Genomic DNA, 57,671 nt, shown 5'->3' with positions numbered 1-57,671 from the left:
GTGTGCCGATGTCGCCACTGAGTGTGCTGCTGCTGGGATTACCACTCACGGGGTCGATGGGGGGGCGATCGGCAAGGTTGGTTTCATTGCCCGCAAAGCCCCCATAAATAGCCACCCCATTTTTCATGGTGAAGCTGATGGTGCGGGCGGTGGTGCTGGTGGGCTTGTAGGTACCAGCCGCCACCCAGATTTCGGTCAGGCTCTGGCTACAGGGGTAGCTCAAGGCACTTTGCAGGTCGGTGAAGGCGTTAGTCCAGTCTGCTCCCGTGTTGGCTCCACTGGCATTGGCCTTCACATACAGCCGCGTGGGCGGAGTAGCCGGGGCGCCCTCCACCCAGTTGGAGCTGTTGCCCGTCAGGCCAAAGTTCTGCAGGCTACCCACGAACTGATCCGGGTTGAGTTGGTTGTAAAGCAGCGTCTGGTCGGTGTTACTGCCCCCGGCTATCGCCTGATCGAAGGGATAGTAGATCACCAGACCCGAGGTCGACAGCGGCACACTGCACCGCATACCCTGCTGAATCTGGGCCTGAGTGCGGGCCACGTTCCACACCCGTACCTCATCCAGCGTACCGTTCGTAAACTCGTTCTGGCCAGCCCATGCCCCCAGCGTTAAGGTACCAATACTGGGCAGGGGCGTGTTGCTGGCCGCCCGCGAGTCCACCAGTTGGCCATCCAGGTAGGAGGCAAAGGTGCCTCCCTGCTGCCAGCTCATGGCCACATGGTGCCAGTTGCCATCGGTGGCGGCTGCTCCTACCGCGATGCCATTCAGGCCCCCATCGTTGGAGAGGATGTGTAGTTGCTGACCAGGGGTGTTGCCCCAGCCCGCGACGATATACGTGCTGCCATCCAGCTGGTAGCGCACGGCCGACTGCAGATTGGTGCCTTTGAACCAGTATTCGATGGTGAGGGCATTGGTCAGACTGAGGCTCTGCGGGCTACAGTTGAGCCGATTGGTCAGGCTGATGCTGACAAAGTCGTTGGTGCCGTCGAAGGCCAGGGCGTTGTTGTTGGTTTGGGGATAGGTGGTGGGCTGGGTAAGCCCAGGACTACCCTGAAACTCGATGGCGCCCATGTCGATGGTGCCCCCGGTGGGGAAGAAACGGGAGTTGGCTGCCAGATCGTTAGCGGGGCCGTTGGCGGCATAGTAAGCGGCATTGCTACCTGCATTGATGGCTGGTGAACAGGCGTTTAGAGCCACAGTAGCGGTGGAAGTAAAAGGAGAGGTGGTGGTGGTGAGGTTGCCTGGTCCACTCACATCGACAGCGGAGGTCAGGGCCGAGGCTTCCAATAGAGAGTAGGTGGCTGTGATGCCACTGGGCTGGCTGTTGTTGACCAGGTTGCCGAAGGCGTTGCTGCCTCCATTGCCAAAGGCCACTGAGTTGGTCAGGGTCACCACCCCGTTGAAAGTATAGATGGCCCCGCCCAATGTAGAGGTGTTGTTCTGAAAGGAACTGTTGGTGACCGAAAGGGAGGTTTCATAGGAATAAATGGCACCTCCCGGCCCGTTGCTACACTGATTAGCCAGGAAGGCACAGTTGACCAGCGTGGCCGTAGTACTCTGATAGTCGATGGCTCCACCTTCGTTAGTGGCCGAGTTGCCAATAAAGCTACAGTTGGTCAGGCTGGGGATACTAATGCTGTAGTAGATGGCCCCGCCGTTGTTACTAGTGTTGTTTAAGAAGCTACAGTTGGTGAGGCTGGGGCTACTATTGTAGTAGTAGATGGCCCCGCCGTAGTTACTAGTTTTGTTGTTTAAGAAGCTACAGTTGGTGAGGCTGGGGCTGCTGCTTAAATTGTAGATGGCTCCGCCTTTGTTAGCAGCGGTGTTGTTTTGGAAGTTACAGTTGTTGAAGGTAGGGCGGCTGTTGTTCTCGTTGTAGATGGCCCCGCCGTAGTTACTAGCAGTGTTGTTTATGAAGCTACAGTTGGTCAGGGTAGGGCGGCCCCCATTGTTGTAGATGGCCCCGCCGGTAGCACCGGTGATGACAAAGCCATCCAGCACCGCATTGCTGGTTAGACCATTATTGTTATTGGAAATGACATGGTAGCTGTTTCCACTCTGCATACCATCGTTGTCAATGTCGCCACTCAGGGTGGTGCTGGAAGGCTGCCCCGCTACGGGGTTGATGGGGGGACGGTCGGTCATGGCGGCTTCGTTGCCCACAAATCCGCCATAAATGCCCACCCCATCTTTCATCACAAAGCTGATGTCGCGGGCGGTGGTGCTGGTGGGTTTGTAGGTGCCAGCCGCCACCCAAACCTGGTAGCCCGACTGGCTGGCATTGATCATCGCCTGTAGGTCGCCACTGGCGTTGGCCCACGAGGAGCCGTCGCCCGTGCCGCTGGGTTTGACGTAGCGGATGGTCTGGCCGCCAGCGGTCAGCGTCAGCAGGCTGAGTATCATTATCAAAAACCAGCCTAACCTAGCCTGGCTTGGCCAGTAACAGAATGGAACAAGGAACGATCGAAACGAGTAAGTCATCGGTAGTTTTGCGGGAATAAAAATGAAGAAAATTAATAAGCGTACTGTCGAGTGATGCGGCCCTGCTCAATGGTATAGATCAGGCAGATAGACTGCGGGAGCCGTTCCCGCAACCTCCCTTCCACCACCACCTGATGCTGGTAGGCTGGGTAGAGCTGGGTAATCTCCAAAGGCCCACCCCGATAGGCCGCCACGACCTGGGTAGGGGTCAGCAGCACCTCCTGGTAGCGGGTCGAAGGGCCTTTGTAGCGTACCTGCCCGGCATACAGCCCGGCCACAGCCTGCCACTGCCCTTGGTTGAGAGCCGCCTGAAGCTGCTTGATCAGGCCGATATTGGCCTGCTGGCTCTGATCCAGCGTGGGTGAGCGGGTGCAACTGCCGATGAGTAGCAGCAGGGAAACGATCCACAAAAGGGGGCGGTGGCTAAGCCAACAGGAGAGTTGCATAAGGCATCCAGAAATGGGGGTAAATACCTGGCCAAACCGCTAACGGGCTAGCCAGTGGGAGCTGACAAAAGTAGCCGACCTTCCGCAGCAGGACTTGGCGTATTCGTCCAAAAACTATGTCTATTGTCCCAGAACTATGTCTATCGTCCCGTTTTGTTGGTTTTTTGATCTCAGCAGAGCTGGACCAGCCACCCTGCCCCCGCTGCCCGCCCAAAGCAGGCGGAGCAGTGGGGTCGACAACCGGGTGGTGGCTGGAGGGGGTGTTTAAGGTAGGGTTGACTTCATGGGCCGTAGAGGCAGGCCATACTGGCGTAGAATTGACTGAAACATGGGTGCCTGGTGATAGGCTCTGAAGGGGGGGAACACCAGCAGGTCTTTATAGATATACCCCCCGTCGGCCGCTTTTTTGAGCGATCGAAGGCAGGCCTCCCGCTCCCCCAACCCGGCGTAGACGACGGCCTTGAGATAGGCATTTCGGGCACTGGTATCGGGCAGGGTGGCCAGGTAAGCCCGGGCGCTGTCGGTTTGCCCTAAGCGGGCCTGGCAGTATAGCAGCGAAGGCAGATGATCGGTGTAAGCTGGGTTGAGCCGTAAGGTCTCACCCAGCGCAGCCCTGGCCACAGCATACTCGTTGTGGGCCATCGCGTAAAGACCACGGCTAAACGGGTAGAGAAACGAGTCGCCAAACAGCAATTGATTTTGATTGAGAGTGGCACGGGCCTGCGCAAATTGGCCGGCATAGGCCTGGTTGACCACGTGGCCTGCCATCATGACCGGTGCCAGTGGGTCGAGTTCCAGCGCCCGGGCACTGTAAACAATGGCGTCGCTGGGCCGCCCCACAGCTCGCAGCAGCAGGCTGTACCAGTAATTGGCGTAGGCATCGTTGGGATTGCAGGCCAACGCCCGCCGAAAAGCCGCCTGAGCGTTGGCCCATTGGTAGTGATCCGCATATACGCTACCCAGGGTGCTGTAGGCCAGGCTGTTGGTACTGTCGAGTTGGATGGCTTTCAGGGCGTTCTGCTCCGCTAACTGCTGGATGGCCGGACTGGCCACATAGCCCAGGTTCTCCAGAAGGTGATAGCCTGACGCTTTGGCGGCATACGCATCCGCAAAACGAGCATCCAGGGCCAGGGCTTCATCTAATTTGGCCAGCCCTGCCTGTATTTTCGCTTTCGAGCGGGTCTGGATCAACTGCTTCCCCTGCAAAAACGCGTTGTAAGCGGCCATACTGGTAGTTGGTGGCTGAGCCGCCCGATCAGAAATGAGTTCCCCCGAGGGCTGGGTGAACTGCTGAACAAGGTCCTGACCCAGGCGACTGGTTAAACGAAATAGATCATCATACCCACCCTCATAGGTTTTCGACCAGATGCGAATATCGTCCCAGGTACGGATGAGCTCCAGGCGTATCTGAAGATGGTCGCCATTTTTAAGGACACTTCCTTTCAACAGGTTGGTCACCTGCAATTCATCGCCAATCTGCCAGATGGTTTTTCGGCTGTCTTTATACTGGTCAGAGGATGAGCGGGCAATTACTTTTATCGTGCCAGCCAGCGATAGGGACGTATGCACATCGTCGGTAATGCCCTCCACCAGGGGCTGCGTGTCGGCAGGACCCATATTTTTAAAGGGCAGAATAGCAATTGAGGGTAGGGGGTGCATTCCCGACGCTGGCTGTCGGGCCCGATTGGCTAGAAGCCAGCCGAGCATCATAATCACTATACAGCCCGTCAGACCCATACCCACCCACCACCTACTTGGCTGGGTGCGATCGCGAACGTTCTGTAGATGGGTTGTCTGGCCCAGTGGTTTATCCGCTATCCCCTTAACAATGGATGTATCAGCGTGCGGCTGCGCTCCTTCGGTGGAACGGAGGTTAGGAAAAGGCGTTTCTTCTGCTCTGGTTTCAGCCCGTCGTCGGCGTAGCGTGGAGGGACTTTCCCCGAAGTGCTCAGTAAAATATTTACTAAAATTAGAGGGGTTCGAGATGCCAACCCGGTCGCCAATCTCGGCAATACGCAGCTCGGTTGTCATCAGGAGCTGGTGGGCATACAGGAGTCGCCGTTGGCGGATATAGAGGGCAATGGAGAGTCCGGTGCATTCTTTGGTTACCCGAAACAGACGAGTCCGGCTGACGCCCAGCTCCCGGCAAAGCTGATCAATAGAATAATCGGCCTGGTCCATGTGCTCATCAATTACCTGATGGAGTCGTTCCAGAAGCGATGCGTCAACGGTGGTCATAGGTGGGCCAGGCCTGCAAGTAGTCGGAAAATTACTAAAAAGAAGGGAATTGACTATGAAGCAACATTACATTATCCTATTCACAGGATGCCTACTGACAGTTTAGCTATTACCTGTTGGCATCTGGTTCGGCCAGTTTGAGCAGGCAATTTGATGCCCCTTAAACGAAGGCTGACACTTCAATTCTTAGCCGATAGGCTTCTAAGTAGAATTGACATCAAGCTCCCTCAAGCCACTCAACCGAATACGCTAGCTTAGCGCAGCTTAAAACGCCGAATTATTGGTACACAAATCTCGCTTCGTCTCAGGAGGGGGCATTTCCTGAGACGGTTTTGTCTAACTCCATAAGTAGCCAGCAAGGAACCCAACAGACTCATAACTAGAATTTAACCTAAAGCATCAGGTTCTCCCAGAGTTACAAATTAGTCTATTCATTTTTTTGCATTACGGAAACATATAAGTAGATTTGATGTGACATTCCACCTATTTAAATTTCACTAAAATAATGAAAAAGTTACTTTTAGTATTAACCTTATCTATAGTCTATTCGCTCACTGCTTCCGCTCAACAAAGTCCCTCCGCTGATGAGGTGATTAACAAATACATTAAAGTCCTCGGAGGGAAAGAAGCCCTAGAAAAGATCAAAGACATTAGTGCTCAGTCAACTATATCTAACAACAGTGCAAGTAACAAGCAAATTTGGAAGTACAAGATACCGGACAAAAGGCTTGTTGTCATCAACGACGGAACCGGGAAAATCATCTACTGGCAGGTTATCGATGGCAAACAAGTGACGGCCAAATTTGGGGATAGCCCCATGCCAACTAAGCCGGCAGATCTACAACTTGAGCTTCTAAACGGTCAGTGGATACCAGAGCTGAACCTCAAGAAGAATAACGTCAAGTACTCGCTGGAGGGTACGGAAGCTATTAAGGGCAAACAAGCCTACAAAATTGCATATACACTGGCAAATGGAACAGCTCTTTGGACTTCTTACTATGACACCCAGGTCGGCCTGTTGGTAAGAACGGTTTATGCGTATCAGGATGGTCCTCTGACGATGGACATAAGCGACTATCGAGCTGTAAATGGGATTCAGCTCCCGTATCATTCGATCGATACTAACTCAACTGGGCAATACGTGACCCAAGTGAGCAAATATGAATTTAATACTGGCCTGAGCGACGAGGAGTTTGTCGTTAAGTGAACCATGTGTCCTGAACCCTTGAAAGTGAGCCAGTGAAAAGTAAGGTAAAAAACTTAACTTTCACTATAATCAAAAAAGGGAAATGAAAGCAACCGCATCGGGGGTCCGAACGACTCACCGAATTGCAGCAGGGTGGCCTGTGCCATTGTGGCGAACGCTCCGGCGTCCCGGTCTTAAGCAACAAGATGGCGAACAAACCGCTCCGGTGACCCGGCGTCGCCTAGATCTCCCGTGAACATGGTATTAGTGAAGCCACGGCACGGGCCGCCCCGCTTTTACAACTGGCGGGGTAGCGTTTCGGCGACAGGCAGCGCGGCTCGAAAATTAAGGTTCTAAAAATTGGGCTTATTATATAGAATTTGATATTAACTACTCATAACTAATCACTTACCACCATGCGCTACGTATTAATCATTTCCACACTCTTTCTATTAACTTCCCTGCCTGCCTGGGCGCAGAAGGACATGAAAGCCACGGTAATTGCCGCCAATCAGGCATTCATGGATGCATATGCAAAAGGAGCAGTTGGGATGGATAGCTTTTACACGACAGACGCCCTCCTTATGAGTCCCAACAGTGAAGCCATCCAGGGAAATGTGGCCATCGGTAAATTCTACAAGTATGTGTTTGACTCAGGTATAAAACGGATGAAACTTGAAGCGATCGAAGCTGAACAGCAGGGAAACGTACTTATCGAGCGAGGTCGTTATACGGCTTATGGTGCGAATGATACCCAGTTGGATACAGGTAAATACATCGCCATTTGGAAACAGGAGAACGGTAGCTGGAAACTCTACCGCGATATTAATAATACCAGTCTGCCTCCACACTAAGCTTGTTTCGATCAACATTTGTTCGGTTTACTACCGGTAAGCAATAGCACCTTCATTTATTTGCTCTAACAACGGTTGGATGGTCTAGAATAGGCTTGCTGGGCGGGTTACCAGCGACAGGCATGCTTTAGACTTGTGGCAGATAAGCTAACAACCTCATTGGACAGGTTGGCCCAAAGCGGATGGGCGCCTGGTTGAGCTTTGTCAGTTGACGTATAATCGGTTCCGTACGTTGTTGTTCGCTCCCTTTGGTAGGCTTTCCTTCGACAGGGAGTCGTTCCCAAGGAAGATTTTTAGACGAATCATCGAGTTCTCCAACATACAAATCCTAAAATGAGGTACGCCTTTTTCTATTGAGCAGTAGTACATTATAAATGTCTAGTAACATCCTAACGCGTATAAAAAGGTGCCGTTTCGGCTATTGAGTTGCTTAACTCACTACTCACAAACCCTCGATAAGCCCTCGGGTCGTTGAGTAGGGCCAATTTGCTCTTTGAGTAAAGTGCGTTAAAAGCAGAGTTTTTTAATCATCATTCACGAAAATTTTAATCCCATGAGAACCACTTTTATATTTTTTATCTATACGATTGGCCTAGGTTCGTTTTTACTTGGTAAAGCTCAATCAATAAAGCCAGCGAACGATTCAGTGAAGAATAGTTCGGCTTGGATCATTAAGAACAGGGTTGTGCCCCCACCTTCGGCAGTCAGCAAGGAACTTAACTTGTCAATTTCCTCTATACCGCAACCTGATTATACTACGCGGCAATATGTACCAAAGAATCAAGCAGAATGGAAGACAATACAGAATGCTTTAGCTAAGCAGGAAGTACTCAATGTGACAGAAATGGCTCAAAAACTGAACGTTACTGTTGAACAAAAGACAATTGGGGGCGTTTCTGTTTATCACATTGATCCCAAAACAGGGCCTGGTGTTTTAGGGAAGGTCGTGTTTATTCATATTCATGGCGGTGCTTATGTATTTTCGGCTGGCAAAGCCGGCATTAGAGAAGGGATTCTTTTGGCAACGTTGCTTAAAATGCCAGTTCTTTCAGTAGATTATAAAATGCCACCAGACCATCCCTACCCAGCGGCATTAGATGATGTTATAGGGGCTTACAAAGGGCTTCTTGACATGTACCCCACTTATAAAGTAGTTATAGGTGGTACTTCGGCTGGCGGAGGGTTAACCATGGCCGCTATTCTAAGAATGAAGGAGCTGAAATTGAAGTTGCCGAATGCCGTTTTTCTGGGAACTCCCTGGTCTGATTTAACCAAGACAGGTGACAGTTATTATATCAATGAAGGAATAGACCGTTCATTAGTTACGAATGATGGATTCTTAGAAAGTGCCGCAAAGTTATATGGCAACGGCATTAGTTTAAAAGATCCTTACTTATCCCCAATTTATGGGGACCTTTCTGGATTTCCACCAACCTTTCTTGTAACCGGAACCAGGGATCTTTTTTTGAGCAATACGGTGCGCACTCACCGAAAACTGAGAGATGTTGGCACGGAGGCTGATTTAGTGGTGATTGAAGGGATGAGTCATGGAGATTATATGTTACTTCCTGATGTTCCTGAATCCCAAAGTGTGTTCAGGGATCTGAACAATTTTTTAAAAAAATATTTGTCAGCTCGTCCTTAAAGCACTTTTTTACGATGAAGGATTGTTTAGATACGTGGTTCTTTAAACTCCCATTTTAAAGGGACACTTTTCGCTCCTCGTCTCACAAGTAGCTCCTGTTTGAGATATGGGTAAGATTGGTATACCTGCATCTCATATGGGCCTTACCTAAAACAAAGTTTCAGGTAAGGCCCATATATCGTAGTTTCATCCTATAGAATCCGCCCTCGTTCTGCTAAATGTGATGACGAGTGATGAGCTACTAATTGCAGCTTGAAGAAGCCACCGCAGGGCGTGGCTGAATAAGTCCATATGCTTATATTCGCTACCATAACCCACTGCTGATGAAGCGACTAATCCCTTCTTTTTGTTTACTTCTTTTTTTCTCTGCTAGCATTGCACAATCCATCCGTCTAACTGAATCTAGACAAAGCGCCTCTATTCTGGAAAGCAGTAGCGTTCTGGTCGATAAGCCTGGGCTGACCGTTACCATTGACTCCTTACTTAAACACCCGGACCATTATCGGTTTGTACCCCTTGGAAAGGAAAGCACCAACGCTCCGATGAACCGGGAACGATGGGTCAGGTTTGTCGTTCAAACAGCTGTTCCAACCACCGTTTATGTAGGCACTGACCTATCATTACTTGCTCCGGTTAACCTCTATCAGGTCGAGGGGAATCAGCTTACAGGGAAACACAGCCTAGGACCACCCCATAAGGAATTGTTTTGGGTTAAAGCTCAGTTTAAGAGCACCCGAATAGCAGAGGTAACTCTTCAGCCTTCCAAACGCTATACCTTCTATTGGCAATCCTCTAGTCTTCCGGCGTCCGTTCGAATCATTCCCAGCCAAGAGCTTACCACTTTTTTTCTGATGGAAGACCTATTTGGGGGCTTCTATTACGGTTTTGCGCTCATTATCATCCTGTATAATTTACTGCTCTTTGCTCAGCTACGCGATCCTGACCATCTCACGTATGCCGTTTGGGTAGCCCTTTTAGGGGTTAATTACGGGATCCTTGAGGGATATTTTAATGAGTGGATGCCTGCCTATTTTAGCTTGTTTAAGCGTCATTTTTTATCTATAACCTTCCTGTCGTCGGCCGACCATGTACTATTTGCCCTTCTATTTTTACAAGTCAGTCAGCGCTCCAGATTGCTGTGGCGATTAGGCCTTGCGATAATCGGAGCTTTAGTGGTAGGGGCCTTGTGTAATGTATTTGTGACCAACCAGGATTCATTGTTCACGTTGTTATGTTCCTTCGCAGGAGCCCTATTGGATCTGCTTTTTTCGGTGCTGGCGGGTATAGTGGCCATCCGACAAGGGTTTAAACCAGGCTGGTATTTCCTACTGGGAATCCTGCTGATTTGGCTTGGGGCTGGCTATGCAATGGGGCCATTCCCCTATACATTTACAAAGGCATATAGTGTTATGTTGGCCTCCATCGCTGAGATTGTTGTATTTACCCTGGCGCTCTCTTACAAAGTAAATCTGTTAAAAAAACAGCGGGAAAATGCTATTGATCAGCAACTGGCTCTGGCTCAACTAAACCAGCAACTCATTGAAAGGCAAAACCGGGAGCTGGAAGAGAAAGTCGAGCAGCGCACCACTCAGCTACAAGAATCGCTCACAACGCTAAGAGCCACTCAATCCCAACTGATCCAGCAAGAAAAGCTGGCCAGTCTGGGTGAGCTCACAGCCGGTATTGCTCACGAGATTCAGAACCCCTTGAACTTCGTCAATAATTTCTCAGAAGTCAGCACCGAACTGGTCGACGAATTGAAAGAGGGACCGTTTCAAAAACTGCCGGATACGGATAAAGAGTATGCCGAGGAGATCCTTAGCGACCTTACCCAAAACCTGCAAAAGATTACCCACCACGGGGGTCGAGCTTCGGCCATTGTCAAAGGGATGTTGGAGCACTCCCGCATCGGTACCGGCGAGAAACAATCCACCAATCTCAACGCTGTAGCCGAGGAGTACCTGCGGTTGGCTTATCACGGATTCAAATCAAAGGATAAGAACTTCAATTGCCAGCTCATCACCGGCTTTGCCACTGACTTACCCACTGTCTCGGTGGTGGCTCAAGACATAGGCCGGGTACTGTTAAACCTCTACAACAACGCCTTTTATGCCGTTAGCCAACGGGTAATGCAGGCCCAGTCTGGTTACGCGCCGATGGTGTGGGTAAGTACCCGGAAGGAGCCGGGGCGGTTGTTACTCTGTGTGCGGGACAACGGCACGGGTATTTCTGAAACCATTCATGATAAAATCTTCCAGCCCTTCTTCACCACTAAACCGACCGGCGATGGGACGGGACTGGGACTAAGCTTGAGCTATGATATAGTCACCAAAGGGCACGGTGGTAGCCTGACAGTAGAAAGCCAGGAAGGGGAAGGCACTAAGTTTGTCATTCAGTTACCCGCTTTGAGCTAAGTAATGCTAATGTATTAAGAAACGCCCGAATTACAGATACGCCAATCGCTATTCGTCTCAGTTGGGAGCGTTTAAACAGACGACGAAGCGCTTAGTGCCAGTGTTTTGATTGGCCGCCAGCTGACTCTGATAGAAGCCGGCCAGACACCCCATCCGTTAATACTTTATACCCAAGACTTTAGCCACCCAACCTAGCACCTTGATGGCCCCATCAGGGGGATTTCTGGCAATAATCTCCCCGCGATAGGTATTCATGAGTACACTCATATACAGCATCGTTCGGGGACTCATCCTAAACCGTTTTCGACGCTGGTCAGTAACCTTATCCAGCACCTTACAGACATCTTCAAAATAGTCTTCCATTTTCAAGGCTGGCTGATGAGTGTTCAAGACGCGCACGGGTGTCGGGCTCGGGTTTCGAAAACAATGGGTAACCCCTTTGGGAACCGACAGGTGGTCTCCCTTTTTAGCAGCTACCCATTGGTTATGGATATAAAACTCCATTTCCCCCTCCAGGACCTCATAGGTTTCGATGGCATCGGGGTGCATATGTACTAAGGGGTCCTTCATATTACACCCCGGCAGCAACTCCCAATGGAGCACTAATGATTGACCTTGGGTGTCGGCACTCGCTTGTAAGACGGTAAACTTCATGCCGACGGGAGTCATATCCAAAATTTGTCCTTTTGTGGCCATAGACTGGATTCGTAGTTTAGCTAGTGAATATAAGCGATGAGTGATACCCGTCAGTTGGTTGCCACCATAAGTTTGCTAGTGGCCACTAGTTCACCATCTCATTAAACGCCCGAATTACAGATGTCCTTACCCCTTCAATGAGACAGTTTTGACTGGAGTTCAGGCTGCCTTTGAGGTCCACCCGAAAAGCGTTCCGCTCAAAGATTCAGGATCAGACGGCTTAGGTCGGCCAAAAAGAGAAACCCTGTAATTTTAAGCTGCATAACGTGAGAGTAAAACATTGAAAATTGCCAGATCGCACAAACTTACCACTATCCCATCATGAATTAGCACTAAATAGGCGAAATATCTATACTACCCCGTTGCCCCCCCCTATTGGCTGGCTGAATAAAAAATCGTGGCCCGCTTAGTTAGTGTCGATCGGCGCGCCACGACATCAGTCAATCTATGGATTTATTTAATAAACTGGCCTTTCTCGTCGAAAATCAGATCTTTACCACCGACTTCGGCTTCGTAGGTTTTCTTGCCTTTCGCATCGACGATTTCGGCGGCTTCCTTAATTTTTTTACCCACATGGTGTTTAGCGACATACGCATGAACAGATGCCGGTAATGCCGAAACAGCAATGGTCGTTTCGGTTTCGATCAGGTTACCCGTCGCATCGATCACCAGCGACAGCTCTTTACCGTTATGAGTCAAACCGGCTTCGTAATTCCCATCTTCTTTCTCCCATCTCACCCCTTTCGCACCGGGATAAAGTTTGGCAACGGTGGCTTTCACGGCCGCCGGTACATCAATCGTCACCAGTATTAGCGCAGGTTTAGTCAAAATGATAGAATGCGTAAAGGCAACCGTTGCATAATGGGCCATTGAGAAAATGACAAGCGCACTCATTAAGGACGTTTTCATTTGTGTCTATTGTTAAAGTTTCTGCCTCAAAACTACCGGGGCATTCTAAAGTAATTTTGAAGTTGCAGTAGATAGTAGTCTTTACTCAGAAATCCACCTGAAAAAGGTGTTGACGCTGGGTTGCCAAGTAAGAATAATGTACATTCATGCCGCTCAGCAATTTCCTTGACCAAGGCTAAGCCTAGACTCGTGGACTACAGCAAAGTTTGATTGGAAACGGAAGCGGGTCACCCTGATTTGTGATTATGAACTGGTTCGATCCAATGTGAACTAGAATCGAACGATTGAAATTACCATGGCGAATTGTGTTTTTGATCCAAGTCACTGGCCGTCAAACATTATTGGAAATTAGGCAAAGGCGAACAACCCACCGGTCTGGCTTTTAACAAACCGCACCACCGGTTGTTCAGTACCCGTAATAAAGTGATGATGGTACTGGATTCGCAAACGGGCAAGGTGCTGGCAGAAGTACAAACGGGAAGCGGAACTGATAGAGCCGTGTTTGACAGCTCGACTGTGTCGGCCATCAGTTCTAATGGCGAAAGTACATTAACGGTGGTAAAAGAAGTAAAGCCGGGCAAATTCGAAGCCGTTCAAATCCTAACGACTATGCGGGGGTACACGCACGATCACCATCAATCCATCGAGTCATTACATTTTTGTGATAACTGCGGATTATGGGCCAGCTCCGGCAGCCACGATGGAAACCCAAAGCTCCGTCCTGTAGTGAAGCCAGAAACATTTATAGTGCTGGAATATGCAGCCAGGTAAAGTATTCAGACTATCTTTTGTAAAAGGTTCCTCTAATAACTATAAAGAGGGCTTCGGTAGGACTACCTGCTTTTTATCTGTCTAAATTATGTGGTGGATTTATGCCTTACTCTCCGCTTTGTTTGCCGCTTTAACAGCCATCTTGGCAAAAGTGGGTATCAAAGGCGTCAATACTGATCTGGCAACGGCCATTCGAACCGTCGTTATTCTCTTTGTGGCCTGGGGCCTGGTGTTTTGGCGGGGCGGCCTCAATACATTACCCAGCCTCAGTCGTCAGAACTGGCTATTTCTGGTTTTGTCTGGAGTCGCAACAGGGATCTCGTGGATTTGCTATTTCAAAGCACTGCAACTTGGGAAGGTTTCGCAGGTGGCACCAGTTGACAAACTAAGTGTAGCCATCGCCATCATTCTGTCGGTTGTGTTTCTGGGGGAAGTATTAACCTGGAAGACCGCTATTGGGGCTATTCTGATTATTGGTGGCACGTTAGTGCTTATTTTATAAATTAGTTTAAATGATCAGTATGCTAAATTAAGGAATGCCTCAACTCGTACGAGTTGAGGCATTTGGGCTTACGTTAAAATCACTCGGCTTACCAGAATGGATACACAAGGCTGAATTACTTGGTTACGGTAAAGGAATCAATTTCTTTACCGTTAACATCAATCTGACGGATACTAAGCGTTTTCCCATTCACATCGGCCACAGTAAATGAGTGTACGTTCGAGTAAAATTTATCTGTAAATCGCTGCCACGAATCGGGGTCGCTATTCTGTTCGGGGTTGTATAGTGTCTGACCGCCCGCACCGGTCACTAGATAAATGATACCCTTGGGCCTAGTGTTTGTCGTTCCGTTAAAGGCTTTATCGAGCGTCCACCGGCCGTTAACTACACGGCCCCTGGCCATCTTCGCCCCCATACTCGCCACTAATAACACGCCTTTTTTGTCGGGAACAAACGTCAATGGGTAAGAGCGTTGGTAGTTATGCACATGTCCCGTAAAGACCACATCGACTTTACCCGCTTCAAAGATAGGAGACAAAAGTCTGGTGTGTTGCTGTTCATAATGCTCCCTGGCCGAGTTAAAACCAGGATGGTGGAACATAACAAACCGCCAGGTTGCGTCTTTGGCGCTGGCCAGATCCGCAGTAATCCAATCCTGTAAGCCTTTATCGGTAAAATCAACGTAGGGATTTGAGTCAATCACTGTCCAATGGGAATTTCCATAGTCGAAGGAGTAATTCGACATTTTTAAATAAGCCTCACCGGCGGCATCAGTAAAGGCTTTGCGATTATCTGCCGAAGCCGTCATTGAGGGAACGAGTGGCCCTCCTTCTGTACCGGCTATCCCGTTAAGTGGCTGGTTCCAGTAGTAATAATATGCCAGTGCGTCGGGGTATTTATCCAGATCACGGGTATCGGTGTCATGATTACCGGGCGCTACGACCATCGGTACTGATCGCAACAACGGCGCCCCTGATGTATCAACCTGATTGGCATTATAAATTGGCCAGAAACGGGACCGGTACTCTGAAATCAGACCTCGCTCATACACAATATCCCCTGGAACAACGACGAAATCAGGTTTCGCCAGATAGGCTTGGGAGGCTAATTTTTTCTGCGCCGGTGTTTCGGCCCCAATATCGGCAAAGGCCACAAATCGGTACGGCTGATCAGTTTTTTTAGAGGCTTGTCCTTCCGTCGTAAACACCACTTTCCCGGCTTTTACGACGCGATACGAGAATTTACTACCAGGTATCAGACCGGTTAAGGCCGTTTGAAACACTCGGTGCGGCTCAATTCCAGCTACAGCCACCCGAACGGATGTAGGGGTATCCGCTTTCTTCCATGGGGCATTGGCTTTGGGTTGATACTCTACAACCCAGTCGTTGCCCGTATCAAATGCATGCCAGAGTAGCTGAAGGCTCTCTGGGGAAGGGGTGCGACCGATCTGGAGATAAGGCCGAGCTATAAATGGATCATCCGTTTTCTTGTCCTGCGCACAGCAGGCCTGGGCCACAAAAAGCGGCCCCAGTAGCAACAAGAGTATACGTTTAGCGTTCATTGATGGCGATAGATTTTGGCAGAAAAAGGGTTACATCGCGATACCCAGCCGTTAAAGAGTTTCACAGAGCGATGCCTGTATTTTCTTTACGGCTGGGCATCTCAGTTAGAAAACCTCATTCGTTAATGTTGATTGCCCTTTCCGTTGGCAGGGTAACAACCCATGTCAACACTCGGTGGCGTAATCTCAGTAGAACCATACCGTTCACTTACCGGCACCACCGTCAACGGGCTAAAGCTGGTCGTTCCCTTGCCAAGCGCGGGTGATGTAGACTGTAACCGGAAGTTCCACGTCCCAACAAAGCTGGCATCGGCAATTTTTTTCGTCGCTACATAAGGCAGGGGAAAATTGACAAACATGGGGTTGTTTTTCTGAACGACTGCCGAGCCATCATACACCGCTCCTGGTTTGTAGCCAACGGGTAAGAACGATGAAGGTGCGGGAATATCGGTCGTCTGCGGTTTAGTATAAAAACCCGTCGGATAGATCTGGTTCGCCATTTTCAGCGAATCGACGTAGTTGTAGTTATAGCCATATTTGATGTTGGCCGTATCGGCAACAACCAGGGCATTCCCAGAATAACTGGCTGTCGCCCCCACTACACGGGGGCCATATTTACAATCAACCATCAGGTTATTATAGTACCCGCCTTTCGCGCCGTTTTCAAAATTGAGCGAGCCGCCACGACCATCTGCTGACCGGCGGTAGCCGTTGGCGATCATCGTGTTATTATACATCAGGATATTGGTCTGAGGCTGGTTCGTCGCCTGACCGTCATTCGACGCTTTGGGCCCGTTGGTCGCCATACCAATAATTAGGTTGTAGGCAAAGTTACCAACCGTGCCTCCCTTTACATTCCAGGCTTCCCCCCCGGTAAAACCACACTTCTCGAAGGTATTCCGCATGACATTCCACTTGCCACCAAACGGACGCATCGGATCGTCAATGGACCCATACACCCACGAATCTTCCAGAACCACAATGCCGTCAGAATTTTTCGACGTAAGCGTATACGCATTGGCGCCGTTTGCCAGGAACGAAACCGGCGAAGTACCCAGTTTACCACCCCCAAAATCCAGGTGGGTCCATTTGATGATAATGTTTTTAAACATGGTTTCCCCCGCGATACCACCCCAATATCCTTTGTAAGCGGGGTCGGCGGTAGGGTCAGAACCCAACGTTTCGTTTTTGACAGCTACTGAACTAGGAACGCTGAAATAGATTGGTTTCGCCTGGGTGCCCAACGAAAGCAGCGAGCCTTTCACCACAAAATACCAGGCTCCCTTCCCATCGAACAGGACTTTAGCACCTGGCTGAATCAGCAGCGTATCCCCTTCATTTATGAACACATCACCCGTTACATTGTAGGTCGAGTCAGCTTTCAGCGTTCCTTTGATCGATCCCTGTAACGGTGTTTTGGTACTTACGGCCTGCCCTACCTGATAGAGAGGAGCCGAGACCTGCACATTTTCGGATTTGCTGCAACTTAGCAAGCCGGTAAACAGGCTGCCCATCATTACGATGGCTAAAAAGCTCAGTTGAATCTGACGTTTCATTCGAGTTGATTGTTAAATAAAAAGTAACTGATTGATTGTAGGGTAATTAGTGTTTGTAGCGCAGGCCCAGTAAATAGCTCTGCTGGAAGACGTCCTTCTGCACCGTAATCCGGTCGCTACGATCCTGATCGGGATAACCCGTTAAGGTATTGGGTCGTAGAATGTCAACGATGATGGGATTGTTCAGCAAATTGGTGAGCTTGGTAAATACGCTCAGTCGCCCGCCGTGGAAGCGTTTCTCCGCCGAGAAATCCACCTGCGACGTACCCCGCTGCCAATAGTCGAGATCTTTGTAAGCCGATACGATATTGATCCGCTTGCCGGTATAGACCCAGGCCAATTGGGCATCGAAACCAATCTGCTGATTTTTGTACATCAACGACAGGTTGGCAATATGATCCGACTGACCCTGGAGTGGCCGGGTTTGTTGCACGTCAGTCACCACGGTACTGCCAGACGCATCCCGGCCATACACCCGCTTGCTCGTCGTGATACTCGATTTGGTGTAGGTGTAATTGCCCGACACGCCCCAGTTGCTGAAATACTTGGCAAACACCAGCTCGGCCCCGTAGTTGACAGCCGTTCCATAATTGATGGGCTGATACACAATGTTATTCTGCGCTAACTGACTGAATCCGTACTCGATGGGGTTCTGGAGATTTTTGACAAAAGCTCCAATCAGTACCTGTTCGTTGCCGCGCGGAAAGAGTTCGTAACGCAGGTCGATGTTATCGGCCACCGTATGCTTGAGGTTGTAATTACCTGATTCAGTGAAAAAATCGCCGGGGAACGAAGCGGGTACGATTTCAAAATAACCGGGTCGGCTAATACCCCGGAAATAGGAAAAACGCAGGTTTTCCCGGGCCGACAACTGGTATTTCAGGTGCAGACTGGGCAAGATATCCAGGTAACTGATAGCCCCCGTTTTCCCGGTGGCGGTGACGGGCAACTGCGACACATACGACTGGTTGGTGTTTTCGGCCCGCACGCCCCCGACAACCTGCCAATTACCCCGGCTAAACTTGCCCTGAATATACCCAGCCGCGATCTGCTCCTTGGCCGTATAGTTGTTGGCGTTGGTACTGTCTGGATACGCATAGGAGTCGGGACGGAACGAGAAAATGGCTTTGTCGACGCTGGTAAATACCTGCCGATCACCACCGGGTAGCACCGTCGATAAGGAGTAATCGTTGTAGTAATTATCCCGAGCCTTATCCCGGTACATACCCCCTACCGACACATCAAACGTTGGGAATAGGTTATAAGTCAGATTTACATAGCCAGCCAGATCGCGGTCGTTGTTGCGCGTCCAGATATAGCTCATGTCGTTGATGTACAGCGTCGATGTAGATTTTCCATCCGCTCCCTGGCTGGTCCGGCTCGTCACCGAAAGATCAGTCCAGCTTGGTGTTTGACTTTTCGCCAGCGAATACACCGCCGACCAGTTCAGTTTCAGTTTGGGAATAAGTGCATGGTCGCCCTGGAGCGTAACGTTATAGATGTTCTGGCGCCGAAATACCGACCGATCAGTGGTGGTCACATCGCCGATTTGCACTAGTTGATTCCCTAGCACCGTGCGGTGTTGCTTGTCATCCAACTGCATGAACAGTCCGTACAGGCTTAATTTATTAGCCGACGAATTTCCAGTTCGATTCAGGTCATAATCAAGTTTGAGGTTGACGCCCGTTCGAGCCTGCTCGTTTGAATAAGTCCGCTGTTCCACAAATTCGAAGATGGGCGTATTTGGAACCGGATCAGGAGAGGGCTGGCCGTACAGTCGTAGAAACGAGGATTGACTACCCCGGTACGTATGCTGATAGGAACCGCCGACCAGAAATCCCAATCGCTTATTGAAAATTCGATTGCCAATCGACAAACTCATTAACCCATTAACAGGCAATTGCACGTCCTGATACTGCGCCGTTCGGACAGAAAAATCACTTGGTTTAGCCGCATACCGATTGCTGCCAGCCACTTCGGAGGGGGAACGAAAATTAATGTCAGATGTACTAAATCCCGAAAATGGTCGGCTACTGAACAGTTGGCTATATCCACCCGACACGGTGGCATTCACCACCAGATAATCCGGTGCCGAGCGCATGATCATGTTCATCGAACCGCCAACCGCATCGCCTTCCATATTGGGTGTGAGGGCTTTGACCACCTCCAGCCGCTCCAGTAGATCGGCTGGAAAAATATCCATCGGCACGAAGCGGTTCTTGTTGTCCGGGCTGGGAATTTTGATGCCATTAACCAACGTGTAATTATACCGTCGATCCATGCCCCGGATGATGGCAAATTGTCCGTCGCCCGTCGCATTTCGTACCACCGATACGCCAGAGACGCGCTGCAAGACATTCGCTACCGTCACGTCGGGCAGTAGCGAGATGGCTTTGGCACCGATGATATTGAGGACATTATCGGCTTTCTGTTCAATTTTGCGGGTGTTGTTTTCACTCTCCCGGTCGCCGGAAGCCGTCACCACCACTTCGGCCAGGTCGCGACTACTTTCCGCCAAGGAAAAGTTTTGAACAACCACCCCGCTCGTTATAACAACCGTTTTCTCCATTTTCTGGTAACTGACGTATTGCACTAGGCAGGTGTAGGTGCCAGCGGGGACGTCTTTGATGTGATAGTTACCATCCAGTCCAACGGTACCGCCGTATTTGGTATTAGCCAGACTCACCGTTGCCCCGATGAGTGGTTCGCCCGTACGAGCATCCATCACGGAGCCTTTCAGCGTAGCGGCTTGCACGGTGAGTGATCCAAGTAATAGCAGTACTAGGTAAAGCGTAAATTTCATAGCTATGGTGTCAAATCGTTCGTATTCATTAGTTGCCCTGCACTATAAGCGGCTCAATCTGAAACAGTCCGAGCGTGGCTGGATTGATCGTCACTTTCACGGCATGGATATTATCTTCTCCGAAGAGTTGCAGCCGCGTGAACCTATCGAGCGCCTTCTTCTTGCCGCCTTTCACGTAGATCGGTTTGTCGACCAGAAACACATGCGAATCGCCGTTGACCAGTAGCACCGGTTTCTTAAACTCCTCAGTTCGAGCCAGCAGCTTGTCTTTCAGGGCCGTGAACGCATTGGCTTCTTTAGCGTCCTTTGCCGGATTGTACATATCAGCCTGCGTGAACAGCACAACAGCGATGGCATTGCTCGTTTTCGCCTGATCGAACATCTCATCCATCCAGGCTAGGTTTGCCTTATTGCGATCATAGAATTCGGCATTATTGCCCTTCGGATCTGGATAGAAGTTGTTGTTGGTGCCTACGATGTGGACTGTTCCGAACTGGACATTGCCGTAGTACCAACGGTTGTTCTCCACATATTTGGCAAACGCTGGATTTTTCGACTGCGAGACCATGGGAAGTTTCGCTTTCCCCAGGCTGTTTTTTCCGTCGAAGAACAAGTTGCGGATTTTGGCCAGTCGCTCGTCGATATCGTATTTGCCGGGTGAATGCTTGTTGCAATCAGTCCACTCATTATCGCCGGGGGTGTAAATCAGCGGCTTGTCGAACTGGTTGAAATAGCCGTGAATCTTTTGATAATACGCATCCGAACAATCCGTCTCGCTGGACTTGATATCGCCAACGTGTACATCGAAAACCTGATTCTGTTTGTTGACGTCCCGAATCAGATTCTCGAAACGGCCGTAGTCCTGAGGCAGATTATAGGGCATATCGCCGAATGCCACAAAACTGAACGGTGCCTGATTCATATTCGACTGCGCCTGACTAACGAATGGGCAAAGCGTGGCCAGACAAGCCCCAAAAAGGCTTTATGCAAGAAAGACAACATGACTAATTGGCTAAGTTGCGCGACTGCTTACTGCTTTACCGTTGGTCCATATACGTACACGCCGAATGTGCCCGGTACGAGCGTTTTGCCATCGGCCTGATAATCGGCTCCGCTCAGGTAAATGCGGTGCGTTGTCCCCCGGTGAACCATTGTTTTCTGGCCCGGTTTCGTCGTCAACGTCTGAACAATCGAATACGTGTCGGCAGAATCCTGATGGATAATCGTGACATTACCTTCCCCATTGGACGTCATGATCAGCTTCAGTTCTTTCTCGTAAACCACCGCATCCACACCGCCACCGATTGGCAATGACTGAACGATTTTTCCCGTTGACGCGTCCATCACGACCAGTGCCTGTGGCTTACGGCAAACCGAAAACAGTCGGTTCGTACTGGCATCATAGGCTATCCCAGTGGGCACACCGCCAGCCGGGGCTACCGTATATTTATTCTTGACCTTGAGCGTCTTGGCGTCGATTTCGAAAATCTCGTTCGTGTCTTCATTATTATTGAAGATGCTTCCTTTCTCGTTGGCAACTGCAAACTCCGGCGCGCCACCCATCGTTACGGTGCCAATTACTTTGTCGGTTACAGCGTCAATGGCAACGGCATCACCACTGCCATTGTTGAACACAAAAATCCGCTTCGTTCCCTTATCGTACATGACCGCATCGGCTTTCTTTCCGGTAACAGGTATTGTTTGCAGGACTTTAAAGGTGTTGTAATCGAAAACCGTAATGGTATTATCCGTTCCGTTGGTGATGTAGCCTTTGTTTAACTCTTTCGCCAGACCGATTCCGTGAACGCCTTTCAGGCCAGTAATCTCGCCAATCTGTTTGTTCGTTGTTAGGTCAATAACGTGTACCCGATCAAAGTGGGATACGAACAACCGTTCGCGTTCGCCATCCATTTTCAGGTAATCCCATTTACCATCGCCCGTAGGTAAACTGATTTTCTCAATAAAGGCATAGGTAGGTGTCGTTTGTGCCTGAACAGATACCTGGAAAGTACCTATAAGGCAGGCAGCCATCGTAATTTTTTGGATAAAAGAGACCATAGGTTAGTACGTAAAAAGAGACTGATCTATTCTTTTTCACCGGCAAAACTATAGTCTATTTTTAAGACATGATTATCAAATATAATATTTAACTATTTGATAATAAGTAATTTACAATTAGTTAATATATAACAATTACATAATAAAAGCCATAACCATTCGACTGTTTTTCTCAAGACAGTCTCGCGGTTATGGCGACGGTATGGTGGGCTTGGTTAGTTACTGAAGTCCACGTCGGGACGTTCCATTTTACGTTGGTTCCGTTTTATGGTATCACTGCCTAATGGCAACTGAACCGATAGTTTATAAAAGCGTACTTCCCGCCGATTCATCGACACCTGATACGCCCCTGGCTGATCGTAAATGCTGATAAAGCGACGCGAATTGAACATATCGTTGATGGTAAAAGTCAGGCTGGCCCGGTTCTGCCAGAAGCCTTTCCGAACCGCAAAATCGACTCCTCGGACAGCCTCGCGGTAGCCCTGTAATGACGGTGCTTTTCCGTCGTTGGTGCCCGTCAATTGCGCTGAGAAATTCGCTGGAAAGCGGTAGGTTAGGTTTAGTTTGGCGTTGTAGGATACGAGCTGGTTTTGCAGATTGACCGATTGCAGAATCACGTTGAATACATTCAGATTGGCTACCGCGCTCAGATTCGGTCCAATGTTGAACTTCAGCGTATTATCGAACCCATAGCGGATATCGGCTTTCACGTTAATGAACGTGGTGACCAGTATTGACGAATCAGTGGCCAGCGGCTGCGTAAAGGGTTTGATTGTGTGATCCTCGTAGATGTAAAACGCCGTCGCCAGCCAGTCAACACCACCCCACGTTTTGGTATAGTTTACCTCGGCGGTATTAACAAATTCGGGCCGGACGGCTGGGTTACCAATCGTAATATTCTGGCGGTCATTGGCCTGAATACCAATAAACAAATGCCGGAAATTAGGCCGGGCAATCTTCCGACTCAAACTCAGGCCAATTTCAGACGTTTCACTTAACTTTTTAGAGAGCGCGAAGGATGGGAAGAACGACTGAAACCAGTTCTGCCCCGATTTGGATGGATAATCATACCCAAACGTCGTCGTATCGAGTCGGGACGTGCCATGCAGACTGGATTGCTCCAACCGCAAACCAGCCTGTAAGTTAATGTTCCGGCGAAACTGGCGGGTATAGAGAACGTAGATCGCGTTGGTGGCTTCGGCAATTCGGGCGTCCTGTGAATAGCTGGGTATTAACTGATAAAGCTGCGTGTCGTTCGCCAGCTTATTGAAAAAATACTGCTGATCCCGGATATAGCTGTAGCTGCGAACCCCCATTTCCAGCTTGGCCGAATCGCCTAGCGGATGCGTATAGTCAAGCTGTGCAATAACCTGATCGCCGTTGGTACGGCCCGTGATTTTATCCGTTTCAGGAAAACCCGTTTGAGAAGTTCCATTTGCGTTAAGGGCTGTTGTATACCAGTCGGCTGCGTTGGACAAATGGTTCCTACTATACGAGGTGACCAGACTCAATTGCTGACCTTTCCGGGCAAACTGATGTTTCCAGTCGAACTCCACCCCCAGATTAGTAAAGCTATTGTGAGGTATCGTCTGACGGTTGCCCGAACTGGTAACCTGCTGGTTCAGATCTCGGTAATCATAGGGTTGCGAGCTAACTGTATTAAACGCACCACCGACCAAAGTTGCGGCCAGCGAAAAGGTATTCTGTTTACTCGGTGTATAATCAGCGGCAATTCGGCCACTCTGGAATGTATTGTTGAGGCTGATGTTGGTGTTCTGATTAAAATAATTGGTCGGGCTACCGTCCGCTTTTCGATTCGTTCGGTAAACATAACCCGTCACCGGATTCCTGGTTGCGTTGATCGAATAGAAACTGGTCAGATTCCACTTACCCCGGCGCCAGTCCAGGTTCAGCGTGCCATCAAAACGTGAATTATTACCAATACCCGCGCTCACCAACCCATTATAACCCGGCAACCGATTTTTCTTCAGTACCAGATTGACAATCCCACCCGTGGTCGACGCATCGTAGCGGGCTGACGGATTGGAAATGACTTCGACCGATTCAATCTGATTAGCCGGAATCTGTGACAGCGTTAATTGCGTCGGTTTCCCATTGACGTAAATGGTGGTTGCCATGTTACGAAGGCTGGGGTTGCCACTTTCGTCGAGGGTAATGGAGGGTACGTTCTTCAGCACGTTTTCAGCCGTTCCGCCAATGGTCGTCAGGTTTTTGGCCACGTTGAATGTCCGTTTTTCCATGGTTATATCCATGCCACTCTTCTCCCCCGTTACCTTGACCTCATTAAGCGTACTGGCATCGGGTTTCAAGGTGATGGTGCCAATGTTCATCTGCGCCTGGTTAATTTGAACCGTCTGTTCAAGGGTCTGGTAACCAACGAACGTAACCCGTACGACCAGAGATCCAGTTGGTACATTGAGAATAGCAAATGCGCCCTGCTCATCAGTTTGACTCCCCGTTAGCAGGCTGTCTTTTCCCTGTAATTGCTTGAAAATCGCAACCGACGCAAAGGGTAATGCTTTATTGGTAGTGGCGTCCAGAATTTTCCCTGTCAGGCGATTACTGGCGTTTGGCGTTGCCTGTTGCGCAATGACGGATGTTGCACAGACAAGCCATGTAAAGAGATAGATAAGGCGGACCACTACGTTCATGATGCTCTCAAATGTGCTGGCCAATCTTGAAGCAAATCTGAAGTTTTTTTAGAATGGAATCCGTTCTGCACTCTGTTCAAATTATCCTTCCTTTAATTACATTAAAATGGTTTAACCCCTACATACCCCTATTTGAGGTGCATGCTTATCCTTGGTAGCATGGACAACTTCAAAGTCTCTTCAGAAAGCTGTCGTTAGTTTACCGTAGTAATAGCTTATTCAGGAGCTAATCGATTCCATGACGACTCAACGACTTCAGCATCTCATTCATCAGCGTTTTAGCTGGTTAAGCACTCGGTATCCGGCAATAGTTCGTTGGCTAGCCGAGCGGCTTTCCACAGACTACTTCCGTGGATTACCGCTTACAGCATTACTCGGATTATTGGTCGTCAACGTCATGGTCCTTTCCGAAATCGCCGAAAATCTGGTCAATTCCGAACCAATGATTCAGGTCGATCAGGGATTTACCCAGTGGCTTTTTCAGGAGCGAAGTACCTCAATCAGTCAGTTGCTCTATGCCCTAACTTGGCTAGGTTCTGCGTACGTAACGATTTGTCTGACGTTTGTGGGATCATTCGTGCTCTATCGCCAGAGAAAAGGGCGCAATATTCTAATTCTGTGGCTTTTGATGGCAGGCGTAGGCTTATTTGTACAGGTTGGTAAACGAACCTTCATTCGGGAGCGCCCCGTCAAGGTTGGTTATTACAGAGAATCTGGATATTCTTTTCCTAGTGGACACTCGGCCACGGCCATGACCCTCTATGGATTATTAGGCTACTGGCTGGTTCGGGGACGCCGTCGGTTTCAGCACCGATGGCTGGTAGGTACGAGTGCCGCTGGTCTAATTTTGGTGGTCGGTTTTAGTCGAATATATCTGGGCGTGCATTTTTTGAGCGATGTGCTGGGCGGTTATTTATTGGGGGCCTGTTGGCTCATTGTAGGTATCGTACTGACCGAATGGCTGCAAACGCCTAGTGTTCGGTCATTGCATTAAGTAGTTGCTTTTATGGTCTTTTCTGGATTGCTTTTGCTTGGATGTGCCTTCGTGGCTTTTTCCCTCAGCGCTGTTTGTGGCGGGGGAGCGGGTTTATTATTGTTACCCGTATTAGGCTCTTTGCTGCCGGGGGCTCAGGTTCCGGCAGCCCTGTCAATTGGTACGGTATCCAGCTCTATTTCCCGAATCATCGCTTTCTGGCCACGTATCCGCTGGGACGTAGTGGTTTGGTTTGTTCCTCCCGCCTTACCAGCAGTTTGGCTAGGTGCCAAATTGCTTACTTACATTAATCCGCTCTATCTGGAATTGTTAATGGGCTTATTTCTAATGGCGAATCTGCCGTTAATTTTTCGATCCAGAAAAGAACTGGAGGAAATAAATCCCCTATCCAAAGGCTATCTGGCCCTAATTGGCTTAAGCGCAGGGTTTGTTTCGGGCCTGACGGGTGCCGTAGGCCTGTTGTTTAACCGATTTTATTTACGCTATGGGATGACCAAAGAAGAAATCGTAGCGACTCGGGCGGCCAACGAAGTAATGCTGCACACGGTAAAACTGGTCTTATACGCTTCATTTGGGTTACTGACTGGCCAAGCGCTCACGTTAGGGACTATAATTGCCGTGGCGGCCATGCTCTCTTCCTGGGTTATGAAGTGGTTATTACCCCAACTAAGTGAAAGTCTTTTCAGACGGGTTGGCTATACGGCCATGGTTGTTTCGGGCTTGAGTTTATTTACAGAAGCGGCTGGTCAAGTCATTACGAAATCGTCCGTGGATATCGATTATTCTCCGCTAGCGAACGGCATGACCACGCAGCTTCAGTGGCGAAATAAACTTTTTTCGCTCGAATTTGAATACGATGAAGGCTTTGAATTCGAGCATACTATTTCGTTCCATGAACTTCCTCAAGACAAGCAAGTTGACATATCTAAACTAAGTCAGAAAGCCGATAAAGTGGTTCTGGAGGAAGTGTTTGGGATCGGGAAACATTCCTACGAAGCTTACGTCTATCGGCAAGGGAAACTAGAAAAGTTTGACATATAGATTATCATTCACTCGCAGAATGGTATAAAAAATGCTCATTATCAAACTACATTAGTTGGCCCTAGTCGAGTTTCCCAATCTAATTGGTTAAGTGGTCTCAAATTGCCATCTCATAAATCAAGGTATCATTGTGAAATTTGGGCTGAGTATGTGAGATACTTTCGAGTACCTTCTCAACTCCTGAATTAACCGCTGTATAATTGCTTTTCGGCTGAGCATCACAACCATGTCAGACGGTTGAATTAGCAAAGTAGTTTGCTGGATTTCCCTTTTTTGCATTGATAGGAAAGCCGACATTCTTGCTTGGTTGTCGGCTTTCCTCAAATAAACCGTCAAGTCTACCCGCAGTGAGTCTGCACTATTCAGCAGTAGTCGGATCAATGATCGTAGAGACCTTACTCACCGAGTTTGCTGGAAAGCCGCCCTGTGCAGCGTGCTGACGGATCAATTCCTCATCAGCCGCATTATAGACACAGTAAATCTTGTCCGTCGTAACGTAACTTTCTACCCATTGAATTTCCGACCCCAAGTTTCGTAAAACATTACAGGAGGTTTGGGAGATGGCCTTCAATTGCTCAGCCGTCAGGTTTCCAGCACCAGGAATTTCCCGTTCAATCACATACTTAGGCATACTCATTTTAGTTTAGATAAGCAGGAGAAAAGACTAGACAAAAGGTACCAAACATTTGATAATCAGCCCTGCTTATTTGAGCTAACGGTAATTAGTACAGTCACTAACTTATCTGACTGCAGCCAAAGTGAATCTAAAAACGATGCCTTTATTAAAGCTGGCGTCTTGTAAAAGACTCCATTTGATTTGGCTAATTAATGTATGTTTGAATAAATAACTGACTCTTTATTACTATGAAGCACTTGTTTACTTTTTTCTTTTTATTGCCAGCCTTTCTCTATGGACAAAATAATTTGGTTATAACATCCCCCTTGTCTACTACCCCTGGTTTCCTAAATACAATCTTTGGTAATATGGCCGGTAACACCACTATGACCGGGAATCAAAATGTTTTTTTGGGCTACAAAGCCGGGACAGCTAGTACAACTGGTGAAAACAACACTTTTCTTGGCTTTCAATCGGGATGGAAAAATACAAATGGTGGAGGTAACGTATTTACGGGTTGGTCATCAGGCTATAGCAATACGAGCGGTTCTTACAATACGTTTTATGGCCTTAACGCTGGAGCTGGAAATGTCAACGGTTCTAACAACGTCTATGTCGGTATTAACACCGGACAGGATTATGGCTATGGAAGCAACAACACATTTTTAGGGGCATATGCTGGATTCATTAACCGTTATGGTAATAATAACACTTTTTTAGGCTACTATTCAGGCCAAGCCAATACAGATGGCGCTTTTAATTCATTCGCTGGCTATTACTCTGGATATAAAAATACAACAGGTGGATACAATGTATTTAATGGGCCGAATGCAGGCTATAGTAACACAAGTGGCTCATCTAATGTCTATATAGGCAACCTCGCTGGTAATCTGAGTACCACTGCATCCTATAATACATTTATAGGTAACTATTCAGGTGCAAATAATACAACGGGTACAAATAATACCTTCCTGGGAGCGGGATCTGGCACTAACAATAAAGAAAGCTTTTCAAACACGTTTATTGGCTATAATACAGCTTATTACAACAGCTCGGGAAGCGAAAATACGTTTCTTGGTATGCAAGCGGGTTTTAGTAATACGACGGGCGGGAAAAACGTTTTTGTAGGTTTTAGTGCCGGAGCGGGATTAGGGGCAGGCAATACAGGAGATAATAATACATTTGTCGGTTATTTTTCAGGAGCCAACAACGCTTCAGGCATTAACAATACGTTTGTTGGGTATCGGGCTGGTTATAATAATGTAACAGGGGCTAACAATATTATCATTGGCCCCTCGTCGGGCACCGCCATTACCAACGGGGATGACAACGTGTTAATTGGTTATAATAGTCAGGCAGGGAATAATCTTCGGAATGCGACGGCAATTGGATCAAACGCCCGTGTAGCGGCCAGTAACGCACTGATTCTTGGAAATCAGGTTAACGTGGGTATTGGTACATCTGCTCCTGTCAATCGTTTAGAAGTTGTCAGCGAAACACCCAATGCCAGTGGCTTAACGTTAACGAATCTAACGGATTCAAGCCCGAGCGTCCAAACCACTGACCAGTTCCTGACGGTCAGCAAAACGGGCGAAGTAATCAAAGCCCGTTACCGACTCCGCATCAGTGTTCCCGATGATTGGAGCGATAAAGTCTTTAGTCCATCCTACCAACTTCGTTCCTTGCCTTCTGTAGCGGCTTATATTGATCAGCATAAACATTTACCGGGTATTCCCTCCGCTGATGAGGTAGTTAAAGAAGGCATTGACCTGGTGAAAATGAATGCAACCTTATTGGAGAAAGTAGAAGAGTTGACCCTATATAGCATTCAGTTGGAAAAGGATAACCATGACCAGCAGCAGGTAAATCAGCAACAGCAGAAAAGATTACAGGCGTTGGAACAAAAACAGGCCGAATTAGAACGACTGCTAAAACAGGTTCTGAAGCAGAATTAACTGTGTCGAACGAGTGGGCTTAAAACCATTTATTAGCATGTAAATCTTTGGATAGCCTGTTGGTAACCGTATTTTGCTAACTGGCTGTCCTTTGTGACTGGTCCATAAAGAGTTCATGAGTAGGCAAATACCGGAAATTCACCCTTGTGTAAGGCCACCGAAAGGCGTAAGTTGGCCGGCCATTTAAATGACTAACAACTATTTCTAACCAATTGATGCATAGATTTTACGCAGAATTATCGACAACTATTAAAAGCTGAAGCCTTTCTGATTGCCAGCAATCTCCAGTGGATTATTCAAAAAGTGACGGATGACTACGCTGCCTTTCGGATCGCTAACCCTGTCGGTCATTCTCAGGATGATCGGGTTCATGGCCTATCTATCCGCTCGTATTTTGAAGGGGGAAGCTCGGGAGTTCGGGGGCGGTTGCGAGAGGTTGTTGCCGCGATTGTAACCGAATTGCAAGTCGATCAAAAAGAAAAGCTGGAAAGCATCATTGCCGTTGTTCAACTGAGCGAATCGTTCGGCGAAAACAAAGGTATTCTGGAAGATTACCACGACCGCTTGATTAAGTTGAACGCGAAATTATAAGATGGCTATTGGTAACTGTAAGCCCAATCTGGTTTTTGGTTGGGCTTTTTATTACAACAATTCAACGGCCTGATCAACTTTATACTTCAATCGCTCCAGTGCGTCGGTATTGCCCGTCGCCTGATATTCGGCCAGATCAGCCTTCGCGTATTTGTCAATCAGACTCCAGGCCAACAGATACGTGATCCTGAATGGCCCATGAAGCCGAAGTATTTATCACCCTGCTATACCACTCGCTGGGAGGAAATTTTGACTGTTGGGTAACTATACAAACTATGCTTTTGTTGACTTACCCATACTAGGAATTTCGCACTTATAAAGGATCGAACCAATTTACCCTTCCAAAGACACAGAGCGAAACCAACGTTTCAAAGAAAAAAATCGTTGTCAAGACGCATAAGCTGGTATATTGTCGATCGCATTTACTTTGTATCTGAAATCCACTTAACCTTCCGTTAACATGCCAGACCGAGCGCCTATAACGCCAGCCGTTTTACAATGGGCCAGACGGACTGCTAAGATTTCTGTCGATACAGCAGCCGCAAAAGTTGGCGTTTCGACAGAAAGGTTAAGCGAATGGGAGATCGGGGCCAGTCAGCCGACAATGGTTCAAGCTGAGACACTCGCTAAATTTTACAAACGTCCTTTTTCGCTTTTCTTTCTGCCTGACATTCCTCGGGATTTTACCCCACTAAAGGATTTTCGTAAAAATGCCCCAGAGCTATCAACAGCATCTCTTTTTATAATCAGAGAGATTCAGGAAAGACAGGCCTGGATTAGTGACTTCTATCAGGAAAACGGGGAAGATCCGCTTCCGTTTGTTGGTAAATTCACTATTACTGACGCTATTGATAAAGTTGCTAAGGATATACGGGATACATTAGGAATAAGTCCACCAGAGTACCAAACGGGCAATCCTGTTAAAGAATGGGTAGATAAAGCTGAGTCAAAAGGAATATTCGTTTCTCGCAGTAGTTTCATTCATAGCAGAATGAAATTTGACAGCGATGAAATGAAGGGTTTCGCTATTGTTGACGGATATGCGCCATTTATATTTATCAACACTGAAGATTGGAGAGCCCCACAGCTTTTTACTCTCGTTCATGAGTTGGTTCACATATGGATCGGGGTTTCTGCGGTATCGAACGAGTCCGATTTTCAGTTAAGACTTAGGGGGGAACTTCATGAGGTGGAGCGGTTTTGTAATGAGGTTGCCGCTATGGTGCTCATGCCCAAAGATAATATGTTGAGCCTACCCAGAAGTGTATTTAGGTCTAGTAATGATGTATTTGCTATTGCTAAAAGTTGGGGTGTAAGTTCATTTGCTCTACTGGTTAGGGCTTTATTTATGGGCTTAATTAATCATGCTGAATACAACACACTAAAGGAACAGGCGGAAATTGCTTTTCGGGCTTATGTAAAAAAGGAAGAGGAGAGACGGAAAAGGGAAAAGGGAAAGGAAAACGGGCCAAGCTATTATTTACTTCAACTTAATAAAGTCAGTCGGCTTTTTACGGAAAATGTCCTACAGGCTTATCGAAGTGGTGAAATTCCGCCAACCCAAGCAAGTAATTTACTCAACGTACCTACCAATAATTTTTCTAAGCTTGAGAAGTTTATCTATCCCTAAATATGAAGCATCAGCTCTACTGTTTAGACGCCAACGTCCTTATTGTTCCGTGGCAAACCTATTATGCTTATGACATATGTCCTTCTTATTGGGACTTTTTAAATACACTAGGAGAGCGTAATACTGTTTTTATACCGGATGACGTTTTCGGAGAGTTAAAAAAAGCCGAAGATGGTTTATATCAATGGGTTAAGTCTAGTAAAATTCCCATTATGAAAAAGGACGTAGAAGTGGCGAATTGTCTTATTCGCATAAACGCTGCAAACCCTATTCATAAACTCTTATCAGATGACGCAAAAAACCGTTCAGTAGCTGACCCGTGGGTTATTGCTCATGCAATGAGACATAATGCCTGCGTTGTCACGAAAGAGATAAAAATCCCTCTTAGCCAAAAGAGAATAAAAATCCCCAATGTCTGTGAGAATATGCAGATACCTTGTATAAACGATTTTGAATTGGGCAGAAATTTTGGACTAACATTCACCTGTTCGACCTAAATCAAGTCCTATATAAGTCGTATAGCGTTCGTCATTGAGGGAAAAATCACCCTAGCTAATTGCATTGCTTTCGTTCATATTCATTTTTGTATTCGCTAACGAAGGTATACGGTTTACCTTCAAGTCTGATAGAAACATACTTCAATAGCGCAATTAGTGCTATATTACCTTCCCGCATAGAATTGGTGTCGGCAATGGAAACAGCAGATTCTTTGCACTGGCTCAGTAAAACAATGAGCAATAGACCTGCAAAAAAACTGTGTATCGTTGTAACAGACCGAGAGCTTTTGACTGTAAAACGCATATAGACGAAATCTGACTTGTCAATTATTCGAGGTAGAAAGGCAATATATAAGCCATTAAACTCATTAACTCGAAGAACACAGTCTCAACTACATTCTGATCGGTTTCGGGTAGTGTCCCATGTACACCCGCGACAAAATTAAGCCACCGTGTCGTCCCTTTTGTTTTTTCGTTCTCCTACACTTTGCCGGGTCATCAACTCCCGTCCCCCACGCAGTAGCTCTTTTAACGTCTACTGGCCGCGTTCGTAAGGTTGAGCACTGGCCAGGGTTAAAGCCTTGTCGACGGCATCGTACAAGCCATACAACTTGTGTGCACCTTTTGCAATTCGTCAAAGGCGAAATTCAGCAGGGGCATATTGGGCCGAGCTATACGGGTGCGTTCTGAATCATCCTGCGCCCGACGTAGTGATAACATCTCGTCGATTTTCCCTGTGTTAATTGTGTTATGGTAAAAAGCGGAGTGTTTAATGATCGGCAACTCCATAATATCCAGTATGCAATCCTGAATAGACTTCTGCGGCTTAGTAAGTCTGGCCGGCGGAGTGAAGACCGGCTTATTGGTCGGAATATTCCATAAAAAAACGTTGAATGGTGTGGCACAGCCATTTCCGACCAAGGCTCTCCCCTATTAAATTATCTAGGACGAGTAATGAGATAAGTGTTGAGGCTAGATTCAGATGCCCAGGTGCCCGGTATCACATTTTCATCATGTATGGGGATAGTATCCCCACTAATAGACAGCTACGAACAGCTATATAATGTGAGATCAATTAGAAACTAGAAACAAACACTGCACGCACTGCATAACTGCTTCATTGATTCTATTTTTCAATTCCGTATACCATTCCGTATACCGTAAAAATAAAAATCGCCCAACTAATTGATTAACAATTAATTAGGCGATCATCGAGTACCGGGAGCCGGACTCGAACCGGCATGTCCTTGCAGACAATGGTGTTTGAGACCATCGCGTCTACCGATTCCGCCATCCCGGCATCTGGAACCGTTCGCCGTTACCGACGATGCGTTTGTCAAACGTGGGTGCAAAAATAGATGGCTGGCTCGTGTTTTGCAAATAAAAATTAAAAGATACTTTATTTACACCTCCCTGACCATCTAGCAGAAATCAAACGAAACCTGTAGATTTACAATTGCTCACATTTGCATTTGTTATGCCTTCGTCGCCCTTAGCCCTTCCGTTAACGCCTTCTCTGCCGCTGCTCACAACCTTACTCGACCGTTCTCCGTATGGCGTTATCGCCTACCAGGCCATTCGAGATGCCAGGGGTTCAGTCGTGGATTACCAGACGCGGTATTACAATCAGCAGGTGCTCGCCATTACGGGCCATACCGAAGCGCACATGACCCTACAAACCCTGTTTGAACGGGCACCTTACATGCGTGAACACGCTGAGGACCTGCGCCGAGTGGTTGAAGAACAGATTCCTTACGAAGTCGATGAGCTACTACCAAGCAACAACCGCTGGTTTCTATTTGATAATCGACCACTCGACGATGGCTTTTTCACCACATTTATTGACATAGACGATACTAAACGCGCGCAACAACAGCTTAGTCAGCAGCAGCAATTATTGCAGGGCGTCATTCATGCGACAGACAATTTCATTGCTTATTGTGAAACCGTTCGCGATGAGACGGGCGAAATCGTTGATTTTATTTACCGCCTGACCAATCGTTTTCTAACGAAGCGGTCCGATGTAGCGGCCGATCAGATCATTGGCCATCGTATGACTACGTACTTTCCGAGTGTCAAACAGGTGGGCTTGTTCCAGCGATTTGCGGAAGTTGTCAGAACCGGCGAACCCGAAAGCTTTGAATTTCAGTATCAGGCCGATGGCTACGATGCCTGGTACCTGATTTCGACAGCGCCCCTAAAAGATGGTATCGTTCTATCGTTCAAGACTATTTCGGCCCTGAAGCAAACCACAATACAGCTTCAGCAGCAAAATGAGCTGGTCGAAGGGGTTTTGAGCGCATCGGACAATGGGGTTATTGTGTATAAAGCCCTTTGCGATGAAACGGGTAATCTGATTGATTTCAAGGTTCTACTGATCAATGACACAGCCCTCAGCTTTTCAGGGCTACCACGCCATCAGGTTGTTGGGAGCTTAGTCACCGACATGTTCCCCGAGTCGAGACAAAAAGGCATGTGGCACCAGTATGAAGGCGTCTATAAAACAGGCGAAACCTTCCGGGGGCGGCACTACTACCCTAACCTGAATAAATGGTTCGATGTGACGATCAGTAAACTGGACGACCGACTGGTAGCTACCCTCAACGACATCAGTCAACTGTACCTGGCTACCCAACAGCTTCAGGAGCAGGCACATCTGTTTGATGGAGTTCTGAACAATATTACCAATGGGCTATCGGTACTGGAGGCCGTACGGGACGATTCGGGAGCGATTGTCGATGTTCGTTATGTGCGTGTCAGTCAGGCCATTCTGAACGACACGGGCTTACAGGCCGATCAACTCCTGAACAAAACCATGGCCAGTGTGTTTCCGGGGGTTAAGAGTACCACCTACTGGGCAGCTTTTCTTCAGGCTTTTGAAACGGGCGAGCCCCAGCATTTTGAGGTTAAATATTCAGTCGACGGGTTCGACAACTACACCGATAACTGGGTTACCCGTCTCGATGACAACCGAATTATTTCAATCTATTCCATCATTAACGAGCAAAAACAGGCCGAAGCGCAGGCTCGCCAACAGGCGGCTCTGCTGCAAACTGTACTGGATAGCTGCCAGATACCCATTGCCCTCTTCGAATCGATCCGGGATGCATTGGGCCAAATTATCGACTTCCGGTATTTGCTTCAAAATGATACCAATGCCCGCCTGGTCGGTTTAGCGAATGCGCAGGATACCCGCCAAACGATGCTTGAGGTGCTACCCATTTTGAAACCTTTGGGCATTTTTGAGGAGTATGTACGCGTGGTCGAAACGGGGCAATCCAAACGACTGGAACAGCATTTTACAGACGGCATCGTTGAGGGCTGGTACGATATTTCTATTGTAAAGCAGGAAGACGGCATCGTGGTTACGGTCAACGATCTAACGTTACTGCATGAAACCCTGCAACGGGCCGAGCAACTGGTCAACGAGCTGAAACAATCGAACCGAAATCTGGAGCAGTTTGCTTACATTGCCAGTCACGATATGCAGGAGCCACTGCGAAAAATTCAGTCGTTCGGTAATTTATTGCTGGACTACTACAGTAGCTCGATTCCTGAGGATGGGCAGAATATGCTGCGCCGAATGCAGTCGGCGGCCGATCGGATGAGCCAGTTGATTCGGGACCTACTGGCCTATTCGCGTCTGTCGATTGAACTGGAGTCGTCCAAACCCGTGAGTCTGCAACAGATTTTTCTAGAAATCAAAAGCGATCTGGAGATTATTATCCGGGAAAAAGCGGCTCAGATTATCCTTGGTGATGGCTCGGATACCGACTTACCGACACTACCCGGAAACGCCAGCCAATTGCGGCAACTGTTTCAGAACCTGTTGAGCAATGCCCTGAAGTTTGTTTCGCCCAACAAAATCCCCCTTATATCGGCACAGGCTCGTCCGGTTAATAGCTACGAACTTCCCGCTCCTATTGGCAATCGTACAAAACGCTCCTGGGTCGCTGTTGATATAACCGATAATGGCATTGGTTTCGACGAAAAATACAGCGAACAGATTTTCCACTTATTCGAGCGCTTACACGGTCGAAACGAATACAATGGAACGGGAATTGGCTTAGCTGTTTGCCGAAAAGTAGCCGAAAATCACGGGGGCACGATCACCGTTCGCAGTCAGCCCGGACAGGGAACCACCTTTACGGTGTACCTACCAGAGAGCTAAAAGGTGGCGTGACACTCTTTCGCTCTTTTACTCTTTCACTCTTTATTCGTACCGTAACGCTTCGATTGGATCGAGTTTGGAGGCCCGAACGGCGGGGTAAATACCGGCAAATAACCCTACCGATACGCACACTACGATACCCAGCCCCATCCAGCCCCAGGGCACTACAAAACTGCCGTTTCCCTGACTAATCAGGCTGGCAATGAGGTTCCCTACACCCAGACCCAGAATAATTCCGCCCAGGCCACCCAGTATACAGATAACAATCGCTTCGATCAGGAATTGCTCCCGGATGCGTTTGGGGGTGGCACCCAACGATTTACGAATGCCAATCTCGCGGGTTCGTTCTGTCACCGAAACCAGCATGATATTCAGCAAGGCGATAGACGCACCCAGCAAGGTTATAAATCCAATCCCAAATCCACCGATTCGCAGATAGCCGCTGATGGTTTCGGTCTCTTTGGCCAGATCATCGGCCCGTTCAATTTCAAACGAATCAGGCTGGCCCAGTTGGTCCCGCCGGACCAGGCGCATGGTTCCCCGGGCCTCTTCTACGGCTTCATCCTGACTGGCAACCGATGGGGCCGATGCGGTTATATCGAACGTCAGTTGTCGATTACCAGCCAATGCCCGCGCGTTCTCCAGGGGAATCAGAATCATTCGATCCTCTCCCCCACCCGAAAAACCACCTTTTTTATTGAGCACCCCAATTACTTTGTATTGCGCTCCCAGTACGCGTATCGATTGATTGAGCGGGTTGATCTTTTTTTCAAATAATGTATTCGCCGTTTCGCTGCCAATGACGGCTACATTGAGTGAGTTTTCCAGGTCATTAGGTGTCAGATTTCGACCACTTTGCAGCGTGAAGGCTTTGACAGCCAGAAAATTATCATCGCCCCCAATAAGCTGTACATTGGGATTTGTTTTTCGGGAGCCAAACTTGGCCTGAGCGGCTCCGGCTATCACCGACGACACCGAAATAGTAGCTCCATATGGAAATCGACGTTTAAACTGGATCGCGTCGAAATAGTCGATAGGCGCATCCTGCCGCAACACGCGCCCTCCCCGACGGAACGCATCCTGCCGGGCCACAATACTGAACGTATTGGCTCCCAAACCCGCAAAACTTTCGTTAACTGAATTTTGGAGCCCGTCGATAGCCGTCAGAATACCGACCAGCGAGGTAATGCCGATGGCAATGATCAGCGATGTCAGAATGGTCCGCAGCCGATTCCCGGCAATCGAACGTAACCCTTCCCGGATGTTCTCAATCAGGTTCATGAATTAGCATGGGGTATGGGGCATAGGGTATAGGTTAGAATTTGCACAATCCTAGCCCCTCACCCCGTACCCCGCGCTTTTTTTGCACAATATTTGCGTATATTTCGTTATAGCAAAACTACCAAGAGCATCTTTAACGGGGAAACCAATGAAACGGCTGCTATTACCGCTTATCCTAATTCTGAGTCTGGCTAGTCAGGTCTGGGCCTCTAAAATCCTGATTCCGATGGACGATGCCCAAAAGAATCACCTGAAAGCTTATGGCATTGCCTATTGGGTCCTTAAAGTTCACGATACCGAGATCGACTGGCTGCTCAATTACCGGGGCGGTTCGTTTATGATGCCACAGTCACAGGCATTCATCAACGAAATGGTGATACGGGGTGTCAGCTACGAAGTTATTTCCGACGCGCAGTCGGCTCAGATATTGGCTGAAATTGCGGCTGCCGATGCCAATATGGATGCCGTTAAGCTTCAGAAACCCCCGAAAGTGGCTGTGTATTCGCCCAAGACCAAGCAACCCTGGGACGATGCCGTAACGATGGTGATGACCTACGCCGAAATTCCCTACGATGTGATTTTTGACGAAGAGGTGATGAACGGCAAAATGCCTGAATATGACTGGCTTCACCTTCACCATGAGGATTTTACGGGGCAGTATGGAAAATTCTTCCACTTTAAAGACCAGCCCTGGTACATTGCCCAAAAGCGGGAAGCGGAAACCATTGCCCGAAAATTTGGCTTTACCAAAGTACCTCAGCTTAAACTAGCTGTAACCCAAAAAATCCGCGAATTCGTTCTTGGAGGTGGTTACCTGTTTGCCATGTGCAACGCAACCGACACCTACGACATCGCGCTGTCGGCTCATAACACCGATATTGTCGATTCGTTCTACGACGGTGACCCTGCCGACCCGAACGCCAATAGCAAGCTGGACTATAGCCAGACGTTTGCCTTCCGCAACTTTCAGGTCTACACGAACCCTTATCTGATCGAGTTTTCGAACATCGACAACCAGCCTGAAGAACGGGGCCTGAGCGAGCATAACGACTACTTTACCCTGTTTCAGTTCTCAGCCAAATACGACCCCATCCCTACCATGCTGACGCAAAATCACCAGAACGTCATCAAAGGGTTTATGGGACAAACCACTGCTTTCAAAAAAGCTTACATCAAACCGGAAGTCGTGATAATGGCCGAGAATCGTTCGGTAGGTGAAGCGCGTTATATTCATTCGCCCTATGGCCGGGGATTCTTCACCTTCTATGGCGGCCATGATCCTGAAGACTATCGGCATGAAATCGGTGAGGAGCCAACGGATCTTAACCTGCATCCCAATTCAGCCGGTTACCGCCTGATTCTCAACAACATTCTGTTCCCAGCCGCGAAGAAAAAGAAACAGAAGACCTAGAATGAATGCCTTCACCGAATCCCAGCGTTTTCAACAATGGTGGCTTTGGACGTTGATGGGAGCTGTATTTCTGATTACGACTGTCCCTCTGCTAACGACCCACGCAGGAGCTGAGCCCTTTGCCTGGGGTGGACCCATTATCACTCTGCTCGTCGCTTTTCTGTTGTATAGTTGGCGGCTGGATACCCGGATCGACGACGAAGGCGTCCATTATAAGGTGTTTCCTGTTTTTTCCTGGCGCACCATTCCCTGGACCGAAATCAAATCCGCTTCGGTAACGAAGTATGGATTTGTGGGCTATGGCATTCGGCTGGGCTTCGACGGCTGGGTGTATAATGTTGCGGGTAACAAAGGGTTGCGCATTGTGAAGCAAAGGAACACCATTATCACCATTGGTACCCAACGCCCTGATGAACTGGAAACGTATTTAACGACCCATCAACATTTAATAACAACTTAATTCGGTTTCAATAAGAGGTTAATGCGGTGGTAAGTAGTTAGCGCAACAATTCATTTTCTGCTAACTACCATGAAAAATCTCATACTCTGCGCATTGGCTCTCTATTTGGTAAGTAGTTGTACCACTATCCGCCAGGGCGAAGTTGGTGTAAAACGTCGATTCGGGAAGCTGGACCCCTCCGTAAAGGGAGCGGGTATTCATGGGTATAACCCCTTCACAACTACTATAATCCGGGTGCCTACTCGTACCATTAATTTGCCCCTGGCGCTGGAAAATATCCCCTCCAAAGAAGGGCTCAACATCAGCGCCGAAATGGCTGTACTGTATCGCATCGTTCCCGAAAAGGCCCCTCAGGTACTGACTACCATTGGTGAAAAATACGAAAGCGTTGTGATTGTGAGCGTATTCCGATCAGCCGCAGCGGATGTCTGCGCTCGCTTTTACGCTAAAGATATGTACACAGGTCAGCGCGAAGAGATTGAAAAGGAAATCGCTGCCGAAATGCATAAGGTGCTGGAACCAAGAGGCATCGTTGTGGAAAGTGTTCTCATGAAAAGCATCGAATTACCTAAAGGGCTGGCCCAATCCATCGAACAAAAGCTCGAAGCCGAACAACAGGCTCAGCAGATGGAGTTCATTCTGCAAAAAGAGCATAAAGAAGCCGACCGGAAAGTAATTGAGGCAAAAGGCATAGCGGATTCGCAAAAAATAATTTCAGAAGCCCTCAACAAGCAGATAATCGAGTATAAAACGATCGAGGCTTTTCGGCAGTTAGCTACGTCGCCCAATGCCAAAATCATCGTCACCGATGGCAAAACGCCTATGCTGATCAATCCGAATCAATAAAACGGGTTAATTACTGAACCACTCATCGATCATCTCTTCGCGGCTTTTGCTTTCCAGCTTTCGCTCCAGGTCGTCGGGAATTTTGGGGAAGAAATCGATACCCGTCATCTGTTCGATTAAATCGACTGGCACCACAAACGTTTTCAGGGATTCCGTGGAGCCTTCGTTATCCAGCAGAAAGCCGATCATCCGAATCTCAGGTTTGTTGCAATACAGGATTACTTTGTAAAACTTTTCGGGTACACTCACCTCCGTGCTTTTCCCAATGGTAGGTAAACCAGGTTTCAGTACAGGACCTGTAATAACATATACTCCATTATCCCGGCGAGCCCAGGTACGTACCAGGTTTTCAAGGTCACTCCAGATACCCCGGTTAAAATCCGGTGCCTGCGGGGTAATGTTGCTCATAAAAAAGGTCTCACGCATGATGCGCTGCGAAAACTTAAAGTCTCCGGCTGGTGCCAAATGCCCCCGGTCATAACCCGAGCGGGTATAGTCGGATGGTAAGGCCGTACCATTTTCGGCAGCAGGATCGGGCTTAAATTGTTCGTTTTTACGATCCGCATCCCCCCGGGTTTCATACGAAAGCAATGGATAAGCTACCCATTCGGCATCTTTGTATTGGTCGCGGTAACTGAGCGTGTAACCTTCATGACGAATCAAATCGCCATTCCATTTGGACTGAGGCAACAGAAAATCAACCTGTTTTTCAAAATCGAACCGCTGATTGCCCGACGAAGCCTCTGATGGTCCGCTACCGTTGTTATCACTGGCTTCGCTTTCCTCCGAACGGGGTTTCCGCCGATCGTCGCTGGCTTCATCGGTCGATTGGTTGGGTTCTGGCGCTTTGTAGGGATTATCCGATTCTCGTTGCGACCGGGAGCGGCCCAGTCCAACAATTTCACGGATGTCGTTCCAGAAGGCAACCACTGGTTTTGTTTTTCCACCGTAATGCAGAAATAAACCGATCAGAAAAAAAACAAACAGGGTTACGAGTGTATTTCCCCGCAAGCGGAATCCCCGGCGGGTTGTGTTTTTGGGAGAAAAGCGAGGTTTCAGATGCATAGGCCAAAGTTAAGTTTTTGTTTGATGCAGTAGGCTGGCAGCTACAAAAGAGGTACTATATAGGCTAATCTGACCCGTCCAGCCTGCCCCCCGGAACATGAAGCGCCAAACGACTGTTACTCCTCCATGTCATCCCTACGTATTGTTGTTATTGGTGGTGGAGCAGCCGGTTTTTTCGGTGCCATCACTGCCGCTGAAACCTTTCCCGACGCTACCATCACGATTTTAGAGAAGAGCCGAACGGTACTGAATAAAGTCCGTATCTCGGGAGGAGGGCGCTGTAACGTTACCCATGCCTGCTTCGACAATAAAAAACTGGTCAGATACTACCCTCGTGGCGAAAAACCTTTACGCACGCTATTGAATCAGTTCGATGCTACGGCTACCGTTCGGTGGTTCGATGAGCATGGAGTCACGTTGAAGACAGAAGCGGATGGCCGTATGTTTCCGTCGACCAATACTTCCGAAACCATAGTAACCTGTCTGATGGCCACGGCCCGCCGTCTGGGAATTCAGATACGGACAAGCTGTGGCGTGTCGACACTCACGCATACCACTACCGACAAGGGGCAATCTCAATGGCAGCTAACTCTCCTGACCGATGAAGTTATTCAGGCTGATCGACTGCTGATTGCTACCGGAGGTTATCCGCAGGCAGCCTCGTATACCTGGATGCCTTCCCAAACAGAACCGCTGATTTCGCCCGTCCCTTCGTTGTTCACCTTTAATGTACCCGAAAGTTATTTATTGCCCTTAGCGGGTGTATCGGTCAGCGATGCGGGCGTATCTATACAGGGAACGAAACAGGAGCAGCGCGGCCCTTTGTTACTGACGCACTGGGGATTCAGCGGCCCGGCTGTTCTGCGCTTATCAGCCTGGGCTGCCCGCGAACTGGCCGCAATGGACTACCGTTTCACACTTCGGATCAACTGGACCCCTACCCTCAACGAGAATCAGCTACGTAATATGCTACAGGAGTTCCGACAGCAAAATGGACGCAAACAGGTGGCCTCACAAAATCCGTTTGGGTTACCGAATCGGTTATGGCAACTTTTTGTGTCGGAATCAGGCATGACTGACTCACAACGCTGGGCCGACTTACCAGCCAAGCCACTCAATCGATTGGTTGAGCGACTGACCAACAGCCAGTTTCAGGTCGTTGGAAAAACCACGTTTAAAGATGAATTTGTTACCTGCGGAGGTATTTCTATTGACAGCCTGAATCCGCAAACCCTCGAAAGCAAAGCCCACCCCGGTTTGTTTTTTGCTGGCGAAGTGCTGGATATTGACGGCATTACCGGCGGTTTCAACTTTCAGAATGCCTGGACCACGGGTTATGTAGCCGGCAGGCATATCGGTCAATAATAGCCGGGAATGGTCAGGCGTTGTTCCAGCTATTTTTGACCATTCCTGACAACACCTGACTATATCTGACCAAGTATCGCTCGTGCGCTTTCTTCGTCCCGTTTCAATTGCGCCACTAGCGCGGGCAATCCGTCGAACTTTTGCTCAGGGCGCAGAAACTCCCGAAATTTCAGGGTCATGTGTTCACCGTAAATATCCTTGTCAAAATCAAAGATATACGTTTCGATGGTTTGATGCGTACCAGCCACCGTAGGGCGGAAACCGATATTGAGCATTCCTCCCAGGGTTTGTCCACCATACTCTACCTCAACCGCATACACCCCATTGGCCGGAATGAGTTTGGTGGGATCATCGACCTGCATATTAGCCGTGGGGAAGCCAATGGTACGCCCCAACTGACGCCCTTTTACAATGGTCCCTGTCAGATTGTACGCCCGTCCCAGCAGCCGATTGGCGGTACGAACGTTGCCTTCGTTCAGAGCCGCCCGAATTTTAGACGAACTCACCCCTACGGCATCGACATCCTGCCGGGGTATCTCTTCAACTTCAAATCCATACTCACTCTGGTGGGTGCGGATGTACTCAAATCCGCCTTCACGGTCCCGGCCAAACCGATGATCATACCCAATCACAAGTTTTTTTGTACCGATTTTATCGATCAGAATCTGCCGAATGTATTGCTCAGATGTCAGCTCAGAAAACGAACGCGTAAATGGAATAACCACCAGATGATCGACCCCTGCCTGATCGATCAGTTCAATTTTTTCGTCGAGCGAGGTCAGCAAGCGCAGGTTCTGACTATCGTTGGACACAACCGTTCGCGGATGCGGCCAATACGTAATCAGCACCGACTCGCCCCCACTTGTTTGGGCTATCTCAGTTAGCCGTGCCAGAATTGTCTGATGGCCTAAATGAACCCCGTCAAACGTACCGCTGGTAACTACCGCATTGACTAAAGGTTGTATGTCGTTGAGACCTTTATAAATAATCATGTTTCCTTGCTAATCGTCAGTCATTGGGTCGTCAGGGGTTGCAACCAATACTATTGCGGACTGCTGCCTGTTGACTCACGACGTATCTTTATAAACTCGTCGAGGGTATAGGCTTCTTCGATACGAAAGTTACCAATGCGCGTTCGACGCAGACTACTCATGTAAGCGCCGTTGTTGAGTAACAACCCCAAATCGCGTACGAGACTGCGAATATAGGTGCCTTTCGAACACACGATGCGAAAATCTACTTCAGGGAAACGGCTGGCATCCGTTTCAAAAACCGAAACCGTTACCTGTCGCGCTTTAATCCCCCCCTCTACCCGATCAGCGGTTTCGCCCCGTCGGGCTTTTTCATACAGACGTTCACCATTGACCCGTACAGCCGAATAAATGGGTGGTACCTGTAGGATATCGCCCGTCAATTGTTGAGCTGCCGACCGAATCTGGTCGGGCGTAATTCCGGTTGTATCGAATTCAGCATCGAATGCGGTTTCCAGATCGACCGAAGGGGTTGTTTTGCCCAGAACGAGTGTACCCGTATATTCTTTTTCCTGCGCCTGATACTGATCAATCTGTTTGGTCATTTTTCCTGTACAAAGAATCAGTAGACCCGTTGCCAAAGGGTCAAGCGTACCGGCATGGCCTATTTTCTTGAATTTACAGGCGTATTTTAACTTGTTGGCCACATCGAACGATGTCCATGTAAGCGGTTTATCAATCAGGATAACCTGGCCAGGATCAGAAGCAGGACTTAATTCCGTTTGTTGTAACACAGTAATACATGAAGAAACCACAAAGATACACAGAGGAAAGCCCTTTGTGTGCCCTTGTGGTTTGTTCGTGTAGGGTTATACACTACTTTTAAAGAACATCCAGCTTTACACCAGCCGCTACTAAGCCCAGCAGTACAAGTCCAAGCACGATTCGATAATACCCAAAGACTTTAAACCCATACCGGGTCAGGAAGCTAACAAAGCCCCGAATTGCCAGCATGCCCACAACGAAAGCGATGGCATTTCCGATTAGCAGCGTCTGATAGTCGTCGGGCTGAAGCAATTTGTAGGTTTTCAGCAGTTTATAACCCGAAGCCGCAGCCATCGTGGGCACTGCCAGAAAAAATGAAAATTCGGCTGCCTGCGCCCGGGTCAGCCCCTGAAACATACCCCCAATAATGGTTGCCGCCGACCGCGATACTCCCGGAATCATGGCTATACACTGAAAAAAACCGATTCGGAGCGCATCAGGCACGGTAACATCGCCATCTTTGGGCGCTCGGTTCACGATTCGATCAATAAAGAGCAGTATGATACCACCCACCAGCAACATAATGGCAACGACCGTAACGTTTTCAAGGAGCGAGTCAATGAAGTCATTCAGCAAAAAGCCGATAACAGCAGCTGGCAGAAAGGCAATCAGAATTTTGCTATAAAAATCGAGCAGAGGCTGCCAGCGGGGAGGAAATGATTTCAGGTAACTGGGTATCGTAAAATCACCAGTACGAGGATCGGTCAGGAAGCGACGATGATACAGAACCAGTACGGACAGGATACAACCGAATTGAATATCAACCGTGTAGAGTTTGGTGAATTCATCACTGGCAATTCCAGCCAGCGATGAGTAAATAATCATGTGCCCCGTTGAGGAAACCGGCAGAAATTCGGTTAAGCCCTCAATAATCGCCAGTACTATTGCGTGAATCAGCTCCATTAACTAGTTATAAAGTTATAGCGTTGTAAAGTTGTTGAGTTGCCGTCAGAGAATGATAGCAGCAAAACTACTTTACAACGCTATAACTTTATAGCACTTCAACTGTATAACTTTACTTAATGTTACGCTTTGGGGCGAGCAAGAATGGCAAAGAATTCCAGGACAAAACCGGCCATCACCACAATTGGGCCGAGTGTCAGTCCTAAAAAGCCAAACCCAAATTCCTCTTTATCGAGGCTCATGATGAAAAAGCCCGCCAGAATAACCCCTATCCCAATAAGCATAAACACATAGTTTTGCTTTCCGAACGGGAGTGAAGAGGCTACCGCAGAACGCAGCGGTTCGCTACTTACTGGCCGAATGGGCGTACTTTTAGGAGCAGCCGTCGGCGTTGCTGCCGTTTTTTTGGCCGACTCTTCGCGGGCGAGTGTGGCTGAACCAGCCTGTTTATCTTTTGCCATCGTTTTGTCTATTTAGAATGGATACTGAATAGTCGAGCACGCCAATTAGTTGAGAAGTCTCCTATCAGCACATTGCTCTTTTATGCATTACCCCATTGATTCACTAGTTAGTAAAGTTCGTCCAACGTCAGGCCCAGGTACCGATTTACGGCCTGAAACGTACTCAAAAAGCCAATCAGTATACCTAATCCAACCACACCTGCCATCAGAAAAGCGGTCTTTTCCGTATCCTGAAACATCCCCACTTCGGGCAGGTTATGTATGGCAATCTGTAAACTAATCAACAGAAGAGCGACCGCAATTACTCCGGCCAGAAACCCTTGCCACATACCCCGTCCTAAAAACGGCCGGGTAATAAATCCGTTGGTGGCCCCTACCAGTTGCATACTCCGAATGAGCATACGCTGTGAATGCAACGCCAGCCGGATTGTATTGTTCATCAGCACCACAATGATCACCAACAGAATAACCGCAAATGCCGACATGACGGCGTAAATCTTGGTAATATTCCGATTAATGTTGTCGACGAGGTTTTCCTGATATACGACCTCAAACACACCATCTATTTGCTCCAGATCCTGCTTTACCTGCTGCAGTTTCGCTTCTTCGAAATACCCTTCGTTGAGTTTGATCCTGTAGCTATCATGCAGAGGGTTCTCCCCTAAAAACTTCGAAAAATCCTCTTTGGTTTCGGCAATGAACGCTTTGGCGGCTTCGTCTTTCGTTACCAGAACCACCTGCGGCTTCCCGTCGGTTTTCAGCACATAAGGTCGTTCGGCAATGGTCTGAAAAAGTTTTTCCACTTTTTTCTCATCCAGATCTTTATCCAAAAACGCCCGGATTTCATAATTTTCCCGGATGTAGGTCACCAGTTTTTTCGACTGAATAGCCAGCAAACCGCAAAAACCAATTAAAAACAAAGCCAGCGTCAGACTAAACAAAATCATACCGCTGGGATAGGCACCAACTTTCTTTTTTATACGAGCCATTCAGGGGTTCGTGTTATGTGACAAAAATATGGAATTCAACTGCTGAGCGGTCGAATTTAAGAAAATTTAAGTGAAGCACAGAGGTACAAGGCCAGGCAATGCAAATTATGCCTCCCCCCGCGCTCCTATACCGCTGCCTGTCAGCACCTCTTCCAGGTAACCAACCTCAACCAGATACAGGCCATTTGCCAGCACGGCCCTTCCGGCTGCATTCCGGTCTTTTGCCTGGATGATCTGCTCAAATTGATGAAGGTTCAGCCGTTGTTGGCCTACTTCAAGCATCGTGCCGACAATGGTACGAACCATGCCCCAAAGGAATCGATCGGCCCGAATATGAAACGTCAGGCTATCCTCGTTTATGCGCTCCCAATAGGCAAAATCGAGCCGACAATGAAAATGATTGACATTGGCCCGTGCCTTGCTGAAACTTTGAAAGTTCGTGTATTTCAGTAAACGCTGGCAGGCTTCGTTCATTAAGGCGTCGTTGAGCAAGGGTCGAAAATGATAGGTTAATCCATACTCAAAAACGTCCTTTTGACGAGTAATATGGTATTGGTAATACCTGAACAGGGCCGAAAAACGCGCATGGTCCGTCTTCCGGACCGGAAAGATGGACCGAATCGCTATATCTTCTGGCAGTAGGCAATTCAACGAGTAAATAAACGCTTCGGATACATGTAGCTGTTCATCGGTGTCAAAATGGGCGAACTGCTGCCGGGCATGGACCCCCGCATCTGTGCGGCCACTACCCACTACATAAACGCGTTTGCCCAATCGCTGGCTGAGGGCCCTTTCCAGCGTAGCCTGAACACTCACGCCCACCGCCTGTGGTTGCCAGCCACAGTAGGCCGTTCCCCGATACGACAGTTCAATAAAATAGCGCATAAGGGACAAAAGTAGTTATTGGCAGGCATTCAATGGTCATTAAGTAGTCATTCCTGGTCATTGATTGTTAATAAAAAGGTGTTGCTGACGAGAGGCTGATCAATAACCAGAAATGACAAAATGAAAACGCCACATACCCATTCGGATATGTGGCGTCGCAGGTACTGCTTCACTCAATTATTTATCGGGGACCGCGTTGATGACGCTCACCAAAGCCTCCTCCGCCCTGTTGGGGTTGAGTTTGTGGCTGGCCTTGGCTATGCTGTTGTTGCGGAAACGACTGGGGTCGGCTCTCCTGCATCCGCTGGAAACCACCGCCACTCTGACCACCCGGCATAGACTGACTATTCATTTGAGGTTGCCGCTCAACCCGTTCAAAAGATCGGTTCGGTTGTTGCTGAAACCCACCTCCTTGTGGAAAGTTCCGTTGCTCATACCCACCCATTCTACCGCCGTTCGGAAATCCATTATCACCTTGTGGCGAGTTGCCGGGCGAATAGTTACCACGGTTAGGTGCCGGAACTGGGGATGGCGCTGGACTATTTCCCGAATTAGGATCAGGGGCATTATTGAAACCGCGATTATTAAATCCACCATTTCGCTCCGTTGGGAAACCATTGCTCCGGTTCGGGCTACCATTATAATCGCGGTTTGAGTAATCCCGGCTGGGAGTGTTACTGCTACCATCGTAGCCTGGACGATTGTTGTTGAAATCGCCATTGTAACGTCCACCCCGGGAGTAAGCCGCGTTATTGCCGTCATACTCCCGGCGAGGAGCATTGTTGAACTGGCCATTGTAATCGCGGCCTGGGTTATGCGCCATGGCAGAACCCGGTCGATAAAAGCCCACCGAGCCATTGCCCACCACCGAACGTCCTGGCCGATCCATATGCTCGACACGATACACCGGAATGCTTTGACGGGTTACCCGTTCAATATCGGCTCTCGGAGGTCCATACGCATAGGCACGCCCACTGCCCCGGTAGTAGTTGTTGATAATTGTCGTTTGCTGGTAGACATTGACCACGCGTGGACGCGGCACACAATAGCTGTACAGATTTGGACTGGTGATGTAAATCTGGGGTACGAAGTTCCAGTAAAACGATGGAATATTGATGTTGATGTTAATATCCCAACCTGGTGCCAGTGGGGCCCATCCATAGTACCCCCCGCCCGATCGCCAGGACACCCAGGCCGGAGCCCAGTCGCTACCCGGAACCCAAAGCCAGCCACCGTAGGCCGGATCGTAAATCCAGCGCCCATAGTGAAACGGTGCCCATCCCCAGGCATAATCCGACACCCAGGTATTACCGTATTCGGTCATGACCCAGTGACCCCCACTGGCATATGGCTGAAAATCAGGCCCGGCATTCGGCAACCATACATTCCCGTAGCCCGGGTATTGCATCCACTGCCCATAGGGAGACAGCTCGTTATAAAACGACTCAACTGGCACCGTTACGCCCGGTTGAGCTGCGGCTTCCTCTGCCAAAAACGGACTCAATGCCAGTACGGTCAGGAAGGCGAGCCGTTTTATTGTTTTTAGTATATTCATGGCGATTCGTTCGTAAGCGGTGAGTACTGACACTCATCATGAGTTAGACTCATTTGCTATAAAAACGTTTAACGAATCGCTAAAAAATCTGGTATAAAAAACGCCCCCCTGAAAACTCAAAGTCCAGGGGGGCATTTTTATAGCCATTTGAACCAGGCTATTACGGTTCGTTTGTAATAAACATCTTTGGTTTGGGAGCCTCAATGCCATCTTTGCCAAATTGTCGGGCAATATTTTCGAGCATATAATAATAGGTTTCCCAGTAGGTATCACTCTTGGTCCACACGCGCACGTCGTAGTCGCGCGAGTTGGCCCCTAGTTTGGTAATCAGCACATCATGTTCACGATCTTTAACGGCATATGGACAGGCATTAACCACTTTCTGAATCGATGCTCTGGTAGCATCCAGATCATTCTGGCTCCCTACGGTATACACCTGATCGACCCGAATAACTCCTTTTGTACTGATATTCGTAATGGCCGAAGTCGACAAAGCTCCATTGGGCAGAATAATCGTTTTGTTATCGAGCGTTACCAGCGTCGTATCAAAAATACGGATGGCCTCAACATTCCCTGTAAAGCCCTGGGCCGTGATTAAATCCCCTACACGAAAGGGCTTAAAAATCAGGATCAGTACCCCACCGGCAAAATTGGACAGGCTTCCCTGCAATGCCAGCCCAACCGCCAGGCCAGCGGCTCCGATGATGGCAACGAACGAGGTGGTCTGCACGCCCAGTGTACTGGCAATACTAAGCAGCAGCAAAACCCTTAACAAGCCATTGACCAACGATAGCAGGAAAGGTTGTACGTCCCGATCAACGTGCCGTTTGGTCATGGTAGTAGCCAGAATTCGGGTAATCCAGCCAATAGCCCAAAGGCCCACAATGAGCGTCAGGATTGCCAGCAGCACGCGGCCACCATAAAGCGTAACAAAGGTTACTACCTGCGTGTAAAAAAGTTCCAGTCGGGTTTGCGCCTGTTGCATAATGAAGGGGGATTTGTTTGACAATCAGACGCTCCCAGCCTCAAAAGGTAACTTACTGACAGGCTCCTTTTCACTGATAATTTAATCAGCCTCCGATAGCCAGCCCCATTCTGCTACATCCTGTTTCACAACCAGTTCTTACGACGGAAGATCCAGACGGTCAGGGCCGATGATACCACCATCATAGCCAGTGCAAATACATAACCGTATTTCCAGTGTACCTCAGGCATTTCATCGAAGTTCATTCCCCAGATGCTGGCCAGTAAGGTTGGCGGCAAAAAGACCAGCGATACAACGGTAAAGATTTTGACAACCCGGTTCTGCTCCAGGTCGATCAGACCCAGGTAGGTATTTTGCAGGAACTCCAGTCGTTCGAAAATAAAATTCGTGTGTTCGATCAGCGAATTAATATCCTTGATCAATGTGCGTAATCGTTGTTGCTCCAGCTCATTGAACCATCCGTCGGAGCGAATCATCGACGAAATAACGCGCTGTTTATCAACCACATTCTCCCGAATCAACATCGTCAGTTCCTGGTAATCGTTGATATTCAGCAGCATTTCCCGATCCAGATTAGCGTCCAGATCGAGCATCCGATTGATGGCTTTGATTTCGTTCGATACCAGTTCGATCAAATCGGCATCATAGTCGATCCGCGATTCGAAAATGGAAATCATAATCTGCGCTCCGTCGCTGAATACAGCCCGGCGCGACTTGATGCGCTTCACCGTATCGGCAAACGATTTGAGGTCGGCATTTCGGTAGGTGAACAGCGTATCGTCTTTCAAAAGAAAACTCACCGGAACATTCACATACCGCTGTTCTTTATCGGGAATCAGAAAGTTGGAGTTGGCGATCAGAAAATCATCTTCTTCAATGTAGCGCGAACTACTTTCAATTTCCAACTGCTCCTGCTGACTCAGAAAATCGACATCGAATTTTTCTTCGACACTCTTTATTTCGGACGCGGTTGGGTTTTGCAGATCCACCCAGAGAGTCCGTTCGGTGTCGGAGAATGAATCAATGTCCCTAATTTTTCGGACGGAGGTTTCGTCCTGCTGAAAGATACGAATCATAAGCGTTGGCCGGACTGATTATCCGACCGCAAAGTTCGTAGAAAAGCCCGGACTGACGCTCCACTCAGTAATCTATTATTCCGTTCTATCGTCCATTAGCCACTTTACGAAGCTGATAAAATAGCTTTTCCAGTAAGCGGCTATCATCCGTCAGAATATCGGCCGACGCCGACATGCCTGTTTTATAGGCTAACGCCTTCCCATACGTGGTACGGAGGCCATTGGGCAAAATAACCTTCGCCAGAAACACACTATCTTTTAGTGGTATATCGGCAATCGAAGCAATACGTCCTCGTACTGCTCCATATTCCTGATAAGGATACCCTATAAATTTTACCAGTACTTCCTGCCCTGGCTTTACCTTACCGGCATTATACTGAGATACACGTAGCTCGCCAAAGTAATTCGTGCCCGGCGGAGCCACATAAAACAATTCCTGATTGACCGCAATAGTCTGAGCTTCCTGTAACATACCAACGAAATACACTCGGCCTGATACCGGAGCGGTAAGCACGTACTTCTGTTTCCAGGCATCTACTGCACTTTGTAGCGTGTTTAATGATTGCAAAAACTTATCACGTTCTTCGGCCACCTGCTTATCTAATTCCAATAATTCTTTCTGCTTTGTCCGCTGTGCGGTCAGGTTATTAATTAAGGCCGAACGGGTTTGCTGGTAAGGCAGTTTACGAGTAATCACTTTACTTTCTTCCCGTTTCAGGTCCAGCGGTGCAATCACTTTTTCACGGGCCAACCGTTGCTGAATAGCGTACTCTTCCTGAGCCAGCGTCAGATCACGCTCCTGCACCTGCTGCTGATCCTGTAAGTTCCGGGCCAATGCTTGCAAATCGCTAATTTCCTGCCGCAATAAGGCTTTCTTCTGACTATAAAAACCATTCGCCAGATACGCCCTTATCTGAATATGAGCCTGCTCGAATGTCTGATACGCGTTTTGTAATTCGCCCAGTCTCGGATAATTTGATAAATGCAGTTGCTCAAGTCCTTCCAGATTACCTAACCTGGAGGTACCACGGCTGGCTATCGCCCATGCCTTAGTTAATTCCTGCGACAAACGTAATACATCCGTATGGTTAGCCGTACTTTCTAAATAAGCTAGAGGTGCACCTGCTTTTACAACGTTGCCTTCTTCGGCCAGCAATTTAACGAGTTTGCCCTCCGTACGGCTCAACACCGCTTTAGGCGCATTGACCGACGTAAGGCGAAACGAACCACGCACCAAATCCGGGTAATGCACCATCCAGGCACCCGCAAACACAATTAGAACAACTAAAAAGACAACAGTAATACCCCAACGCAACAACCATTTGGGGGGGCGCATCAAAAGCTCCTGTACCTCTTCGGAACGAAGCTCAGTGAAATAGTCTGAACCGTAATTTATGTGATTTAACTGATTCATCTGATTTTGTTGATAGGTGTAGCAGGTTTTTAACCTTTAATAACACCAAGTGATAGCTATCAAAGCGAAAATGATATGAAGAAATCAAGACAATCAGTTAAATCACAAAAATCCGGGTTCAGACAAGCTCCAGTTGATTTTTTACCAATCGCCAGTAGTCTCCCTGTTGGGCGACGAGGGTATCATGTGTACCTATTTCCGTAATCCGGCCTTTATCCAAAACCAAGATCTGGTCGGCATGACGTACCGTACTCAGTCGATGGGCGACAACCACTACAGTACGTCCCTGAAAGAATTCGCCAAGTTGCTGCATGATGGCAGCTTCGTTGTTGGCATCCAGGGCATTGGTAGCTTCATCAAAGAAAATATACTTCGGCTGTTTGTAGACCGCCCTGGCTATCAGAATTCGCTGCCGCTGCCCCTGGCTAATGCCATTGCCTTCGGCTCCAATCTTCGTATGAAGCCCTGATGGTAATGAATCGATAAACTCGTTCAGGTTAGCGACCCGAACCGCATGAGCCAGCCGCTGTGCATCGATGCGGTCAACGCCCACGGCAATATTCCGGGCAATGGTATCCGAAAAAATAAACCCGTCCTGCATCACAACTCCACACTGACTTCGCCAAAAGGCATGGCTGAGGTTGGTTAACCTCACCCCCGCCCCCTCTCCTGAATTCAGGAGAGGGGAGTCCCCTCCCAGACGAATTTCGCCTTTTGTCGATTCATAAAAGCGGAGCAGCAATTTAAGCAGGGTTGTTTTCCCACTACCACTCATACCGACAATGGCGGTTGTTTTTCCCTCCAGAATAGATAGGTCGATGCCTTCTAAAACGGGCTCATTACCGGCTCCGGGGTATTGAAACGCGATATTTTTAAGCTGTAAATTCCCGAATTGAGGTAACGTATTGAGCAAGGGCTGTTCGGTGGGTTCTTCGTCGGTAAGGGTGTGAATTTCGTTCAGTCGTTCCAGACTGATTTTGGCATCCTGCAGGCTCTGAACAAAGCCAATCAGTTGCTCAATAGGGCTGTTCAGTTGCCCAACAATCTGTTGCATAGCCAGCATAGCCCCCAGGGACAATTGCCCACTAATGACAGCCTGTGCGGCCAGAAACGTAATGAAAATATTTTTGCCTTCGTTGATCGTGAAGGCTCCGGCCTGCTGGTATTGACTCAGGGCAAGCCCCTTCATTTGCAAGCGGAACATCCGCGCCTGCAATCGCTCCCAGGACCAGCGCATGGGCCGCTCGGCACCCGCCAGCTTGATTTCCTGCATGCCCTGAATCAGTTGCACCAGACTACTCTGATTCTTAGCCGCCAAATCGAACCGCTTAAAATCGAGCTTCCGGCGTTGGCGCAAAAACAGCATCACCCAGCCGACATACAACAAACTCGACACCAGAAAAATACCGAAGATAGCCAGATTATATAAGGCCAGTACCAACCCAAAAATGACGAGATTAATCAGCGAAAACAGCACCGACAGCGTTTGGCCGGTCAGAAAACTTTCGATGCGGTGATGGTCGCCAATGCGCTGCATCAGATCGCCAAACTGCTTGCTGTCGAAAAACGACACAGGCAGTTTCATCAGCTTGATCAGAAAATCGGATAGAATACTGAGGTTGACGCGGGTACTGATGTGGAGCAAAATCCAGCTTCGGATAAACTCGACCGACAGTCGCCCGGCCATCAGCATCAGTTGCGCCCCCAATACCAGATATACAAACGGCAAATTCTGCGTATTGACACCCACATCCACTACTGACTGGGTCAGAAACGGAAACAACAATTGCAGCCCACTGCCTACGGCCAACCCCAAAGCCAATTGCAGCAATAGCCGTTTGTACTGCCACAAATAGCTCCAAACTCGACCGAAATTGTAGGCCGTTGTTGGTTCGTCGTCCTGCTCAAAAAACGCCGGTGTAGGCTCCAGCAACAGCACTACCCCTTCCTGACTCCCCTTAGTTTGGCTCGACAGCCAATGCTGGCAAAACTCTCCCGCCGAATACGTAACCAACCCCTTAGCCGGATCGGCTACGTAAACGGTGCCTTTTAGCGTAGGGCTTGGGGGTGAGGGCAGAGGAGTTGGGAAGGACGGTGGAATGATAATTTGCCCCTCATTGACCTCAAAATCGGAGATGAACGGTCCGGCCTGTACGTCTACTCCAAGACTGTCGATTTGAACAGCTTTTCGGCCCCCTTTAATACGACTTAGCCAGCCACCTTCTGCGCCTTTTATAGCATAAACCACTACAAAGTGATTCTGATCCCAATGCACAATACAAGGCATGGGCGCTTCGGCCGCTAATTTCTCAAAGGGAATTTTTACGCCCATTGTCCGAAACCCAATAGCCTCAGCCGCTTCCGAAATACCCAGCAACGACACCCCCTCTTTCCCTATCTGCGCCTTCTCCCGCAACGATTGCGTCGTAAACGTCCGTCCATACTGTTTTGCTACCATCCGCAAACAGGTAGGGCCACAATCCATCTGGTCAAGTTGGGTGTAGTGAGGAAAGGTGGGCATTGTCTGCTATTATTTCAATAATTTGTCAAACATTTCCCTAATCATAAGATCACTGGGTTGGGGCGCATCTGTATTAATCACATTCCCTTTTCCCTCGATCAACAAGTAGCGCGGAATAGGTCGATATAGTATTTTTTATAGCTTTGATGTCTTACAATAAGGGAACAAGAAGCTTTTTTCGTTGAAAGGCCAATCTGATTCATCGCCCGCTCCCAAGAAGCCGGATTTTCGTCTATGGATATGTAAATAAAATTTACCCCTTAGATTTATATTCCTCACTTAACTTTTTAGAAACGGCCATTTCAGCCCAACAAGACACACACCACGAAACCCACAAGTCAATATAATTAATAGTATGATATCTGTCCGTATTTTAATACAGTGGCAAATTATATATAAACTTACTTTTCAGTGGGACTTTTTCACCCAATTTATTTTTGGCAACAAGAGACACTTGCAATTCATAGCGATCTCCAGGCCGAGCCATTGAATAAAAAACATTCATTGGCTCAGTTCCTCCAGGCTGCCAGATAGTGAAGGCAGTAAATTTATTATAGCGAAATAATGTAACCTTTGCTTCGCTAATGATCAGATCAACATCGTATTTTTTTGCGCTAATAGAAGATTTGTCAAAAGAAAAAGAAAAGTCTCTGAGCTTAATATCCTTCCTAACACCAGCCCAATCACTAATTAAATTCTGATCTGCATAAACCTGCACATTGTTTAACTCATTGAGTGTCTCTATTGTGTCATCAATCGTATTCTGCCCAAAGCTATTATTGAACAATAATAAGAAACCAATAATTTGGGTTAAATTTAAATATTTTTTCATAATAATTTAGCAATATTTCGCGAAAAATTCAATAGATTTTCACAGTTTAAAGTTTTATTAAATATGCAAAGAAACTCTGTTCTTTGATCGAAAATTTATCAATAAATTCAAAATCAGGCCAAAGATATAAATTCGCAATAAAAATTGCCATTTTTTTGTCGTAATTAAATTTTCCAACAGAAAGAACTGTCAAAAGAAACCTATTGTCATGCGTAATCCCTATAAAACTATGTAGTAAGTAATGTAGGAATTACGCATAAAAGTGCTTTAATATTTAAGCACCTGTCAACCTACACCAACGCACCAGGCTGGGGGCATGCCACCACACATCGAGACTAGGTCCGCGGAAGTGACTGTGCCACCTGTCGTAATTGTCATCCCATTCGGGCACCCACAATGTATCATTCCCAAACCATCTCCACTATAAATACCTCCATAAGTATCTGTCCCACCTTTAATAACTTTCATTTGTTCTTTCGCAAGCAGATTATCTGCAAATTGCATTAAGATTTTTTTCATGATCGAAAATGTGTTTAAAAATGATTGATCTATTATGATTCGGCCAAATCCGTGTTCAGTTGCCAATCAATGATCGGCGTTATTACTACTCGTTTACGCTTTCTGGGCAATGGGCAATCTGCCAGTAGATTGACTATCTTTTGCTTAATTTCTGCTGAATTTTCTTTTCGCAAATCACCTTGCACGCCCCACCCATTCGCTACCACTCTGGCTGTATTACCGGGGTGATCTGCATCCAGGTTCAGTGGATAGGCCAAAATAGGTATGCCTGCCTGTACGCATTCTAGTATAGAGTTTGTACCTCCGTGCGTAATCATTAAATCACAATGGAGAAGCAGTTTTCGCTGCGGCACCCAATCAACTACGGATATGTTCGTTGGTAAATTTTCAGGTTTATTCGTATAGAGCTGTTTATCCGCTATAATTAAATGTATGGTGGATAAACCTTCAACAGCAGCTATCAGTTTCGTTAAAAATCGAGTTGCCGGTATTGCATTGCCTGCACTCAAGGTACCTAATGAGGCATAGATTAATTGTATTTTCTTATTTTGTCTATTCTGAAGAATTAGATCGATTTGGCTCCAAAAAACATAATCTTCTAACTCTCCCTTCTGCTGATAAGGCTGATAAAAAAAGCGTTCATTCGTTCCAATTTTATACCAGATATACTCCATTTCCCGCGGCACTAAATGAACAATAGGCACATTTCGGAGCCCATCATATATCAAGTTTACAGGATCTAAGAGTATGTTGGGAAATCATCTTTGGCAATAAGTCTCGATTCGTTGTAACATGATCTGGCTATTGGCCAGATACAGCCAACTGACCGAAGAAGATGCTGTATGCTCATAGTCTTTGACGATTCTCCGAAAATAGTTCGTCCAGGCAATGCTTCGTTCCACTACCCATCGTTTGGCCACCGGTACAAAACCTTGGGCTGATTCAGGCCGCGACGCTTTCTCAAAATCGATACTCCAACGGTCAAGCTCTTGAGCAAACACGCCGTTGTAGGCTTGATC

General features: G+C 48.1%; 47 protein-coding genes, 1 tRNA gene and 1 pseudogene (1 of these 49 running past the window's edge). 18 read left to right on the top strand and 31 right to left on the bottom strand.

The window, feature by feature from the left end:
* From B153_RS0123345 to B153_RS0123335, 3 genes are all read right to left on the bottom strand, one after another.
* Positions 1 to 2,404, bottom strand: partial view of a LamG domain-containing protein gene (locus B153_RS0123345; RefSeq protein WP_020599170.1) — the 5' portion only. The gene continues 1,673 nt to the left of window position 1, outside the view; the window shows 2,404 of its 4,077 coding nt (coding positions 1-2,404); its start codon is at positions 2,402 to 2,404; the stop codon falls past the left edge of the window.
* Between the two features lie 110 nt (positions 2,405 to 2,514).
* Positions 2,515 to 2,928: a nuclear transport factor 2 family protein gene (locus B153_RS0123340; protein WP_157634796.1), complete on the bottom strand. Its 414-nt coding sequence runs from the start codon at positions 2,926 to 2,928 to the stop codon at positions 2,515 to 2,517.
* Positions 2,929 to 3,192: 264 nt separating this feature from the next.
* Positions 3,193 to 5,166 carry a helix-turn-helix domain-containing protein gene (locus B153_RS0123335; protein ID WP_020599168.1) on the bottom strand — a complete coding sequence of 658 codons (1,974 nt, stop codon included), beginning with the start codon at positions 5,164 to 5,166 and terminating at the stop codon, positions 3,193 to 3,195.
* Positions 5,167 to 5,671: 505 nt separating this feature from the next.
* Here B153_RS0123335 and B153_RS0123330 point away from each other — a divergent pair.
* From B153_RS0123330 to B153_RS36855, 4 genes are all read left to right on the top strand, one after another.
* Positions 5,672 to 6,373, top strand: coding sequence for a LolA family protein (locus B153_RS0123330; RefSeq protein ID WP_020599167.1), 702 nt, complete (start codon positions 5,672 to 5,674; stop codon positions 6,371 to 6,373).
* Positions 6,374 to 6,768: 395 nt separating this feature from the next.
* Complete coding sequence (locus tag B153_RS0123325; protein ID WP_020599166.1) at positions 6,769 to 7,206, top strand: YybH family protein; 438 nt, start codon at positions 6,769 to 6,771, stop codon at positions 7,204 to 7,206.
* Between the two features lie 553 nt (positions 7,207 to 7,759).
* Positions 7,760 to 8,851 (top strand): alpha/beta hydrolase, encoded by a 1,092-nt coding sequence (locus B153_RS35700; protein WP_020599165.1) that lies wholly within the window; start codon positions 7,760 to 7,762, stop codon positions 8,849 to 8,851.
* Between the two features lie 323 nt (positions 8,852 to 9,174).
* The gene (locus B153_RS36855) at positions 9,175 to 11,265 is read left to right on the top strand and encodes a 7TM diverse intracellular signaling domain-containing protein (protein ID WP_020599164.1); all 2,091 of its coding nucleotides are present in this window, start codon (positions 9,175 to 9,177) and stop codon (positions 11,263 to 11,265) included.
* 156 nt (positions 11,266 to 11,421) lie between these two features.
* Here the strand turns inward: B153_RS36855 and B153_RS0123310 are convergent, their stop codons facing one another.
* Together B153_RS0123310 and B153_RS0123305 are read right to left on the bottom strand one after the other, a co-directional pair.
* Entirely contained in the window at positions 11,422 to 11,961 is a 540-nt protein-coding gene (locus B153_RS0123310) for a cupin domain-containing protein (RefSeq protein WP_020599163.1), read from the bottom strand.
* A 453-nt stretch (positions 11,962 to 12,414) separates the two neighbouring features.
* Positions 12,415 to 12,870 carry a PepSY-like domain-containing protein gene (locus B153_RS0123305; protein ID WP_026262389.1) on the bottom strand — a complete coding sequence of 152 codons (456 nt, stop codon included), beginning with the start codon at positions 12,868 to 12,870 and terminating at the stop codon, positions 12,415 to 12,417.
* A gap of 402 nt (positions 12,871 to 13,272) precedes the next feature.
* Between B153_RS0123305 and B153_RS35690 the strand changes: the two genes are divergently transcribed.
* Positions 13,273 to 13,641 (top strand): hypothetical protein, encoded by a 369-nt coding sequence (locus tag B153_RS35690; protein WP_245564932.1) that lies wholly within the window; start codon positions 13,273 to 13,275, stop codon positions 13,639 to 13,641.
* Between the two features lie 88 nt (positions 13,642 to 13,729).
* Positions 13,730 to 14,143 carry an EamA family transporter gene (locus tag B153_RS0123295; RefSeq protein ID WP_020599161.1) on the top strand — a complete coding sequence of 138 codons (414 nt, stop codon included), beginning with the start codon at positions 13,730 to 13,732 and terminating at the stop codon, positions 14,141 to 14,143.
* 115 nt (positions 14,144 to 14,258) lie between these two features.
* On the opposite strand, the gene B153_RS0123290 is transcribed toward B153_RS0123295, so the two are convergent.
* The 6 genes from B153_RS0123290 to B153_RS0123265 form a co-directional block, all read right to left on the bottom strand.
* Positions 14,259 to 15,704: a metallophosphoesterase gene (locus B153_RS0123290; RefSeq protein ID WP_020599160.1), complete on the bottom strand. Its 1,446-nt coding sequence runs from the start codon at positions 15,702 to 15,704 to the stop codon at positions 14,259 to 14,261.
* A gap of 122 nt (positions 15,705 to 15,826) precedes the next feature.
* The gene (locus tag B153_RS0123285) at positions 15,827 to 17,260 is read right to left on the bottom strand and encodes a hypothetical protein (protein WP_020599159.1); all 1,434 of its coding nucleotides are present in this window, start codon (positions 17,258 to 17,260) and stop codon (positions 15,827 to 15,829) included.
* A 46-nt stretch (positions 17,261 to 17,306) separates the two neighbouring features.
* The gene (locus B153_RS0123280; protein ID WP_020599158.1) at positions 17,307 to 20,063 is read right to left on the bottom strand and encodes a TonB-dependent receptor; all 2,757 of its coding nucleotides are present in this window, start codon (positions 20,061 to 20,063) and stop codon (positions 17,307 to 17,309) included.
* 28 nt (positions 20,064 to 20,091) lie between these two features.
* Positions 20,092 to 20,985 (bottom strand): hypothetical protein, encoded by an 894-nt coding sequence (locus B153_RS0123275; protein WP_020599157.1) that lies wholly within the window; start codon positions 20,983 to 20,985, stop codon positions 20,092 to 20,094.
* Between the two features lie 107 nt (positions 20,986 to 21,092).
* Positions 21,093 to 22,121 (bottom strand): YncE family protein, encoded by a 1,029-nt coding sequence (locus B153_RS0123270; protein WP_020599156.1) that lies wholly within the window; start codon positions 22,119 to 22,121, stop codon positions 21,093 to 21,095.
* A gap of 215 nt (positions 22,122 to 22,336) precedes the next feature.
* Positions 22,337 to 24,793, bottom strand: coding sequence for a TonB-dependent receptor (locus B153_RS0123265; protein WP_040761897.1), 2,457 nt, complete (start codon positions 24,791 to 24,793; stop codon positions 22,337 to 22,339).
* A gap of 238 nt (positions 24,794 to 25,031) precedes the next feature.
* On the opposite strand from B153_RS0123265, the gene B153_RS0123260 reads away from it, so the two are divergent.
* Positions 25,032 to 25,787 carry a phosphatase PAP2 family protein gene (locus B153_RS0123260; RefSeq protein ID WP_026262386.1) on the top strand — a complete coding sequence of 252 codons (756 nt, stop codon included), beginning with the start codon at positions 25,032 to 25,034 and terminating at the stop codon, positions 25,785 to 25,787.
* A gap of 12 nt (positions 25,788 to 25,799) precedes the next feature.
* The gene (locus B153_RS0123255; protein ID WP_026262385.1) at positions 25,800 to 26,828 is read left to right on the top strand and encodes a sulfite exporter TauE/SafE family protein; all 1,029 of its coding nucleotides are present in this window, start codon (positions 25,800 to 25,802) and stop codon (positions 26,826 to 26,828) included.
* A gap of 358 nt (positions 26,829 to 27,186) precedes the next feature.
* Here the strand turns inward: B153_RS0123255 and B153_RS0123245 are convergent, their stop codons facing one another.
* The gene (locus B153_RS0123245) at positions 27,187 to 27,459 is read right to left on the bottom strand and encodes a DUF4242 domain-containing protein (RefSeq protein WP_020599151.1); all 273 of its coding nucleotides are present in this window, start codon (positions 27,457 to 27,459) and stop codon (positions 27,187 to 27,189) included.
* A gap of 371 nt (positions 27,460 to 27,830) precedes the next feature.
* On the opposite strand from B153_RS0123245, the gene B153_RS0123240 reads away from it, so the two are divergent.
* Positions 27,831 to 29,399 (top strand): hypothetical protein, encoded by a 1,569-nt coding sequence (locus tag B153_RS0123240; protein ID WP_245564931.1) that lies wholly within the window; start codon positions 27,831 to 27,833, stop codon positions 29,397 to 29,399.
* A gap of 303 nt (positions 29,400 to 29,702) precedes the next feature.
* Complete coding sequence (locus B153_RS0123235; protein ID WP_020599149.1) at positions 29,703 to 29,990, top strand: hypothetical protein; 288 nt, start codon at positions 29,703 to 29,705, stop codon at positions 29,988 to 29,990.
* Between the two features lie 51 nt (positions 29,991 to 30,041).
* Here B153_RS0123235 and B153_RS38725 read toward each other — a convergent pair whose 3' ends face one another.
* On the bottom strand, positions 30,042 to 30,164 hold the full coding sequence (locus tag B153_RS38725) for a hypothetical protein (RefSeq protein ID WP_020599148.1): 123 nt from the start codon (positions 30,162 to 30,164) through the stop codon (positions 30,042 to 30,044).
* Here B153_RS38725 and B153_RS38720 point away from each other — a divergent pair.
* The 3 genes from B153_RS38720 (at position 30,111) to B153_RS0123220 (ending at position 32,117) form a co-directional block, all read left to right on the top strand.
* Entirely contained in the window at positions 30,111 to 30,254 is a 144-nt protein-coding gene (locus tag B153_RS38720; RefSeq protein ID WP_281167754.1) for a DUF4113 domain-containing protein, read from the top strand. The two genes, B153_RS38725 and B153_RS38720, sit on opposite strands and share 54 nt — an antisense overlap.
* 196 nt (positions 30,255 to 30,450) lie before the next feature.
* Positions 30,451 to 31,620 (top strand): XRE family transcriptional regulator, encoded by a 1,170-nt coding sequence (locus tag B153_RS0123225; protein WP_020599147.1) that lies wholly within the window; start codon positions 30,451 to 30,453, stop codon positions 31,618 to 31,620.
* A 2-nt stretch (positions 31,621 to 31,622) separates the two neighbouring features.
* Positions 31,623 to 32,117: a DUF4411 family protein gene (locus B153_RS0123220; protein WP_020599146.1), complete on the top strand. Its 495-nt coding sequence runs from the start codon at positions 31,623 to 31,625 to the stop codon at positions 32,115 to 32,117.
* 1,216 nt (positions 32,118 to 33,333) lie between these two features.
* Here B153_RS0123220 and B153_RS0123215 read toward each other — a convergent pair.
* Positions 33,334 to 33,417 (bottom strand) — tRNA-Leu (locus B153_RS0123215).
* A 177-nt stretch (positions 33,418 to 33,594) separates the two neighbouring features.
* Between B153_RS0123215 and B153_RS0123210 the strand changes: the two genes are divergently transcribed.
* Positions 33,595 to 36,288: a PAS domain-containing sensor histidine kinase gene (locus tag B153_RS0123210; RefSeq protein ID WP_020599145.1), complete on the top strand. Its 2,694-nt coding sequence runs from the start codon at positions 33,595 to 33,597 to the stop codon at positions 36,286 to 36,288.
* Between the two features lie 42 nt (positions 36,289 to 36,330).
* Here B153_RS0123210 and B153_RS0123205 read toward each other — a convergent pair whose 3' ends face one another.
* Positions 36,331 to 37,569 (bottom strand): ABC transporter permease, encoded by a 1,239-nt coding sequence (locus B153_RS0123205; RefSeq protein WP_020599144.1) that lies wholly within the window; start codon positions 37,567 to 37,569, stop codon positions 36,331 to 36,333.
* A gap of 148 nt (positions 37,570 to 37,717) precedes the next feature.
* Here B153_RS0123205 and B153_RS0123200 point away from each other — a divergent pair, with 148 nt between their 5' ends.
* The 3 genes from B153_RS0123200 to B153_RS0123190 all read left to right on the top strand — a co-directional run bounded on the left by B153_RS0123200 (position 37,718) and on the right by B153_RS0123190 (position 40,286).
* On the top strand, positions 37,718 to 38,980 hold the full coding sequence (locus tag B153_RS0123200; protein ID WP_020599143.1) for a hypothetical protein: 1,263 nt from the start codon (positions 37,718 to 37,720) through the stop codon (positions 38,978 to 38,980).
* A gap of 1 nt (position 38,981) precedes the next feature.
* Positions 38,982 to 39,440: a hypothetical protein gene (locus tag B153_RS0123195; RefSeq protein WP_020599142.1), complete on the top strand. Its 459-nt coding sequence runs from the start codon at positions 38,982 to 38,984 to the stop codon at positions 39,438 to 39,440.
* A 69-nt stretch (positions 39,441 to 39,509) separates the two neighbouring features.
* On the top strand, positions 39,510 to 40,286 hold the full coding sequence (locus tag B153_RS0123190; protein ID WP_020599141.1) for a prohibitin family protein: 777 nt from the start codon (positions 39,510 to 39,512) through the stop codon (positions 40,284 to 40,286).
* 6 nt (positions 40,287 to 40,292) lie between these two features.
* Here B153_RS0123190 and B153_RS0123185 read toward each other — a convergent pair whose 3' ends face one another.
* Positions 40,293 to 41,351 (bottom strand): DNA/RNA non-specific endonuclease, encoded by a 1,059-nt coding sequence (locus B153_RS0123185; protein ID WP_020599140.1) that lies wholly within the window; start codon positions 41,349 to 41,351, stop codon positions 40,293 to 40,295.
* Between the two features lie 126 nt (positions 41,352 to 41,477).
* Here B153_RS0123185 and B153_RS0123180 point away from each other — a divergent pair, with 126 nt between their 5' ends.
* Positions 41,478 to 42,716, top strand: a complete 1,239-nt coding sequence (locus B153_RS0123180; RefSeq protein WP_020599139.1) for a BaiN/RdsA family NAD(P)/FAD-dependent oxidoreductase — start codon at positions 41,478 to 41,480, stop codon at positions 42,714 to 42,716.
* A 59-nt stretch (positions 42,717 to 42,775) separates the two neighbouring features.
* Here the strand turns inward: B153_RS0123180 and B153_RS0123175 are convergent, their stop codons facing one another.
* The 15 genes and pseudogenes from B153_RS0123175 to B153_RS0123105 form a co-directional block, all read right to left on the bottom strand.
* A complete protein-coding gene (locus B153_RS0123175) occupies positions 42,776 to 43,708 on the bottom strand; it encodes a bifunctional riboflavin kinase/FAD synthetase (RefSeq protein ID WP_020599138.1) in 933 nt (310 codons plus the stop codon).
* Positions 43,709 to 43,758: 50 nt separating this feature from the next.
* Positions 43,759 to 44,481: a tRNA pseudouridine(55) synthase TruB gene (truB, locus tag B153_RS0123170; RefSeq protein ID WP_020599137.1), complete on the bottom strand. Its 723-nt coding sequence runs from the start codon at positions 44,479 to 44,481 to the stop codon at positions 43,759 to 43,761.
* 88 nt (positions 44,482 to 44,569) lie between these two features.
* Positions 44,570 to 45,415, bottom strand: a complete 846-nt coding sequence (locus B153_RS0123165; protein ID WP_020599136.1) for an undecaprenyl-diphosphate phosphatase — start codon at positions 45,413 to 45,415, stop codon at positions 44,570 to 44,572.
* A gap of 122 nt (positions 45,416 to 45,537) precedes the next feature.
* A complete protein-coding gene (locus B153_RS0123160) occupies positions 45,538 to 45,876 on the bottom strand; it encodes a DUF3098 domain-containing protein (RefSeq protein ID WP_020599135.1) in 339 nt (112 codons plus the stop codon).
* A 107-nt stretch (positions 45,877 to 45,983) separates the two neighbouring features.
* Positions 45,984 to 46,865 carry a cell division protein FtsX gene (locus B153_RS0123155; protein WP_020599134.1) on the bottom strand — a complete coding sequence of 294 codons (882 nt, stop codon included), beginning with the start codon at positions 46,863 to 46,865 and terminating at the stop codon, positions 45,984 to 45,986.
* Positions 46,866 to 46,970: 105 nt separating this feature from the next.
* On the bottom strand, positions 46,971 to 47,750 hold the full coding sequence (gene truA, locus B153_RS0123150) for a tRNA pseudouridine(38-40) synthase TruA (protein ID WP_020599133.1): 780 nt from the start codon (positions 47,748 to 47,750) through the stop codon (positions 46,971 to 46,973).
* Between the two features lie 181 nt (positions 47,751 to 47,931).
* Positions 47,932 to 49,305, bottom strand: a complete 1,374-nt coding sequence (locus B153_RS0123145; RefSeq protein WP_020599132.1) for a DUF6600 domain-containing protein — start codon at positions 49,303 to 49,305, stop codon at positions 47,932 to 47,934.
* A 160-nt stretch (positions 49,306 to 49,465) separates the two neighbouring features.
* Entirely contained in the window at positions 49,466 to 50,290 is an 825-nt protein-coding gene (locus tag B153_RS0123140; protein WP_020599131.1) for a mechanosensitive ion channel family protein, read from the bottom strand.
* Positions 50,291 to 50,415: 125 nt separating this feature from the next.
* Complete coding sequence (gene corA, locus B153_RS0123135; RefSeq protein WP_020599130.1) at positions 50,416 to 51,366, bottom strand: magnesium/cobalt transporter CorA; 951 nt, start codon at positions 51,364 to 51,366, stop codon at positions 50,416 to 50,418.
* 85 nt (positions 51,367 to 51,451) lie between these two features.
* A complete protein-coding gene (locus B153_RS0123130; RefSeq protein ID WP_020599129.1) occupies positions 51,452 to 52,780 on the bottom strand; it encodes a beta-barrel domain-containing protein in 1,329 nt (442 codons plus the stop codon).
* A 118-nt stretch (positions 52,781 to 52,898) separates the two neighbouring features.
* The gene (locus tag B153_RS0123125; protein WP_020599128.1) at positions 52,899 to 55,301 is read right to left on the bottom strand and encodes a peptidase domain-containing ABC transporter; all 2,403 of its coding nucleotides are present in this window, start codon (positions 55,299 to 55,301) and stop codon (positions 52,899 to 52,901) included.
* A gap of 373 nt (positions 55,302 to 55,674) precedes the next feature.
* Complete coding sequence (locus B153_RS0123120) at positions 55,675 to 56,133, bottom strand: hypothetical protein (protein ID WP_020599127.1); 459 nt, start codon at positions 56,131 to 56,133, stop codon at positions 55,675 to 55,677.
* Between the two features lie 285 nt (positions 56,134 to 56,418).
* Entirely contained in the window at positions 56,419 to 56,652 is a 234-nt protein-coding gene (locus B153_RS0123115) for a hypothetical protein (protein ID WP_020599125.1), read from the bottom strand.
* Positions 56,653 to 56,684: 32 nt separating this feature from the next.
* Positions 56,685 to 57,326 carry a glycosyltransferase gene (locus B153_RS0123110; RefSeq protein WP_026262383.1) on the bottom strand — a complete coding sequence of 214 codons (642 nt, stop codon included), beginning with the start codon at positions 57,324 to 57,326 and terminating at the stop codon, positions 56,685 to 56,687.
* A gap of 84 nt (positions 57,327 to 57,410) precedes the next feature.
* Positions 57,411 to 57,671: pseudogene (locus B153_RS0123105) on the bottom strand (IS5 family transposase); the annotation flags it as partial.

It is taken from the genome of Spirosoma panaciterrae DSM 21099, assembly GCF_000374025.1.
GTDB classification, from domain to species: domain Bacteria; phylum Bacteroidota; class Bacteroidia; order Cytophagales; family Spirosomataceae; genus Spirosoma; species Spirosoma panaciterrae.
The sequence above is the reverse complement of the archived record's forward strand: the minus strand, read 5'-3'. Positions and strand labels throughout refer to the sequence as shown.

Excerpts from the sequence above, each read along its gene's own strand:
- B153_RS0123115 (WP_020599125.1), bottom strand. The coding sequence starts at position 56,652 with ATGAAAAAAATCTTAATGCAATTTGCAGATAATCTGCTTGCGAAAGAA.
- B153_RS0123175 (WP_020599138.1), bottom strand. The coding sequence starts at position 43,708 with ATGATTATTTATAAAGGTCTCAACGACATACAACCTTTAGTCAATGCG.
- B153_RS0123125 (WP_020599128.1), bottom strand. The coding sequence starts at position 55,301 with ATGCCCACCTTTCCTCACTACACCCAACTTGACCAGATGGATTGTGGC.
- B153_RS0123275 (WP_020599157.1), bottom strand. The coding sequence starts at position 20,985 with ATGAATCAGGCACCGTTCAGTTTTGTGGCATTCGGCGATATGCCCTAT.
- B153_RS0123165 (WP_020599136.1), bottom strand. The coding sequence starts at position 45,415 with ATGGAGCTGATTCACGCAATAGTACTGGCGATTATTGAGGGCTTAACC.
- B153_RS0123285 (WP_020599159.1), bottom strand. The coding sequence starts at position 17,260 with ATGAAACGTCAGATTCAACTGAGCTTTTTAGCCATCGTAATGATGGGC.
- B153_RS0123110 (WP_026262383.1), bottom strand. The coding sequence starts at position 57,326 with ATGGAGTATATCTGGTATAAAATTGGAACGAATGAACGCTTTTTTTAT.
- B153_RS0123225 (WP_020599147.1), top strand. The coding sequence starts at position 30,451 with ATGCCAGACCGAGCGCCTATAACGCCAGCCGTTTTACAATGGGCCAGA.
- B153_RS0123200 (WP_020599143.1), top strand. The coding sequence starts at position 37,718 with ATGAAACGGCTGCTATTACCGCTTATCCTAATTCTGAGTCTGGCTAGT.
- B153_RS0123290 (WP_020599160.1), bottom strand. The coding sequence starts at position 15,704 with ATGAACGCTAAACGTATACTCTTGTTGCTACTGGGGCCGCTTTTTGTG.
- B153_RS0123255 (WP_026262385.1), top strand. The coding sequence starts at position 25,800 with ATGGTCTTTTCTGGATTGCTTTTGCTTGGATGTGCCTTCGTGGCTTTT.
- B153_RS0123280 (WP_020599158.1), bottom strand. The coding sequence starts at position 20,063 with ATGAAATTTACGCTTTACCTAGTACTGCTATTACTTGGATCACTCACC.
- B153_RS0123325 (WP_020599166.1), top strand. The coding sequence starts at position 6,769 with ATGCGCTACGTATTAATCATTTCCACACTCTTTCTATTAACTTCCCTG.
- B153_RS0123305 (WP_026262389.1), bottom strand. The coding sequence starts at position 12,870 with ATGAAAACGTCCTTAATGAGTGCGCTTGTCATTTTCTCAATGGCCCAT.
- B153_RS0123260 (WP_026262386.1), top strand. The coding sequence starts at position 25,032 with ATGACGACTCAACGACTTCAGCATCTCATTCATCAGCGTTTTAGCTGG.
- B153_RS0123180 (WP_020599139.1), top strand. The coding sequence starts at position 41,478 with ATGTCATCCCTACGTATTGTTGTTATTGGTGGTGGAGCAGCCGGTTTT.
- B153_RS0123270 (WP_020599156.1), bottom strand. The coding sequence starts at position 22,121 with ATGGTCTCTTTTATCCAAAAAATTACGATGGCTGCCTGCCTTATAGGT.
- B153_RS0123330 (WP_020599167.1), top strand. The coding sequence starts at position 5,672 with ATGAAAAAGTTACTTTTAGTATTAACCTTATCTATAGTCTATTCGCTC.
- B153_RS0123245 (WP_020599151.1), bottom strand. The coding sequence starts at position 27,459 with ATGCCTAAGTATGTGATTGAACGGGAAATTCCTGGTGCTGGAAACCTG.
- truA (WP_020599133.1), bottom strand. The coding sequence starts at position 47,750 with ATGCGCTATTTTATTGAACTGTCGTATCGGGGAACGGCCTACTGTGGC.
- B153_RS0123190 (WP_020599141.1), top strand. The coding sequence starts at position 39,510 with ATGAAAAATCTCATACTCTGCGCATTGGCTCTCTATTTGGTAAGTAGT.
- B153_RS0123210 (WP_020599145.1), top strand. The coding sequence starts at position 33,595 with ATGCCTTCGTCGCCCTTAGCCCTTCCGTTAACGCCTTCTCTGCCGCTG.
- B153_RS0123340 (WP_157634796.1), bottom strand. The coding sequence starts at position 2,928 with ATGCAACTCTCCTGTTGGCTTAGCCACCGCCCCCTTTTGTGGATCGTT.
- B153_RS0123120 (WP_020599127.1), bottom strand. The coding sequence starts at position 56,133 with ATGAAAAAATATTTAAATTTAACCCAAATTATTGGTTTCTTATTATTG.
- B153_RS0123130 (WP_020599129.1), bottom strand. The coding sequence starts at position 52,780 with ATGAATCAGTTAAATCACATAAATTACGGTTCAGACTATTTCACTGAG.
- corA (WP_020599130.1), bottom strand. The coding sequence starts at position 51,366 with ATGATTCGTATCTTTCAGCAGGACGAAACCTCCGTCCGAAAAATTAGG.
- B153_RS0123145 (WP_020599132.1), bottom strand. The coding sequence starts at position 49,305 with ATGAATATACTAAAAACAATAAAACGGCTCGCCTTCCTGACCGTACTG.
- B153_RS0123335 (WP_020599168.1), bottom strand. The coding sequence starts at position 5,166 with ATGACCACCGTTGACGCATCGCTTCTGGAACGACTCCATCAGGTAATT.
- B153_RS0123185 (WP_020599140.1), bottom strand. The coding sequence starts at position 41,351 with ATGCATCTGAAACCTCGCTTTTCTCCCAAAAACACAACCCGCCGGGGA.
- B153_RS0123195 (WP_020599142.1), top strand. The coding sequence starts at position 38,982 with ATGAATGCCTTCACCGAATCCCAGCGTTTTCAACAATGGTGGCTTTGG.
- B153_RS0123310 (WP_020599163.1), bottom strand. The coding sequence starts at position 11,961 with ATGGCCACAAAAGGACAAATTTTGGATATGACTCCCGTCGGCATGAAG.
- B153_RS0123265 (WP_040761897.1), bottom strand. The coding sequence starts at position 24,793 with ATGAACGTAGTGGTCCGCCTTATCTATCTCTTTACATGGCTTGTCTGT.
- B153_RS0123205 (WP_020599144.1), bottom strand. The coding sequence starts at position 37,569 with ATGAACCTGATTGAGAACATCCGGGAAGGGTTACGTTCGATTGCCGGG.
- B153_RS36855 (WP_020599164.1), top strand. The coding sequence starts at position 9,175 with ATGAAGCGACTAATCCCTTCTTTTTGTTTACTTCTTTTTTTCTCTGCT.
- B153_RS0123160 (WP_020599135.1), bottom strand. The coding sequence starts at position 45,876 with ATGGCAAAAGATAAACAGGCTGGTTCAGCCACACTCGCCCGCGAAGAG.
- B153_RS0123155 (WP_020599134.1), bottom strand. The coding sequence starts at position 46,865 with ATGGCTCGTATAAAAAAGAAAGTTGGTGCCTATCCCAGCGGTATGATT.
- B153_RS35700 (WP_020599165.1), top strand. The coding sequence starts at position 7,760 with ATGAGAACCACTTTTATATTTTTTATCTATACGATTGGCCTAGGTTCG.
- B153_RS0123295 (WP_020599161.1), top strand. The coding sequence starts at position 13,730 with ATGTGGTGGATTTATGCCTTACTCTCCGCTTTGTTTGCCGCTTTAACA.
- B153_RS0123140 (WP_020599131.1), bottom strand. The coding sequence starts at position 50,290 with ATGCAACAGGCGCAAACCCGACTGGAACTTTTTTACACGCAGGTAGTA.
- B153_RS0123240 (WP_245564931.1), top strand. The coding sequence starts at position 27,831 with ATGACCGGGAATCAAAATGTTTTTTTGGGCTACAAAGCCGGGACAGCT.
- B153_RS0123220 (WP_020599146.1), top strand. The coding sequence starts at position 31,623 with ATGAAGCATCAGCTCTACTGTTTAGACGCCAACGTCCTTATTGTTCCG.